This is a genomic window from Candidatus Zixiibacteriota bacterium (genome assembly GCA_035574315.1).
Lineage (GTDB): Bacteria > Desulfobacterota > Binatia > UBA9968 > UBA9968 > DATLYW01.
In genome coordinates, this window is record DATLYW010000014.1 from 1 (window position 1) to 56,401 (window position 56,401).

The 56,401-nt window shown below is 64.6% G+C and carries 50 protein-coding genes; 29 read left to right on the forward strand and 21 right to left on the reverse strand.

The window, feature by feature from the left end:
- Positions 1 to 580: 580 nt before the first annotated feature.
- Positions 581 to 2,578: a S8 family peptidase gene (locus VNN77_03885; protein HXG50532.1), complete on the reverse strand. Its 1,998-nt coding sequence runs from the start codon at positions 2,576 to 2,578 to the stop codon at positions 581 to 583.
- Positions 2,579 to 3,336: 758 nt separating this feature from the next.
- On the opposite strand from VNN77_03885, the gene VNN77_03890 reads away from it, so the two are divergent.
- Positions 3,337 to 4,779, forward strand: a complete 1,443-nt coding sequence (locus tag VNN77_03890) for a glycine--tRNA ligase (GenBank protein HXG50533.1) — start codon at positions 3,337 to 3,339, stop codon at positions 4,777 to 4,779.
- Positions 4,780 to 4,953: 174 nt separating this feature from the next.
- On the opposite strand, the gene VNN77_03895 is transcribed toward VNN77_03890, so the two are convergent.
- From VNN77_03895 to VNN77_03920, 6 genes are all read right to left on the reverse strand, one after another.
- Positions 4,954 to 6,183: a DUF1501 domain-containing protein gene (locus VNN77_03895; GenBank protein HXG50534.1), complete on the reverse strand. Its 1,230-nt coding sequence runs from the start codon at positions 6,181 to 6,183 to the stop codon at positions 4,954 to 4,956.
- A gap of 2 nt (positions 6,184 to 6,185) precedes the next feature.
- Positions 6,186 to 7,577 carry a DUF1800 domain-containing protein gene (locus tag VNN77_03900; protein HXG50535.1) on the reverse strand — a complete coding sequence of 464 codons (1,392 nt, stop codon included), beginning with the start codon at positions 7,575 to 7,577 and terminating at the stop codon, positions 6,186 to 6,188.
- A 4-nt stretch (positions 7,578 to 7,581) separates the two neighbouring features.
- A complete protein-coding gene (locus VNN77_03905; GenBank protein HXG50536.1) occupies positions 7,582 to 8,214 on the reverse strand; it encodes a DUF3106 domain-containing protein in 633 nt (210 codons plus the stop codon).
- Positions 8,211 to 8,354 carry a hypothetical protein gene (locus tag VNN77_03910; GenBank protein HXG50537.1) on the reverse strand — a complete coding sequence of 48 codons (144 nt, stop codon included), beginning with the start codon at positions 8,352 to 8,354 and terminating at the stop codon, positions 8,211 to 8,213. Before VNN77_03910 ends, VNN77_03905 begins: the two co-directional genes overlap by 4 nt.
- 202 nt (positions 8,355 to 8,556) lie before the next feature.
- The gene (locus tag VNN77_03915; protein HXG50538.1) at positions 8,557 to 9,069 is read right to left on the reverse strand and encodes a zf-HC2 domain-containing protein; all 513 of its coding nucleotides are present in this window, start codon (positions 9,067 to 9,069) and stop codon (positions 8,557 to 8,559) included.
- Positions 9,070 to 9,080: 11 nt separating this feature from the next.
- A complete protein-coding gene (locus VNN77_03920; protein ID HXG50539.1) occupies positions 9,081 to 9,641 on the reverse strand; it encodes a sigma-70 family RNA polymerase sigma factor in 561 nt (186 codons plus the stop codon).
- A gap of 281 nt (positions 9,642 to 9,922) precedes the next feature.
- On the opposite strand from VNN77_03920, the gene VNN77_03925 reads away from it, so the two are divergent.
- The 7 genes from VNN77_03925 (at position 9,923) to VNN77_03955 (ending at position 16,989) form a co-directional block, all read left to right on the forward strand.
- Entirely contained in the window at positions 9,923 to 10,210 is a 288-nt protein-coding gene (locus VNN77_03925; protein HXG50540.1) for a hypothetical protein, read from the forward strand.
- 82 nt (positions 10,211 to 10,292) lie between these two features.
- Entirely contained in the window at positions 10,293 to 11,543 is a 1,251-nt protein-coding gene (locus tag VNN77_03930) for a hypothetical protein (protein HXG50541.1), read from the forward strand.
- A gap of 22 nt (positions 11,544 to 11,565) precedes the next feature.
- Complete coding sequence (locus tag VNN77_03935) at positions 11,566 to 12,492, forward strand: metal ABC transporter substrate-binding protein (protein HXG50542.1); 927 nt, start codon at positions 11,566 to 11,568, stop codon at positions 12,490 to 12,492.
- Between the two features lie 152 nt (positions 12,493 to 12,644).
- Positions 12,645 to 13,322, forward strand: coding sequence for an ATP-binding cassette domain-containing protein (locus tag VNN77_03940; protein ID HXG50543.1), 678 nt, complete (start codon positions 12,645 to 12,647; stop codon positions 13,320 to 13,322).
- Positions 13,319 to 14,803: a metal ABC transporter permease gene (locus VNN77_03945; protein HXG50544.1), complete on the forward strand. Its 1,485-nt coding sequence runs from the start codon at positions 13,319 to 13,321 to the stop codon at positions 14,801 to 14,803. Before VNN77_03940 ends, VNN77_03945 begins: the two co-directional genes overlap by 4 nt.
- Positions 14,804 to 14,825: 22 nt before the next feature.
- Positions 14,826 to 16,022 (forward strand): amidohydrolase family protein, encoded by a 1,197-nt coding sequence (locus VNN77_03950; protein HXG50545.1) that lies wholly within the window; start codon positions 14,826 to 14,828, stop codon positions 16,020 to 16,022.
- A complete protein-coding gene (locus VNN77_03955) occupies positions 16,009 to 16,989 on the forward strand; it encodes an LLM class flavin-dependent oxidoreductase (protein HXG50546.1) in 981 nt (326 codons plus the stop codon). Before VNN77_03950 ends, VNN77_03955 begins: the two co-directional genes overlap by 14 nt.
- 8 nt (positions 16,990 to 16,997) lie before the next feature.
- Here VNN77_03955 and VNN77_03960 read toward each other — a convergent pair whose 3' ends face one another.
- From VNN77_03960 to nth (VNN77_03980), 5 genes are read right to left on the reverse strand one after another with little or no spacing between them, the layout of a single operon-like run.
- Positions 16,998 to 17,480: a DUF456 domain-containing protein gene (locus VNN77_03960; protein ID HXG50547.1), complete on the reverse strand. Its 483-nt coding sequence runs from the start codon at positions 17,478 to 17,480 to the stop codon at positions 16,998 to 17,000.
- Positions 17,481 to 17,533: 53 nt separating this feature from the next.
- Positions 17,534 to 18,529 carry a tripartite tricarboxylate transporter substrate binding protein gene (locus tag VNN77_03965; protein HXG50548.1) on the reverse strand — a complete coding sequence of 332 codons (996 nt, stop codon included), beginning with the start codon at positions 18,527 to 18,529 and terminating at the stop codon, positions 17,534 to 17,536.
- Between the two features lie 14 nt (positions 18,530 to 18,543).
- Positions 18,544 to 19,005 (reverse strand): tripartite tricarboxylate transporter TctB family protein, encoded by a 462-nt coding sequence (locus tag VNN77_03970; protein HXG50549.1) that lies wholly within the window; start codon positions 19,003 to 19,005, stop codon positions 18,544 to 18,546.
- Entirely contained in the window at positions 18,992 to 20,494 is a 1,503-nt protein-coding gene (locus tag VNN77_03975; GenBank protein ID HXG50550.1) for a tripartite tricarboxylate transporter permease, read from the reverse strand. The genes VNN77_03970 and VNN77_03975 overlap by 14 nt, the downstream gene beginning before the upstream one ends.
- 4 nt (positions 20,495 to 20,498) lie before the next feature.
- Entirely contained in the window at positions 20,499 to 21,170 is a 672-nt protein-coding gene (gene nth / locus VNN77_03980; protein HXG50551.1) for an endonuclease III, read from the reverse strand.
- A 59-nt stretch (positions 21,171 to 21,229) separates the two neighbouring features.
- Between nth (VNN77_03980) and VNN77_03985 the strand changes: the two genes are divergently transcribed.
- From VNN77_03985 to VNN77_03995, 3 genes are all read left to right on the forward strand, one after another.
- Positions 21,230 to 21,598 carry a Rho termination factor N-terminal domain-containing protein gene (locus VNN77_03985; protein HXG50552.1) on the forward strand — a complete coding sequence of 123 codons (369 nt, stop codon included), beginning with the start codon at positions 21,230 to 21,232 and terminating at the stop codon, positions 21,596 to 21,598.
- Between the two features lie 10 nt (positions 21,599 to 21,608).
- Positions 21,609 to 22,676, forward strand: a complete 1,068-nt coding sequence (locus VNN77_03990; protein ID HXG50553.1) for a PA0069 family radical SAM protein — start codon at positions 21,609 to 21,611, stop codon at positions 22,674 to 22,676.
- A gap of 366 nt (positions 22,677 to 23,042) precedes the next feature.
- Positions 23,043 to 24,353, forward strand: coding sequence for an MFS transporter (locus VNN77_03995; GenBank protein HXG50554.1), 1,311 nt, complete (start codon positions 23,043 to 23,045; stop codon positions 24,351 to 24,353).
- On the opposite strand, the gene VNN77_04000 is transcribed toward VNN77_03995, so the two are convergent.
- Positions 24,350 to 26,752: a molybdopterin-dependent oxidoreductase gene (locus tag VNN77_04000; GenBank protein ID HXG50555.1), complete on the reverse strand. Its 2,403-nt coding sequence runs from the start codon at positions 26,750 to 26,752 to the stop codon at positions 24,350 to 24,352. The two genes, VNN77_03995 and VNN77_04000, sit on opposite strands and share 4 nt — an antisense overlap.
- 14 nt (positions 26,753 to 26,766) lie before the next feature.
- Positions 26,767 to 28,242 carry an FAD-dependent oxidoreductase gene (locus VNN77_04005; GenBank protein HXG50556.1) on the reverse strand — a complete coding sequence of 492 codons (1,476 nt, stop codon included), beginning with the start codon at positions 28,240 to 28,242 and terminating at the stop codon, positions 26,767 to 26,769.
- Between the two features lie 253 nt (positions 28,243 to 28,495).
- On the opposite strand from VNN77_04005, the gene VNN77_04010 reads away from it, so the two are divergent.
- From VNN77_04010 to VNN77_04070, 13 genes are all read left to right on the forward strand, one after another.
- Entirely contained in the window at positions 28,496 to 28,861 is a 366-nt protein-coding gene (locus VNN77_04010) for a DUF309 domain-containing protein (protein ID HXG50557.1), read from the forward strand.
- Positions 28,862 to 32,419: a transcription-repair coupling factor gene (gene mfd / locus VNN77_04015; GenBank protein HXG50558.1), complete on the forward strand. Its 3,558-nt coding sequence runs from the start codon at positions 28,862 to 28,864 to the stop codon at positions 32,417 to 32,419.
- 79 nt (positions 32,420 to 32,498) lie between these two features.
- Positions 32,499 to 33,815 (forward strand): peptidylprolyl isomerase, encoded by a 1,317-nt coding sequence (locus tag VNN77_04020; GenBank protein ID HXG50559.1) that lies wholly within the window; start codon positions 32,499 to 32,501, stop codon positions 33,813 to 33,815.
- 78 nt (positions 33,816 to 33,893) lie between these two features.
- Positions 33,894 to 34,916 (forward strand): 4-hydroxythreonine-4-phosphate dehydrogenase PdxA, encoded by a 1,023-nt coding sequence (pdxA, locus tag VNN77_04025; protein HXG50560.1) that lies wholly within the window; start codon positions 33,894 to 33,896, stop codon positions 34,914 to 34,916.
- Complete coding sequence (locus tag VNN77_04030; GenBank protein HXG50561.1) at positions 34,913 to 36,286, forward strand: phosphomannomutase/phosphoglucomutase; 1,374 nt, start codon at positions 34,913 to 34,915, stop codon at positions 36,284 to 36,286. Before pdxA ends, VNN77_04030 begins: the two co-directional genes overlap by 4 nt.
- Complete coding sequence (gene uvrA, locus VNN77_04035; protein ID HXG50562.1) at positions 36,276 to 38,801, forward strand: excinuclease ABC subunit UvrA; 2,526 nt, start codon at positions 36,276 to 36,278, stop codon at positions 38,799 to 38,801. Before VNN77_04030 ends, uvrA begins: the two co-directional genes overlap by 11 nt.
- Before the next feature lie 120 nt (positions 38,802 to 38,921).
- Entirely contained in the window at positions 38,922 to 40,112 is a 1,191-nt protein-coding gene (locus VNN77_04040; protein HXG50563.1) for an IscS subfamily cysteine desulfurase, read from the forward strand.
- Between the two features lie 21 nt (positions 40,113 to 40,133).
- Positions 40,134 to 40,463, forward strand: a complete 330-nt coding sequence (locus VNN77_04045) for an iron-sulfur cluster assembly accessory protein (GenBank protein ID HXG50564.1) — start codon at positions 40,134 to 40,136, stop codon at positions 40,461 to 40,463.
- Between the two features lie 13 nt (positions 40,464 to 40,476).
- Positions 40,477 to 41,934: a Fe-S cluster assembly protein SufB gene (gene sufB, locus VNN77_04050; protein ID HXG50565.1), complete on the forward strand. Its 1,458-nt coding sequence runs from the start codon at positions 40,477 to 40,479 to the stop codon at positions 41,932 to 41,934.
- A 27-nt stretch (positions 41,935 to 41,961) separates the two neighbouring features.
- On the forward strand, positions 41,962 to 43,185 hold the full coding sequence (gene nifS / locus VNN77_04055) for a cysteine desulfurase NifS (GenBank protein ID HXG50566.1): 1,224 nt from the start codon (positions 41,962 to 41,964) through the stop codon (positions 43,183 to 43,185).
- A 4-nt stretch (positions 43,186 to 43,189) separates the two neighbouring features.
- On the forward strand, positions 43,190 to 43,645 hold the full coding sequence (locus tag VNN77_04060; protein ID HXG50567.1) for an Rrf2 family transcriptional regulator: 456 nt from the start codon (positions 43,190 to 43,192) through the stop codon (positions 43,643 to 43,645).
- A 43-nt stretch (positions 43,646 to 43,688) separates the two neighbouring features.
- Positions 43,689 to 44,144, forward strand: coding sequence for a hypothetical protein (locus VNN77_04065; GenBank protein ID HXG50568.1), 456 nt, complete (start codon positions 43,689 to 43,691; stop codon positions 44,142 to 44,144).
- A gap of 281 nt (positions 44,145 to 44,425) precedes the next feature.
- The gene (locus VNN77_04070; GenBank protein ID HXG50569.1) at positions 44,426 to 45,445 is read left to right on the forward strand and encodes a lysophospholipid acyltransferase family protein; all 1,020 of its coding nucleotides are present in this window, start codon (positions 44,426 to 44,428) and stop codon (positions 45,443 to 45,445) included.
- A gap of 3 nt (positions 45,446 to 45,448) precedes the next feature.
- On the opposite strand, the gene VNN77_04075 is transcribed toward VNN77_04070, so the two are convergent.
- Both VNN77_04075 and VNN77_04080 read right to left on the reverse strand, forming a co-directional pair.
- On the reverse strand, positions 45,449 to 46,048 hold the full coding sequence (locus tag VNN77_04075) for a thiamine pyrophosphate-dependent enzyme (protein HXG50570.1): 600 nt from the start codon (positions 46,046 to 46,048) through the stop codon (positions 45,449 to 45,451).
- Positions 46,048 to 46,551: a thiamine pyrophosphate-binding protein gene (locus VNN77_04080; GenBank protein ID HXG50571.1), complete on the reverse strand. Its 504-nt coding sequence runs from the start codon at positions 46,549 to 46,551 to the stop codon at positions 46,048 to 46,050. Before VNN77_04080 ends, VNN77_04075 begins: the two co-directional genes overlap by 1 nt.
- Positions 46,552 to 46,777: 226 nt before the next feature.
- On the opposite strand from VNN77_04080, the gene gcvH reads away from it, so the two are divergent.
- Both gcvH and VNN77_04090 read left to right on the forward strand, forming a co-directional pair.
- The gene (gene gcvH / locus VNN77_04085; protein ID HXG50572.1) at positions 46,778 to 47,161 is read left to right on the forward strand and encodes a glycine cleavage system protein GcvH; all 384 of its coding nucleotides are present in this window, start codon (positions 46,778 to 46,780) and stop codon (positions 47,159 to 47,161) included.
- The gene (locus VNN77_04090; protein ID HXG50573.1) at positions 47,124 to 47,894 is read left to right on the forward strand and encodes a protein-L-isoaspartate(D-aspartate) O-methyltransferase; all 771 of its coding nucleotides are present in this window, start codon (positions 47,124 to 47,126) and stop codon (positions 47,892 to 47,894) included. The genes gcvH and VNN77_04090 overlap by 38 nt, the downstream gene beginning before the upstream one ends.
- On the opposite strand, the gene VNN77_04095 is transcribed toward VNN77_04090, so the two are convergent.
- Positions 47,839 to 48,216: a septum formation initiator family protein gene (locus VNN77_04095; protein HXG50574.1), complete on the reverse strand. Its 378-nt coding sequence runs from the start codon at positions 48,214 to 48,216 to the stop codon at positions 47,839 to 47,841. The two genes, VNN77_04090 and VNN77_04095, sit on opposite strands and share 56 nt — an antisense overlap.
- 72 nt (positions 48,217 to 48,288) lie before the next feature.
- Between VNN77_04095 and eno the strand changes: the two genes are divergently transcribed.
- Together eno and nth (VNN77_04105) are read left to right on the forward strand one after the other, a co-directional pair.
- Positions 48,289 to 49,572, forward strand: coding sequence for a phosphopyruvate hydratase (eno, locus tag VNN77_04100; protein ID HXG50575.1), 1,284 nt, complete (start codon positions 48,289 to 48,291; stop codon positions 49,570 to 49,572).
- Positions 49,573 to 49,576: 4 nt separating this feature from the next.
- Positions 49,577 to 50,296: an endonuclease III gene (gene nth / locus VNN77_04105; GenBank protein ID HXG50576.1), complete on the forward strand. Its 720-nt coding sequence runs from the start codon at positions 49,577 to 49,579 to the stop codon at positions 50,294 to 50,296.
- Here nth (VNN77_04105) and VNN77_04110 read toward each other — a convergent pair.
- Both VNN77_04110 and surE read right to left on the reverse strand, forming a co-directional pair.
- The gene (locus tag VNN77_04110; protein HXG50577.1) at positions 50,256 to 51,308 is read right to left on the reverse strand and encodes a hypothetical protein; all 1,053 of its coding nucleotides are present in this window, start codon (positions 51,306 to 51,308) and stop codon (positions 50,256 to 50,258) included. The genes nth (VNN77_04105) and VNN77_04110 overlap by 41 nt on opposite strands.
- Before the next feature lie 145 nt (positions 51,309 to 51,453).
- Positions 51,454 to 52,203 (reverse strand): 5'/3'-nucleotidase SurE, encoded by a 750-nt coding sequence (surE, locus tag VNN77_04115; protein ID HXG50578.1) that lies wholly within the window; start codon positions 52,201 to 52,203, stop codon positions 51,454 to 51,456.
- 105 nt (positions 52,204 to 52,308) lie between these two features.
- Between surE and VNN77_04120 the strand changes: the two genes are divergently transcribed.
- A complete protein-coding gene (locus tag VNN77_04120) occupies positions 52,309 to 53,556 on the forward strand; it encodes a CinA family nicotinamide mononucleotide deamidase-related protein (protein HXG50579.1) in 1,248 nt (415 codons plus the stop codon).
- A 45-nt stretch (positions 53,557 to 53,601) separates the two neighbouring features.
- On the opposite strand, the gene VNN77_04125 is transcribed toward VNN77_04120, so the two are convergent.
- Complete coding sequence (locus VNN77_04125) at positions 53,602 to 55,401, reverse strand: M3 family oligoendopeptidase (GenBank protein ID HXG50580.1); 1,800 nt, start codon at positions 55,399 to 55,401, stop codon at positions 53,602 to 53,604.
- Between the two features lie 10 nt (positions 55,402 to 55,411).
- The gene (locus VNN77_04130) at positions 55,412 to 56,389 is read right to left on the reverse strand and encodes an ornithine cyclodeaminase family protein (GenBank protein HXG50581.1); all 978 of its coding nucleotides are present in this window, start codon (positions 56,387 to 56,389) and stop codon (positions 55,412 to 55,414) included.
- Positions 56,390 to 56,401: the final 12 nt, after the last annotated feature.

A 56,401-nucleotide genomic window follows, 5' to 3' on the forward strand; every position in this document is an offset into this window, starting at 1 on the left:
TCGGCTGCTGCGATCAAGCAACTCCAGCAGCTGAGAGCTGAAACCGCAACGACGTCGTCTACTCAAGAGGTCGCTGCTTGATATCGGGGACGAGAGGATATCCAACGCCTCAGGCTTTTACAGGAAAATTAGGACTTGACCCAGAACGAGCGCGATTCTTTACGAGGCTTACATTATTAGTCCAGACGGATCGATGAGGGATACAATTGACTTTCTAAACACGAGAACGTCGCCCGAGGCGATCATAGAGACTTACGAAAGTGAGCTCTTCTTTCGGCTTGCGCGGCGTTATCATTATCCCCCGGATCAAGTTCACGTCGAGTTAATTAGAAAGAACTCGTTCGGTGAGCGTGTCAGGATCGACTATGATCCTTTATTGGCCGATCCTGATTACCTCGTCGTGGGGCCGCAGAGCCGGTTCTGGAACTTCTACGATCCGTATTTGGAAACCGGATCTTTCCGATTGGTTGAGACCTACGGCCGTTACCGGATATTTGAGCGGGTGCGCCGACAAAAAAATCCGCGCACTCCATCTCGCTGGGACGATAAAGCCCACTAAAATTCTCGGTCATCCGGCTATTCACCGCTCCAAGGGCGCTCTCGCGCCGCGAGAGCGCCGGCCGTGGGCTGCCGTTGTTCGGGTATCGTTGACGGTGAGCGAGGTGCTGCCGACCAAGGTCCAGTTGCTGGTGCCCGAACCGGTTTGGTTGTAGACATCGACGGTGACCGGGCCTGCGCTCAGTCCTGGTTGGGTTCCCCACAGGCCCTGGGTGGTGGGGAAAGGGACGACCAAGGTGGTGCTGGTCATGGAGGTGGCGCGCACGGCTGCCAGTCGGGTTCCGTTGCGCATGAAGTTGACCGCGGGCAGGCCGTAGCCGAGGTTGGCAAAGCCGCCGCCGGTGATGGTGAAGCTCGGTGGCGGTGAGGCAAGGTCGATGGGGTTCGGAGTGATGGAATCAACCTCGGTAACCGCCACCGTTACAGTGTCGCCGTCCGGGAACGTCAGCGTGAAGGTTCCATGAGATTGCGGGGTCCACAGGGCCGTATAGATTCCATCGTCTGCCTCTTGATCTGCGTCTAGACCGTCATCCGTGAGAGTAAGGTACTGGCCCAAAGGATCGATCCGCACCACGACGTCTCCGTTGGGATTCGCGCAGTTGATGTTGAGCGCGGAGAACTCGATGGGTGTACCGATGGAACCGTTCATTGTGTTCACGATGGGTCTCAGGCGAGAGAACACGGCGGAATTGGAACACGTGGCGGCACCGCTGGCATTGAGTCGCCGCCGAGTGACCGTGTTCGCCATCGAGGAAACACCATTCCCGCCCGCGAGGATCAGGTTCTTGATGGCGCGCCAGTCTCTACCGGGGTCGTCTGCTTTGAGAAGCGCGGCCACGCCGGTCACGTGAGGCGTCGCCATCGAAGTGCCGCTCAGGAACGCGTACTTGTTGCCGCGAACGGTGCTCAGGATGCCGCTCCCCGGAGCGCCGAGGTGCACGGTTCGCCGACCGTAGTTAGAGAACGAGGATCGCGCATCGGTTCTCGTGGTGGACGCTACACAGACGACGTTGGGCAGATAGTAGGTGCAGGGATAAAAAGGAGTGGAGTCGTTGTTCAAAGGAAACCCGAAGAGATCCCCGTTGCCTGCGGCTGCGATGAAAAGAATGCCCGCCTGGCGCTGGAGATCGATGGCGTCCGACAAGGCCTGGGAAAAGCCGCCGCCGCCCCAGCTGTTATTGGTGGCGACGATGTTGACCCCCCGCTCCTTCATGGCCTTGACATACTCGAGGCAGTCGATTGCGTTTTCCGTCGTGCCCTCGCCGGCAGCGCTGACGAACTTGCACGCCATGATCTGGATGGTCCAGTTGACGCCGACAACCCCCCGGTTGTTGTTACCGATCGCCCCTATGATGCCGGCGACGTGCGTCCCGTGGTTGTTGTCGTCCATCGGGTTGGAATCGTTGTTGTGCGTGTCGATGCCGTAGCAATCGTCGACATGACCGTTCCCGTCGTCGTCGACGCCGTTGGTGTTGCAGTCGGCGGTGTTGCGGAACATGTTCGCCGCGAGATCCGGATGGTTGTAGTCTACGCCGGAGTCGATCACCGCGACCACGACATCCCGGCTGCCGGTCGTACGGTTCCAGGCCTCGGGCGCGTCGATGTCGGCATCGGGGGTTCCTCCGGATTGCCCGACGTTGTGCAAGCCCCACAGATCCGCAAACCTAGGATCGTTGGGCGTGCTGGTCGTCCGCACGATGTAATTCGGTTCGGCGTACGCCACGGCGGGATCCTGACGCAGGATCTCCACTGCCTCCTGCACCGTGACGCCGCGCCCCAACCTGATGACTTCGAGCCCCGGTATGTATTTGAAGAGCTTTTTCCGGCCGCCGGCGATGCGGAAACGGGCCAGGTCTTTCACGAACTCGTCGGCGTCGCCGCGAAACTTGACGATGACTTCGTCGGAGACGAAAGCGGGAGCGGGGGAGGCGGGTTGGGCCGCGGCTCGTGGGCCTGCAAGCCACTGTACGGCCAGGAAAGCGGTCAAGAAGGCAATCGGGGGATTCGGAATTTTGATCATGACTCCCTCCGAGATAGCCGGCGCCTGCTAGTCAGATCCGCGACGCGCAATCACAAGATCAATGGTCTAAAATGCCTCTACGATCTCTGAAATTCTATTAACTGCCTCAAAATACCAAGTTGGCCGCTGATTGCCCGGAGCACAGGGTCAAACCAAGCACAACAGTACAAAGCCGTGTCGTTCGTTATTACAAACCTGCCGCCGCGTCAAGCGCGAAGATTTGCACCTGCGGACGTGATCCGCCGAGGCGGGCAATCCAACGCTCTTCGCCCTTCATTGTGCGCGAGGTCTGGGCCGAGCCGAAATGTCGTTGGGTAAGCAGCGCGCGGTGTCCGGTCGGCGAGCGCGGTTCCTCTCGCGGGCGGGCATCGGGCATAGAAAGCGGTCGACCTGCGTGCCGGAGAGGCGCCGGTTGGGCGGGCGGCGGGGCTGACCGCCACCCTTTTTTGACACTCCTGCGGTCATCCATTAAAGTTAAAAAAATCTGCCTTCGTCCTGTGAGGGGTTCAACGGTGGGTGCCGAAAGGAGGTCGGCACCTGAAAAATGACAGTTTCCCGTTTTTCGGCTCTTGGTAAGGTAACCAGGAGGCGTGAGCCGTTGCCGCCGTTTCGCAGGTCGGCGTGAGCGGAACGCAGCGGTTGAAACGCCTGAACGGTTTGAACTCTTACTTGGCTGCGGTTGGCCCGACCAGCCGTGATACGATGTCTATGGGCTTACGAACCTACTGAGTAAGGCGGTAAAGGATTTCATGGTCGACATGGAAAAGATCGTGTCGCTGTGCAAGCGGCGCGGGTTTGTCTTTCAATCGAGCGAGATTTACGGTGGAACCGGATCGTGCTGGGATTATGGCCCGCTGGGGGTCGAGTTCAAGAACAACGTCAAGCGCGTCTGGTGGCGGGACTGCGTCCAGCTTCGCTCCGACATGGTCGGGCTGGACTCGTCGATCCTCATGCATCCCCGGGTGTGGAAGGCGAGCGGTCACCTGGACCACTTCAGCGACCCCATGGTGGACTGCCGGGCGTGCAAAAAACGCTTTCGTGCGGACCATCTGGACGAGGAGGGCTGGGTGCATTACTGTCCGGAGACCAAGGGCAACAAGTTCACCGTGCCGGGCGGGGAGCCTTGCCGGCATTGCGGGGCCCGGCGGACGCTGTGCCCGGCCTGTGGCAAGGGCGAGCTCACGGAGCCGCGCCAGTTCAACCTCATGTTCAAGACCTTCATGGGGCCGGTCGAGGACGAGGCGTCAGTGACCTATCTTCGGCCGGAAACCGCGCAAGGGATTTTCGTCAATTTCGAAAACGTACTCCAGGCGATGCGGCTGAAGCTCCCCTTCGGTGTCGCGCAGATCGGCAAGGCGTTTCGCAACGAGATCACTCCAGGAAACTTCACCTTCCGGACGCGCGAGTTCGAGCAGATGGAAATCGAGTTCTTCGTGCTGCCGGGAACCGACGAGGCCTGGCACCAGCACTGGATCGACGAGCGCTTCGCCTGGTATCCGCGCTACGGCATCCGCCGGGAAAACCTGCGGCTGCGGGAGCACGCGCCGGACGAGCTGGCGCACTACGCGAAGCGCACGGCGGATATCGAGTACCTCTTCCCCATGGGCTGGAGCGAGCTGGAGGGCATCGCGAACCGAACCGACTTCGATCTCAGGCAACACGCGCTGCACAGCGGAAGGGCTCTGGAGTATTTCGACGAGGAGACCAAGCGGAAAATCGTCCCTTACGTCATCGAGCCCTCGGCGGGAGCGGACCGCGCCGCGCTGGCTTTTCTGATCGATGCCTACCGGGAGGAGGAGGTGAAAGGCGAAAAGCGCGTGGTGCTCGGGTTTCATCCCGAGCTGGCTCCGATCAAAGTCGCGGTGCTGCCGCTGCTCAAGAAGAACAACCGTATCGTCGAGACGGCCAGGAAGCTCGCGGCCGACCTGCGTCGGCGCTGGCATGCCGTTTACGACGACACCGCCTCGATCGGCAGGCTCTATCGCCGGCAGGACGAGGTGGGAACCCCGTTTTGCGTGACGGTCGACGTTCAAACGGTCGGCGACGAGCGCTCGCCCGCGGACGACAGGGTGACCGTCCGCGAACGGGACAGCATGCAGCAGGTGCGGGTTCCGATCGGGTCGCTGGAACGGGTGATCAAAAAAACCATGGCCGGCGGGTGGGCCGACGTGGTCCGGGAGCACGGCCTCTTCAAGAGCTGATTTTCCCCGCCGGCCTGTCCGCGCGGCTGCACAATTTTCAATACGGCCTGCGAGGCAGCCGCGCCGTGGAAGGAGCTGTCTGGCGAATCTTCCGAAAAGCCGATGAAGGCCGGTGGCCGGCAAAACACCGGGCCGGGCGCCTCGAGGCACCAAAAGCTTTGAGATTTCGTGTTTCTACGTCTTCGCGAGGATCCCGAGAACTTCGCGGAAGCGAAAGCCCGGGAAAATGGCGCTCAAGTCCTCCTGGCCCAGGTGGCGAGCGATCAGCTCGCCGCAAACGGTACGGTAATCGGTCGTCAGCTGAAGATCGCGCTCTTCGTAGAGCTGCTCCGGGGCGAGCCCCGGCCAGCGCCCGTAAACGCGCCCTCCCCGGATCGAGCCGCCGAGCACGAACATGGCGTTGGCGTGGCCATGGTCCGTGCCGCGGTTGCCGTTTTCCCGCGCGGTGCGCCCGAATTCCGACAGTGTTACCAGAACCACGTCGTCGAGACGGTCGCGCAGATCAAGACAGAACGCCGCGAGCCCCTCCGCGAAGGTCTTGAGGCGGTTCGCCATCTGGCCCGTGGCGCCCCCCTGGTTGACGTGCGTATCCCAACCCTCGCTTTCCACGAACGCCACCTCGAGCCCGACGTCCGCTTTGATCAGGCGGGCGATCTGCGCCAAGCCCGCGCCGAAGCGGCCCGGCGGGTAAGCTTCGGCTGCCGGGGGAATCCGGGACGCCACCGTTTTCAGCTCCGCCATCGCCTGGAACAGCGTTTCCGCTCCGTGCCGCAGCAGCGGGTCGGCGCTCGTGGCGTAGAGGCGCTCGAGCGCAATGCCCAATGCTTCTTCCCTGATCCTGAACTGCTCGATCGACGAAAGCGTGAGGGCCCGGGCCGGACCGGCGAGAATGCGAGGGAGTCTCTGGACGGCCGCGACGGCGCGAAGCGGCGATGGGGTCCGCTCCCGGGTCCTCAGATAGCGGTTCAACCAGCCGTCGGGCGTGCTTTTGATCCCTGGCGTGCCCAGCTCCATGAAATCCTGGGCGTCGAAATGGGAGCGGGTGTTGTCAGGAGAGCCGGCGGCGTGAACCACGGCGAGACGGCCGTCGTCGTAAACGGGCTTCAACGGCGCCAGCGCGGGATGCAGTCCGAAGAAACCATCGAGATCGAGGGCGCGGTCGCCGCCGTCTCGCGCCGGCTCCGCGATGGCAATGGTCGGCCGCAGGGCGTAATAGCTCGCGTCCTTGAAGGGAACGACCGCGTTCAAGCCGTCCATGCCGCCTCGCTGAAAGACGATCACGAGCGTCTTGCGGCTCGAGCGCGTCCGCGCGCCGGCGGCGCGCACCAGAAACGCGGGCGGGACTCCCAGGGCGATAAAACCTAGGGCAGCGGATTCGAGAAAGCGGCGTCGGGAAAGGCCCATGATTATCTCCTTTGAAACTCGGGAGAAGCGAGCAGCAAAGCCGTGCGATGCGTAGCGCCGACTCCGGAGAGAACCGCCCGGGTCGCGGCGGAAAGCCCCTCGGGAGCGATCCGCCTGGCGAGCTCGGCGGGATCGATCTCGACGCGGGCGCCGGGGAGCCGACCAGCGGCCAGGTCGGCGGCGAAATTCGTCCGCGCCAGCAAGGTGTCGGCGCTGATCCAGGAGTCTCCCACGTCGGAGAAACCCGTGGGAGGCTGGGCGAGAAAGAGAGGCTCTCCCATCCTCGCCAGATAACTCAGCAGGGGACGCGATATCTGGGCGTCGGCGCCGGTGGCGCGAAGCGCGCTGGCGACGAACTCCAGCGGCTTCTTGATCTTTGCCCGGTAGTTTTCGGGCGAATAGAACTCCGGCGAGTCGAAGATCGCACGCAGGACCGCGGGAATGTCGCCGTCGCTTCGGCGGAAGGCTTCGGCGGTGCGATCGACGAGCGACGGCGGCGGCCGATCCGAAACGAAGCGCCGGGCGAGCTTCAGGGCGATCAGGCGGGCCGTCGCCGGATGGCCCGCGAGGAGATCGATCACTTTCATGCCGTCGTTGATGCCGCCGCCCGGCGGGATCCGGAGGCCCAGCACGTTTTTTTCTCCTGGGTCGTGCATCCGTGGATTGAAGACGAAGGCGGCCTCGCCGCGAGGCCTGCGCACCGTCCAGCCGGTAAAACAGCGCGCCACTTCCTGCACGTCGCTTTGCGTGTATCCGCCGTCGACCCCGAGGGTGTGCAGCTCCATCAGCTCGCGGGCGTAATTTTCGTTCAATCCCCGCCGGAGGCGGTTTCCCTGTCGCGCGGCCGGGGCATCGGGTCCGACACTCAGCCAGTTGTCGAGATAGAACAGCATCGCCGGGCTTTGCGCGGTCGCCAACAGCAGGTCGCGGAATCGGCCGAGCGCTCGGGGCCGAATCGTGTCGCGGTCGTAGGCGGTCGTCATCCAGCGGTTTGCGCCCTTGGCGGCGAAGATGTTGAAATGGTTCGTCCAGAAATCGACCATCACCTCGTAGAGCTGCCGGCGGCTGTGCACGGCCCTCAGCAACCGGGCTTGCTGCAGCTCGAAGATGACCACGCGGGGTCCCTGCATCGCCTCCATGCCGGCCTGTCGCTGTTGCGCCGCTGCGGGGGGATAGAGGCGGATCAGCTCCTCGCTCGTCAGCCGAATGGTCTTGAGACCGGAGATCCTTTCCTCGACTTCGGCGTCGGAGATGCGGTCCGGGTTGAGCTGTTCCTCGAGAAAGGCGGGGATGCCGATCTTGCGCGCTCTGGCGATGGTCTCGGGCGTCGGGCCGAAGCTGGTTCGGTTGAGGAAATGAACGACCTTTTGGTCGAGCGTGAGGGGCTCGCTCATCGGATCATCTCCCGGGGTCCGCCTGACGGAGCTTTTCCCGCAGCTCGTTGCGGAAACTGCGTTTCTCCTCCGGCGAGCCGCTTTCTTTAAGCTCGCGCCAGCGCTGGCGCAGCCGCTGCTTCTCCTCAGGCGAGAGCCGCTGGATGTGCTCGCGGGCTTTCTCGCGCGTCTCCCGATCTTCCCCCTGCTCTCGCTGGCGCCACTTCTCCATCAGCCGCCGTCGTTCCTCGGGCCCCAGCTCGCGCAACTTCTCGAATCGGCGCTTCAGCGCCTCCCGACGCTCGGGAGACAGCTCGCGCCACCGCCGCCAGCGCTCGCGCAAGCGTTCCTGCTGTTGCGGGGGAAGCGAGCGCCAACGCTCGAAGTTCCGCCGCACCACCGCCTTTTCCTCGGGGGACATGCGCCGCCAGTCTTCGAACCGCCTGCGCAGCTCGGCCTTTTCCTCCGCCGGGAGCGTTCGCCACCGCTCGTAGCGCTCTCGCAACCGCTGCTGCTCCTCCGGGCTGAGGGAACGCCAGCGCTCCAGCGCCTCGTGCTCGTCGGATTGCCCTTGATCCTCCTGTCCCCAGGCTCCCGCCGGGAACACCAGGCAGGTCGCAAGCGAGATTGCCCCCAGCATCTTTATCAGCGCGGTCACTTGAGCGGCTCCTTCACGCGCGGTGCGGAGCCCTTGCGCGGCCCGCGGAGCGTTACCCCGCTTGCCCCTTCGAGCAGAGGGAGCTCCTGCATGATTTCGATCTCGCCGAGCATCTCCATCTCCTTCAGGAAATCCAGCATTCGGAGCATCTCTTTATGCGGAGGCCCCGGGTCGCGGTCGGCCGCGAAAACCGGAAGAGCCGCGACCAGGAGCACCCATGCCGCGGGAAGGCGCAAGTCACGCCCGGCACCCCCGGGGCGGCGAGGAGCCGTGAAGCCCTCCGACTTCTTGCACAAGCCGATGGTTTCGGAATCATCGCTTCGCGCCGCCACGCGCCCGGGCTCAGGTCGCCGGATTGCCCATCGATTCGAGAACGTCCAGAGCATCGAGCACTTCCATGGTTTCGAAGAACTCCAGGTTTTCGGCGATCGGCAACAGCTCGATCATCGCCTCGTCGGCCGGCGGCGTCCTGCGCCGGGGTCCACCGGGATCGAGCGTGAACGTCAACGCCAACGCGAGCACGGCCGCAGCGGCCAGCGCCGGCAATGCCCACCGTGGTCTGGCGAACCAGGACCGCCAGCGGTCCGACCAGCGGCGCTCGTCGAGGATCTGCAGCTTGCTGCGCATCTCCCTGTCGTAGCTTTCCCAGAACTCGGGCGGGGGATCGTCCGGTTCAACGGTCCGGGGAAGCATCGTGCGCAGCTCGCGGAGATAGCGGCTGCAGCCCGGGCATCCGGGCAGATGCGCTTCGAGCTCCCTGCGCGCCCGGCCCTCCAGGTCGCCGTAATAAAACAAAATGAGATCCTGCTCCAGTTCACCGCAGGCCTGGAAAGCCTGCACATTGCCCTGCGCCATGAGCAAAACTCCTACGCGAACTCCGCCAGACTCTGGCGGAGGGCGGTTACGGCCCGGTGCAGGTGGACCTTCACCGTGCCTTCCGCGGTTTGCATCATCTCGGCAATTTCTTTGATCGACATTCCGTGGTGGTTTCGCAAGATAAAGGCGGTCCGTTGTTTGGGCGGTAACGCTTTCAGCGCCGCGCCGACGCGGCGGGCGAGCTGATGCGCGATAACCTCCTCGTCGGGCTTCGGAGCCGCGCCCGGCCGGTGGTCCAGGTCCGCCGCCGACTCGCTCTCCGCCTGGCAGGAATCGACCGGGTCTCTTTGCCGACGTCTCTTGTAATCCAGGCAGACGTTCACGAGAATACGGTAAAACCAGGTATAAAAGCCCGAACGGCCGTCGAAGCTCTTCAGATGGCGGTAGGCTTTCAGGAAAGCGTCCTGAGAGAGATCCTTGGCTTCTTCCCGATCGCGGGCGAAGTCGAACGCAATGCGATAGGCCTTGTGCTTGTGGCGCTCCACGAGTTCCTCGAACGCCCTGCGGCTCCCCTTCCGGGCCAGGGCCACCAGCTCCTCGTCTGACGGCATCGCGGGCGGAGTCTCGTTCATGGGCTCGATTATACCACGCGCTCGCTGAAAGACGCCGGCAGGATCTGGCGTTCACGGGGTGGTGTCGGCCTCTGGTTCAGGCATTGCGCTCAGGCCCGCTTCCGGCCCCCGACCGTCCCCGGTGTCCGTCTGCCGTCGAGCATTAGACGCGGGCTCGGCCGCGGGGTTTACCGTCTGGTCCCCTAACGGCGATGGATGTTTGGACCGGTATTCGCCGACGTGCGATTGACAGCCTTCCTACCCCGCGGTAAGAAACGGGCATGTCCGGGACGGTCCGCGGTTACAGGCCTCCGCGCCTTCTCAGCCTGGTTCTCTTTCTGACCATCTTCTTTTTGCCCCTCCATTTTCACGCGCCGACGCTGACGGTTCAGGTCGTCAAGGAGTGCAGTTGTCTCTTCGGAACCCGCACTCAGGCCGGAGTTGTTCCTGCCGCCGGCGATCTCGTTCCGGTCTTCGAGTCGCGTGCGCTCCTTCCCGAGAACCGGTTCCGGACCGTTCGTCCGGCCATCGCGGCCAGCCATATCCGGGCGCCGCCCGCAGGCGTTTAGCAGCTCCTCCGTTCAGCCGACAGGTTCTGGTTTGCCGCCCCGCGAAGCCGCGGGCGGTGTGTTCGTATCAGGAGATGCGACGATGCGTGTTCTTGTGGAACGAAACTGCCTCGTGGCCGCTCTGTTGGCGATCGCTGTGGTCGCGGGCTTACCGCCGAGCGTGCGGTCGCAGGATTCGGAAATCGAATCGCTGAAGGCACTCGTGAGCGAGATGCAGCGCCAGCTGCACCACGCCCTGGCGCGTATCGAGCAGCTGGAAAAGGAGAAAGAGGCGGGCTCGGCCCGCCTCGGCCGGGTGGAGAAATCCGTCCAGGCGGTCCAAAGCGCTCCGTTCGCGCTCAATCCGGCCGTCGGCGTGGCGCTCGATGCGACCGCCGAGCATCGCGCGAGAGCCGGAGGCGATTTCAACTTTCGTACCGCGGAGCTCGGCATCGCAGCGTCCGTCGATCCTTTTGCAAGGGCTTATGCCTTCATCGGAGCCGGGAGGGAAGGAGTGGAGCTGGAGGAGGCCGCGATCGTGACCACGTCGCTGCCGTGGAACCTGACTGCGCGGGGCGGGCGGTTCTTCGCGGATTTCGGGCGGCTCCCGAAGTTTCACCGGGACCAGTTGCCGTTTGTGAACTTTCCGCTTTCCGTGGAGCGGCTGATCGGAGGGGAGTCGAAGGCGGACGGCGCCGAGCTCAGCTATCTTTTCCCCACTTCTTTCTTTCTGCGGGGCACCTTGGGCGGATACAACAAGATCGGCGATGGAAACGAACGGCTCGACGGGACGAAACCGAGCGCCTGGAGCCGCTTCACTTACCTGGGGCGCCTTCAGACCTATTTCGATCTGGCGGACAGCCACAGCCTCGAGCTGGGGGCGAGCCTTGCCTACACGCCATCGATTCGCTTCTCCGGGGCCCTCCAGGGCGGCCACCGATCCTTGAGCGGGATCGACCTCACCTATCGCTATCAGCCGCTCGCGAGCCTGCTCTACGAGGGGCTCGTTCTGGGCGGGGAGCTCCTGGGCAACAGCGAGCGGGTCGAACGCGCTTCTGGGGCGCGTCGGGCGGAGGCGCTGGGCGGCTACGCCTACGCGGAAGCCAGGCTGAGCCGTGAATGGGCTGCGGGCTTTCTCTTCGATCACGCGCCGAGTCTCGTCAGCCCCGGGAAAAAGACCGTCGGCTTCTCGCCGTTCGTGACCTGGAACCTCAGCGAGTTCAACCGGCTGCGCTTTCAATACACGTTCCTCGACGACAAGGTCCGCGAAGATCCGGCCGAGCGAGGACACCAGTTTTTCCTGCAATGGACGACGCTGCTCGGTTCCCATACGCACGGTTTCCGCGCCCGTTGAGCGGCGCTCGAAGGAGATGACCATGGCTCGTTCGACGAAGGGATATCTGATCGGCCTGGCGGCGCTGACGCTCGTCGCCGTCTCGGTCGAGCCGCTGCACGCGCAGCGCATCCGGGTGATCGCTTCGATCCCGGACCTGGCCGACATCACGAAGCAAATCGGCAAGGAGCTGGTGGAAGTGGAGAGCCTGGCCCGCGGCGTCGAGTTCATGCACAACGTCCCGGTCAAGCCGAGCTTCGTCCCCAAGCTCAATCGGGCCGACTTGCTGATCGTCATGGGACTCGATCTGGAGGCGGCGTGGCTGCCGTCATTGCTCGAGGTCGCCTCGAACCCGAGAATCCTGCCCGGACACCCCGGATATGTCGACTGCTCCGCCGGGGTCGCCGTCCTGGACCCTCCGGCTCTCATCGACCGCTCGGAAGGAGACATCCACCCCAAGGGAAATCCCCATTACAATCTGGACCCGCTCAACGGCAAGATCATCGCCCGCAACATCGCCGAAGGGCTGGCGCGCAATTTTCCCCAACACCGCCCGGCGTTCGAGAAAAACCTCGCCGCCTATCTGGCCGAGCTCGACCGGTGGATTGCGGTCTGGCACAAGTCCGCGGGCCGCCTGAAAGGCGTCAAGGCAGTGACCTATCACCTGGAGTGGAGCTATTTCGCAAGGCGCTTCGGGATGGAGCTGGCAGGGACGATCGAGCTCAGGCCGGGAATCGAGCCCACTCCCAACTATCTGGTGAGCCTCACGCAGAAGATGCGGAGCGAGAAAGTCCAGCTGATTCTGTACGGGCCGCAAAGCGACCGGATTCCGCGGCAGCTCGCGAGCCAGACGGGAGCCAAAGCGCTCAAGCTTCCCACGATGGCGGGAGGTGCGCCCGAGTACGATAGTTACATCAAGCTGATCGATCACAACCTGAATCGTTTGATCGCGGCGCTTCAAGGCGTCTGAGCGTGGTGACCCGTGAATCTGTTGGCGCGTAGACACCGGAGCCCGGTCGCTCGGTCCGAGACGTTTCAACCCTGCCGCTTTGCGGCGGTACGATCGTTCAGAAGCCCGAAGGCTCGTCCGACCTTCCCGGCGTCTGATCCAGGGAGCCGCGCTTGAGCCAGCCCGCACCCTTGATTTCTCTTCGCGACGTGGCCGTAGGCTACGGATCGCACGTGGTGCTTTCAGGGATTACGTTCGATCTCCGTCACGGAGAGTTCATCGGCCTGGCGGGACCGAACGGGTCGGGGAAGACCACGCTCATGCGCTCGATCCTCGGATTGCTCCCGGTGCTCGGCGGATCGCTCGAGCGCCGTTGCTCGCTCTCCGATCTCGGCTACGTGCCGCAGAGCACCGTTCTCGACGCTAGCTTTCCGCTGAGCGCCGCGGAGATCGTCGAGATGGGAGCGTACGGGCGCCTGAAGCCCTCGCAGCTCATGAGCGCTGCGGAAAAGCAACGGGCCGCGGCCGCCCTGGAGCAGGTGGGACTGCGCCGCCTTGCGGGAAAACCTTTCTTTTCCCTCTCGGGCGGCCAGAAGCAGAGGATTCTGATCGCCCGGGCCTTGATGGTCGGTCCGAAGCTCCTGGTGCTGGACGAGCCGCTGACCGGCGTCGATCAGGAATCCCAAAAGGCGATTATCGAGCTGCTGCAGGAAGTCAACCGCAGGGACGGGCTGGCGATCCTGCTCTGCAGCCACGACGCTCCCCTGGTACAGAGCATCTGCGACCGCGTCCTTTGCCTGGATCACGGCGGGATGCGCTGGGAAGGCGGAGCTCGAAGGACGACGCCATGACCGGCTTTCTCGCTTATCTCGATCCGTCGCATCTCCTCTTTCCAGCGCTGCTCGCCAGCGCGGTGCTGGCGGTCGTTTTCCCTCTCCTCGGCACCCAGCTCATCCTGCGCCGGGCGCTCTTTCTCGGCCTGACCCTTCCCCAGATCGCCGCGGCCGGGGTCGCTTTCGCCTTCTGGGTGCAGCAGAGCGGGTTCGCGCCAGCCTTCCAGCCGCACCACCGCAGCCTGGGGCTGGGGGGATCGTTGCTCTTCACGCTGCTCGGCATGGGGATTTCCGCGTTTCTCGAGCAGCGCGGCGGCGGATCGACCGAGGCGCGGCTGGCGGCCGCGTATGCGTTCGCGGGAGCGCTGACGATCCTGTTCATCGTCTTCAATCCCGCGGGCGAGGTGGAGATCTTGAGCATGTTGAAGGGCGAGGTCATCGCGCTCTCACCAGCCGAGGTGCGGATTTTGATCGGCGTCTTCGCGGCGGTCTTGTTTTGCCTGATTCTTTTCCGCCGTGAGTTCCTGCTGACCGCATTCGACCGCGATCTCGCCTTCCTGCTCAAAGGAGGCAGCATCTTCTGGACGCTGGTGTTTTATTCGCTCGCCGGAATCAGCATCGCGGTCGGCGTCATCATGGCGGGGCCGCTGCTCATCTTCGGCCTGATGGTGCTGCCGCCGCTGGCGGCGCGCCCGCTGGTCCAGGGGATGACCGTCTTTCTCTGGTCCTCGTCGCTGCTCGGCTTGCTGATCGCGGTCGGCGGGTTCTACGCATCGGTCATCCTGGATCTGCCCCTGGGCCCTACGGATGTCGTGATCGGATGCCTCGCGGTGTTCGCGAGTCACGGCTTGAAGCGGCTTCGCATTCGTGCGAGCGTTGCGTCCGTGGTCGTCTGCCTGCTCGCGGCGGGGATGAACGTGGGTTGCGCCCCGCTTCCGTCGCCGCCGTTTCCCGAAGCGGCGCTCGGGAAGGGGCCGGTTTGGCTCTCGCCGGTAAAAAACGCAACCCCGCTCGAGCTGCGCCTGCCGTCCGGCAATCCTTTTCAGTCCCTGGCGGAGATGGCGGGAAAAGGCTCTCCGGCAAGTCGCGCGACGGTCATGGAGCTGTTGCGCGCCGCGGTCCAGTCGGAGCTCCAGCGCCGCGGGATCTCCGCTTCGCTGCCTGAGCTTTTCGATGCCCGCTTGAGCGACTTCCCGGCCGCGCCGTCGCGCGCGGCGGAAACGGCGCGACGCGCCGGGTTGTCCGGAACGTTGCTTCTGGGAGAGATCCGTCGCTGGCGCGTGGAGCCGAGGGGCCTGACCAGCGTCGCGGTCGACTGGACGCTGGTCAGGATCGCGGACGGCGCGCTGCTCTGGCGACACGAGATTCGGCGCGCGATCTCCGGCGCGAGCGCGGCCCACGCCGCGGAGGCGCACCGCGATGCGATCCGGGTCGTGGTCGCCGAGCTGTTCGCCCCGCAAAAAGCGGCGGGGTTTACTCCCGGGGTCCGTCTGCTATAGTGGCGCCCGGGCAAAAAGGCTCATGTCTTCTTTGTTGCTCAAGAACGTCGGGACGCTGGTGACCGGGGATCTGCAACGGCCCCTGCGGGCCGCCGACTCGATATACATCGAGCGCGGGGTCATCGCCGAGATCGGCAACGGCATCGAGCGCGCGGCCGACCGGGTGATCGACGCCCGGGGCATCACGGTGATCCCCGGCCTGGTCGACTCCCATTCGCATCCTTCCATCGGAGAATACACGCCGGCACAGAACTCGCTCGGCTGGATCACCAACTACATGCACGGGGGTGTGACCTCTCTGATCTCTGCCGGCGAGCTGCACTTGCCGGGTCTGCCTCTGCCGCCGGACGCCCGCACTGCGCTTTCGCTGGCGCTCGTGACGAAGCGCTGCTACGACGCCCTGCGCCCGTCCGGGGTCAAGGTCTTCGCCGGCACGTTGTTGCTCGTGCCCGGGTTGAGGGAGGCGGACTTCGACGAGATTCGCGCCGCGGGGATCAAGCTCGTCAAGTTTATCTTTTACGACTACAGCCTGTTGCCCGACGGCGAAGCCGAACGCTACGTCCGCTGGGCGCGGGAGCGCGGCATCAAGGTCAAAATCCATTCCGGGGGGGTGTCTCGGTCGGGCGTGAGCCAGATCGCCGGATTCGACATCGTGCGGCGTCTTCGCCCCGATATCATCGGCCACATCACCGGGGGGCCGATCCCCATGTCCGAGGACGACATGTTGCGGATCGCCGAGGAGACCGATTGCGCGATGGAAATCTGCACGTCGGGCAACTACCGTCTGGCGCTGGTGCTGGCCCGCGCCGTCAGGTCCCGGGGGCTGCATCACCGGGTGTTGATCGGCACCGATACGCCGGGCGGCACGGGAATCGTGCCGCGGGCGATGTTGCGCGAGATCGCGTTTCTTTCGTCGGTGGGCGAGATCGAGCCGGAAAAAGCGATCTGCATGGCGACCGGGAACGTCGGGCGGGCGCACGACCTCAACGTCGGCATTATCGAGGAAGGCCGCCCGGCCGACGTCGTTCTGCTGCACAAGATCACGGGCTCGGTGGCGAGGGACGCCCTGGACTCGTTTTCCAAAGGGGATCTGCCGGGCATCTCGCACGTGATCATCGACGGCGTCGTTCGGGTCTCGGGCCGCAGCCAGCAAACGCCACCCCCGGAGCGGAGCGCCAGCGAACTCGGTGAGGGAGGGAATCCTCGTGAACGGTCTTGATTTCGGCGTCGGCCTTTTTCCGACCGAGCCGCTGGGGAAAATGATCCAGCTGGCGAAGCTTTCGGAGGAGCTCGGCTTCGAGTCGGTCTGGGTGGGCGACTCACATCTGATCTGGCGCGAAGCATACGTCAACATGACGGCGATCGCCCTGAACACCAGCCGCGTCAAGATCGGGACCGGGGTGACCAATCCATTGACGCGCCACCCGTCGGTCGTCGCCAGCGCCTATGCAACGCTCGAGGAATGCGCGCCGGGCCGCATGATCGTGGGCATCGGACTGGGCGACAGCTCGGTCGAGACCATGGGGATGAAGCCGGCGAAGCTATCGTTCTTCGAAAGGAGCCTGCAGCAGCTCCGTGACCTTTTTTGCGGAAAGGAAGTCGAGCTCGAAACCGGCCGCATCCGGCTCTTGCACTCCTGCGGGCGCGCGCTGCCGATCTACGTGGCGGCGAGCGGTCCCAGGATGCTCGAGCTGTCCGGACGCGTCGCCGACGGGGTCATCGTCCTGGTCGGCGTGGCCGACGAGTACATCGAGCACGCGAAAGAAAGAATCGCGGCCGGGGCGAGGTCCGCAGGCCGAAAGCTGGAGGACATCCGGCTGGTTCTATGGGTTCCGTGCGCCGTTTCGGACCGGGCTCCGGCCAGGGACGCCGTCAAAGCCCACGTGGCCCGGGTCGTCGCCCATCCGCTCCCGTACGTGCTCGATCCCGAGGAGCAAAAGGTGCTCGCCGAGATCCGCCGGACTTACGATTACTACCACCACATGGATCAGGAAGCGAACCACGCCGAAGTCATCCCCGACTGGCTCGTCGACAAGTTCGCGGTCGCCGGCACCGTCGCCGAGTGCCGCCGGCAGATCGAGCGGCTGAGCAGAACCGGCATCCAGCAGGTCGCGATCATCCCTTACAGCGCGCCCGGGGGAAGCAGGGAAGAAACGCTGCGCGGCTTCGCGGCCGCGATGCGCTGACGTGCCCCCTAAAAAAAGCGGGCGATCAGGAAAATTCCGATCATCGAGATGGCAAGCGCAACTTTCAGGGCGGCGCCGATGACGAGGCCGACCGTGGCGCCCAATCCCGCACGGGCCGCGTCGGAAAGCTTGCGGCGGGCGAGCAGCTCGCCGACCACGGCGCCGATGAACGGCCCGAAGAAAACCCCCGGAAAGCCGGCGAAGATCCCGGCGATGGCGCCAAGCAGCGCGCCGACGATCGCGCCGCGCGAAGCGCCGAATCGCCTGGCGCCGTACATGGCCGCCCAGAAATCGACGCCGGATGCGAGCAGCGCGAGCAGCCCCACAGCCGCCAGCGTCCACCAGCCGACGTAGGCGAACCCCTCGGCCCATGCGGCCAGCAGCAGGCCGACAAAAATCAGAGGAGCGCCGGGAATCGCGGGCAGGAACAGGCCTGCAAGACCGGCGAGCACGAGGATCGCCGCGAGCAAAAGGAGTCCAGAGGGATCCATTGCACAACGTTACGGCAGGACAACACGCGAGGAGCGGAGCCCGGCCGGCGCGGCTATTTGACGGACTTCAGCAATCCCTCCTTCTTGGCAACCTCGAGGGCGGTTTTCTTTTCCCGCTCGATGACGGTACGAAAATCGCCGGGCCCGACGTGCTGTACCACGCCGCCGGTTTTTTCGATGCGCGACGAGAAATCGGCCGACTTGACCACCTTCTCCGCGGCGGCGACCAGGGTGTCGATGATCGGCTTCGGCGTTCCTGCAACGACGAAGCAGCCCGCCCAGCTGTCGAGATAATCGCCGGGGATCCCGAGCTCGGCGGTCGTCGGCACCTCGGGCAGGGCCTTCATCTTGCTTCGCCCCATCAACGCCAGGGTTCGGATTCTGCCCGCTTTCTCGTGCGGCAGCGTGGCGATCGCGGTACCGACCACGAAATCGATGTGGCCTCCCAGAAGCGCCGGGATATACTCGCCGCCTCCTTTATACGGCACGTGCTTGATCCTGATGCCGGTGTGCTGCGACAGGATCACCGAGTTGAAGTGGCCGCCGACGCCGGTCCCCGCCGTCGCATAGGCGAGCCTGCCGGGGTTTTTCCTGGCGGCTTCCATCAGTTCCTGAAGGCTCTTGTAAGGCGACTCGGCACGGACCGCGATCCCGTCGGGCGCCGAGGTGATCCGCGCGATCGGGTAAAAGTCCCGGCTGGCATCGTACGTCACGTTGGCGAGCACCACCGGCGCCAGGACCATTCCTCCCAGTGTGTTGACCAGAAGCGTGTGGCCGTCCTTGGGCGTGTTGAGCATGCCCGTCGCGGCGACGCTTCCCGCAGCGCCGGCCTTGTTGACGGGTACGATAGAAGCCTTCAAGGTCTTGGACAGCTCTTCGGCGAAGATTCGTCCGGTGATGTCGGCGAAACCCCCGGCGGGAAAGGCGACGATCATCTCGACCGGCCGAGACGGGTATTTCTCCTGCGCCCGGCCCGCCCCGCACAACGGTCCGAGCGCAGTGGTGATCGCAACGATTGCAGACAGGGTCGCCGTCCTGAACGGATTCATGGTTCCTCCTTGGTCTAAAAACCGAGAAATCCTCTGGGGAGCCTGATTTTCAGCCAGAGGTCGAACAAAGCGAACGTGCCGAGCGATGTGGCGCCGCTCGTCGCCACGATCATCCCCCAACGGGTCTCATCGCTCAATCGCAGCAAGAAAACAAACAGCCCGAACGTCGCCGGGATGAAGCCGACCCGCTCGAGAACCAGGCCGTAAGCCACGAGCACTGCGAGAATCCCGAAGATCTTCCGCCAGCGCACCCCCGGAGCAACGGGAGCCGGCGCATTTTTGCCCGCCAGGGTTGCAAGAACGAGCGCGATCGCCAGACCCCCGAGAATGATTCCCGACCAGAAGAAGACGAAACCGGAACCCGGCTCGGTAAGCGTGCCCAAGCCGAGCTGCAGGCCGCCCCGGCAAACCCACCACGCCACGGCGAGCCAGAACAGGCCGCTTGCGACGTCCGTGTCGATCCTAATCTTCTTCACTCAGGCCGCGCCCCAATCCTACTCTGCCGAAGACCGGCAGGACAAGGACAAAAACCGAGAACACAAGAAAGGCAGCAGCGATCGGTCGATCGGCGAAAATCGCAAAGCTCCCGTCCGAGAGGATCAAGGACCGCCTGAGAGCGGTCTCGAGCAGCGGGCCCAGAACGAAGGCCAGCACGAGAGGAGCCGACTCGAACTCGAACCTTTTCATCAGCAAGCCCACGAGGCTGAAGAGCACCGCCACGTAGATATCCGTGGGGCTGTTGTTGAGGCTGTAGGCGCCGATCAGACAGAAAAGGATGATGAACGACGACAGGTAGGGGTACGGAATGCGCAGGATCTTAACCCAGAGCGGGATCAGCGGCAGGTTGAGAATCAGGAGCAGGAAGTTGCCGATGTACATGCTGGCGACCACGCCCCAGAAAAGATCCGGAGAATTCTTGATCAGTAGCGGCCCGGGGGTGAGGCCGTAGATCATCAAGGCGCCGAGCAGGATCGCCGTCATCGCGTTGGAGGGAATACCGAGGCTCAGGAGGGGAATGAACGTGCCGCCGACTGCCGCGTTGTTGCACGCCTCCGGGGCCGCGACTCCCTCGATCTCGCCGCTGCCAAAGCGCTCGGGATGCGCCGAGAGCCTCTTTTCCAGACCGTAGCTCAGAAACTGGGGAACGATCGCCCCGACGCCGGGCAACAGACCCAAAGAAAATCCCAGGACCGATCCTCGGGCAATCGGCCCCAGAGAGCGCCGCCAGTCTTCGCGGTCGGGAAACAATCCCTTGATCGGCCCGGGAAAAACGGCCGGTCTTTCCCGGGCGGCGAGATTCTCCAAGACCTCGGCGATGCCGAAGAGTCCCATGACCATCGGGGCGAGAGCGATGCCGTCGGTGAGCTCCAGAAGACCGAATGAGAAACGGGCAGTGCCCGTGATCGGGTCCAGACCGATGCATCCCAGAACGATCCCGAAGACCGCCATCATGAGCGCCTTGACCATCGACTTTCTGGCGAGATAAGCGACTACGGTGAGCCCCATCACCATCAAGGCGAAATATTCCGGAGGGCCGAATTTCAGTCCGAGCTCGGCGAGCGTCGGGGCGAGAACGATCAAGCCCAGTATGCTGACCGTTCCTGCAATGAAAGAGCCGAAGGCCGAGATCCCGAGAGCCGGCCCCGCCCGGCCCCGGCGGGCCATCTGATAACCGTCGAGACAGGTCACGACCGAGGAGGCTTCTCCGGGAATGTTGAGCAAGATCGAGGTCGTCGATCCTCCATACATGGCTCCATAACAGATGCCCGACAGCATGATCAGGGCCGAGACCGGGTCGAGCTTGAAGGTTGCTGGCAACAGCAGAGCGACGGTCGCGGTCGGCCCGATACCCGGAAGGACGCCAACGAGCGTGCCCATCGTAACGCCGAGAAAGCAGTAGAGAAGATTTTTCGCCTGGAGCGCCACTGCAAAGCCGTTCGCCAGGCTTTCCAAGCTTTCGAGCATCGGCTCAGGCGACCGTCTTTCCCGGGTAAGGGCAGAGCGCGCGGATGGAGCATTGCGGGCAGCGCGGTTTTTGGGCGGTGCATACCCTCCGCCCGTGGTACTGCAGCAGATGACAGAAGCGGACCCGCCGGGGCGCGGGAACCAGCGAAACGAGATCGAGCTCGATCTTGTCGGGGTCCGTATGGCGCGTCAGCCCGAGCCGCTGCGACAGGCGCATCACGTGAGTGTCCACGCCGATGGCGGGACGGTGAAACGCGTTCCCGAGGAGGATGTTCGCGGTCTTTCTTCCCACGCCGGGCAGCGACAGCAGGTCTTCGAGGCGGTCGGGGACCTTTCCGTTGAAGCGTTCGACCAGCTCCCTGCAGCAGTTCTGAATCGACCGCGCCTTGTTGCGATAGAAATTGATCCTTTGCAGGTCCCGTTCCAGCTGCTCCAGGGGGGCGCGGGCGTAGTCGTCGGCCGTGCGATAACGCCGGAACAGGTCGGCCGTGACCTGGTTGACCAGATCGTCGCGCGCCTGCGCCGCCAGGATCAACGCGACAAGGAGCTCGAGCGGATTTTTGAACTCGAGGTCGAGCTTGGCGTCCGGGTGGGTGCGCTCGAGGCGTGCGAGGATTTGCTTGACGCGGGCCTTTTGCGCGGTCGAAGGCGGACGGATCTTGCGCGGCGCGGCCATTTCGGTTTAAGGCAAAATATGCTAGCAGACCTTAGGTTGTCAAAGGGAGGTTTTCCGGCATGGAGCTGAAGGACCTGCAGCGGATGACGTTGCCGAAGCTGCGCGATCTCGCCAAACAGGAGACCGATCTCAAGGGCGTCGGCGGGATGGAGAAGGAGGAGCTGATCGAGGCGATCGCCAAGGCCAAGGGCATCCCGCTGGGCGAGACCCACAAGGACATCAGCGCGATTCACGCCGTCAAGCAGGACATCCGGGCGTTGAAAAAGCGCAAGGAGGAAATGCTGGCGTCGTCGCCGGATCGGGAAAAGCTCAGGGCGATCCGTCGAAAGATCAAGCTCCTCAAGCGGTTGACTCGGAATCTCGCCCGGGAAGCCAAATCCGCGGCCGCCCGCAAGAGCACGGGAGCGCCGCAGCAGGCGGGCGCTTGACGCCGCGCGGATGAAGCCGCCTCCGGTGCGCGGTCGCGGAGCGGCGGGGAACCCGAAGAACCGCTTCGAGACGCTGGAACGTCTTCCCGAGCCGGCCGACGGGGACCAAAGCCCGGCGCCGGAAACGGAATTTCTCGCCGACGCTTCCCGCACGATCATCGCCTACAACGACAGTCCCGACGTCGGCTTCGCCGCCAGCATCAATCCTTACCGCGGCTGCGAGCACGGCTGCGTCTACTGTTACGCCCGTCCCACCCACGAGTACCTCGGCTTTTCCTCCGGCCTCGACTTCGAAACGCGGATCCTGGTAAAGCACGAAGCCCCGGAACTGCTGCGGCGGGAGCTGGCCGATCCGAAATGGCAGCCGCAGGTGCTGGCGATGAGCGGCGTCACGGACTGTTACCAGCCGGCCGAGAAGAAGTTCCTGCTGACGCGGCGCTGTCTGGAGGTTCTGGCGGAGTTCCGCAACCCGGTGATGGTTGTCACCAAGAACTTCCTCGTGACCCGCGACATCGACGTTTTATCCGCGCTGGCGCGGTTCGACTGCGCCGCCGTCACGGTTTCGCTCACGACACTGGACCCCAGGCTGGCCGCCGCGCTGGAGCCCAGGGCCTCCGCTCCGGGCCGGCGTCTGGCAGCGATCCGGGCGCTCGCCGACGCGGGGATCCCCGTCGGTTACCTGCAGGCGCCCATGATCCCCGGGTTGACCGATTGCGAGGCGCCGGCGATTGCGTCGGCGGCGGCCGAAGCCGGAGCGACGTTCGCAGGCTACGTGGCGTTGCGCCTGCCGTTTTCGGTCAAGTCCCTGTTCGAGCGCTGGCTGGAAATCCATTTTCCCGAACGCAAGAAAAGGATTCTCAACCGTATCCGGGCGATCCGCGGAGGGAAGCTGAACGACCCGGACTTCGGCACCCGGATGCGCGGCGAAGGGATCTTCGCCGAGCAGATGGCCGGTATCTTTCGGCTGGCCTGCAAGAAGGCGGGCATAGAAAAGCGCTGGCCGGAGCTGGCGGTGAAACACTTCCGGCGACCGTCGAGTTCTCCGCAACTAAGCCTCTTCGGCGATTCCGGCGCGTGAGGCCCGCTGTCCGAGACCCTCTGGACGAGCTCGCGGCCGCGGTCGCGTCTGCGCCGGATGCGGCGCGACGGCCGCTCCCCTGCCGGCGCGGAGCGTTTCTTGCCGGCCTGAAAAATTCGCGCCGAAACCCCGACGTTCGAGCATGAATCGCGATTTCGCGGCTGAGCCGACAAGGCGAGAGGCGACCCTGGAGCAGCCGAGAGGCAGGAACGCGAGATTTGGCGGTTCTTGCGCTTCGAGACGGTCGAGCACCGGCTTTCATCGAGCTATCCCGATCGATACCTGCTGCGGGGCGCCGATCCATCGTCTTCGTGGCCCGCAAGGTGCTCCCGGCGTCCCGCGTCAATCGCAACTGCGGAATTCGGGATGAGCCCGGGCCGACGATCGCCTCCGAGCAGGCCGTTTTTCTTCTACGGCTGGGTCATCGTCGCGGTGGGTTTCCTCGCCCACCTCGTGTGCGCGTTCCACCTCTCGAGCACGCTCAGCGTTTTTTTGCGCCCGCTGACCGAGGATCTCGGCGTCTCCCGCGGCGTGTTTTCCCTGCTCCGTTCTGGGGAGATCCTCATCGGCGCCGCAGTCGCCCCCTTCGTGGGGCCGCTCGTGGACCGTTACGGCGGACGGTGGCTGATGGCCGGCGGCGCGCTGCTTGCCGGATGCGGCTTTCTTCTTCTCGGTCAGGTTACGGCCTTCTGGCAGTTCCTTCTCGTGCGGTGGCTGTTCGTGACCGTCGGCGGCGTCTTCATGTGCCACATGGTCGTGACCGTGACGATCTCGCGCTGGTTCGTGCGCATGCGGGGGCGCGCGATCGCGATGGCGAGCCTTGGCCAGGGGCTGTCCAAGGTCGGCATCCCGTTCGTTACCGCGGCGCTGTTCGCTTGGGTCGGTTGGCGGCAGACCTGGGGCATATTCGGCGTCGTCACGGTGGCGCTCGTGGTGATCCCCGCCGTCTTGTTCATGCGCCGCAGTCCCGAGGAGATGGGGCTCTGGCCCGACGGCGCCCCCGAACCGCCCTCGACCGGTGCCGCCGCAGGCGCCGCTCGTTTGCCCTCCGGGGCGGATGCGCTTTCCGCAGAAGAGGCGGTCTGGAGCCGAGCGCAGGTGCTTCGCGGCGCCACGTTCTGGGTGATTTGCTTCATGTTCGGCATCGCCAACGTGGGGATTGCCGGCCTGAACCTTCACGTCTTCGCCTACCTCTTGGACATCGGCCACTCCGCCGTCACCGCGGCGACGGCGTTGAGCCTCATAGCTTCGACCCAGCTCGCCTCGACCCTGGCATGGGGTTTTCTGAGCGAGCGGATGGAAATCCGCCGCTGCATCATGGTGATGTTTTTCGTCCAGGCGGCCGGGCTGGGGGGCGCGATCGCGACGGCGCGTGTCGAGGCCATCTACGCCGGCTTTTTTTTCTACGGGATCGGGTTGGGCGGAAGCTGGGTGCTGCAGGAGCTGATCTGGGCGGCCTACTACGGCCGCCGGTCGCTGGGGCTTGTGCGCGGGCTGGGAATGTCGGTCACCAACGGCTTCGGCGCCGCCGGCGCGCCTTTTTTCGGCTTCCTGTTCGACGTTTCCGGAAGCTACATGCTCTCGTTCGTTCTCTTTGCCGTTGCGCTCGTGGGCTCCGCGCTACTCGCGCTTGTCATCCCGCCGCCGGGAACGGGAAAGGCGGCGGCGCACGCCTAGGGTACCGGTCTGATCCGACAGAGATAGGAGCGATGCGGCAGGGAGCCGCTGATGGGGTCGGTGAGGTCGGACCCGACGAGGGTTGCGGGGTTGGCGCCGCAGCGCTCGTAGGGATCGTAGCCGGGCAGCTCCAGGACCCTGCACTCCTGCCACCAGCCGTGCTGGCAGCAGACGACTCCAGGAACGATGTTCTCGGTGACGCGGGCTCGCACCGTGATCGCTCCCCGGGGAGTCTCCACCATCATCCAGCCGCCCGGCGCAACACCGTAACGCTCGGCGGTCTCGGGATGGATTTCCGCCGCGGGCTCGGGTGACGCCTTGCGCAGCCCGGGGAGCGCCCGGAGCTGGCTGTGGACGTAGGTCGTTACCTTGGCGTTGGTGAGCACCAGGGGATACTCCGCCGCGATATCCGGGCGGCTCAAGGGACTCAGAGCCGGCTCGACGTATTGCGGCAGGGGCGGAAAACCGTGCGCAGCGAAAGTATGGCAATACAGCTCCACTCTTCTCGACGGCGTGGAAAATCCCCGCGGCCTTCCGCTTGCGTCTTTCCGCGCGTGCTTTTCGTAGCCGGGCTCGAGCCGAAGAGAGATTCCCCCCGGATGGCGCTTCAGCTGTTCGAGCGTGATGCCGGAGGGTTCGAGCTCGTGCTGGTAGCCCGCTTCGATATCTCCATCCCAGAATTGCTCGCCGAGGCCGAGCCTCCTGGCGAGCTCGAAAACGATCCAGGTATCCGAGCGGCGCTCGAAGAGCGGTTCGACGACGGCCGGTCGATACTGCAGATGGGTCTTACCCGCCCGCCGGTGCTCGAAGCCGGTCGCAAGGTTCGACATCTCCAGGAAGCTCGTCGCCGGCAGCACATAGTCGCAAAGCTCCGCCGTAGGGGTCATGAAAAGATCGACGGCCGCCGCAAACTCCAGCGCGCGCAACGCCTCCCGGCCGCGGTGCGGATCGGCGTTGGAGAGAATCGAGTTGGAGCCAAAGTTAAGCAGCGCTTTGACGGGGTAGGGGCGTTCCTCGAGAATCGCCGTGAAAAGATCGTAGGCGGTGCAGTTGCCCGGTCTGGCGGGCGGGCCGAGCGGTTTTCGCTCCCGTCCGATGCGCGCCTCGGCGGCGGCTTTCGGCAAGAATTCCTTGCCGCCGACGTCGTTGACGGGCGTTCGCGGGAAGACGACGTTGCCGCCGACGCGGTCGTAGTCGCCCATGAGGGCGTAGAGGCACGCGACGGCGCGGCTCGTTTGCGTGGCGTTGGTGTGCTGTCCGAGCCCGTTCCACATATAGAGGCTCACGGGCCGATTGTGCGCGAGCAGCAGCGCCGCCTGCCAGACCTGCGCCGCCGGGACCCAGGTGATCGCCTCCGAGCGTTCGGGCGAGTACCGCGCCGCCATCCCCGCGAGGGCGGCAAAGACCGGAGTACACGGCACGGTCCGTCCGTTCAGGCGCAGGTCGCGAACGCCGAAGAGGGCCGGCCGGATGCCGTCGCGGTCGAAGCCCCCGCAAGCGGGGTCGTAAACCCCGGGCGCGTCCCTGGTTTCGTCCCATACCACGAAGCGGGCGGGCGACCCGTCCGGGACGAGATCGGCTTCCGTAACGAGCGCCCCGTCCTTTTTCATCAAGAACGGGCCGTTGGTCCAGCGCCGCGCAAACTCGGCGTCGTACCAGCTTTCCTCCATGAAGCAATGGATGAGCGCCAGCGCGAGCGCTCCGTCCGCCCCCGGCCGGACCTGGAGCAGGAGATCGGCGTTGGCGCCGATGCCGATCCGTCTCGGGTCGATCACGACGGTCTTCATTCCGCGCTTGCGCGCGGCGACGATGTCACGCGCAAGGATGAGGGAAGTCGAGCTCGGGTTGTGACCCCAGAGGAGAAAGCTCTTGCTGTGCTCCAGGTCGGGCGTGGGCAGGTTGGTTCCAAAGGTGTAGGCGAAGCCGGTGTCCTTGTGCCAGTTGCAGACGTGCGTGGTCGACACCCAGTTGGGGCTCCCGAAGAGGTAGAGAAAGCGGCCGAGCCAGCGCTCGGCATCGTCAACCGAAGTGCCGCTGCGGGTTCCCTTTGCAAGCGCAACCGCCCTGGCTCCGTGGCGCTCGCGGACGGCCGCCAGACGGGCCGCGATGTCGTCCAGGGCTTCGTCCCAGCTCACGCGTCGCCAACCGGGATCGGCGTCGCTCTTGGGGCGGCTCCGCTTGAGCGGATGGTTGAGTCGCTGCGGGCTGTAGACGAGCTCAGGAGCGGCTTTTCCCTTGAGGCACATCACGCCGCCGTTCGGGTGATCGGGATCGGGGTCGAGACGCACCACGCGCCCGGCTTCCACGGTCGCAATCGTGGCGCAGTGAGCCGTGCAAAGCGCGCAATAACCCCGCACCCGGCGACTTTCTCCGGCGGTTTGGCGAAGTTCGCCCGTCATGAACGTCGCGCCGTCTACCCGCGGTTTGGCTTGCCGATGAATCCGGGGCCGAAGCCCGCCTCGTGAGCCGCCCATGCGCCGGCCACGCGGCCGCTGAAAATGGAGGGGCCGAGCATGGTTCCTTCCAGCCCCGCCTTGCCGTTGATGTGACCGCCCGCCATCCCGGCCACCTCGCCGGCGGCGTACAGGCCCGGGATCGGCTCGAAATGCTTGTCCAGCACGCGGCATCGAAGATCGGTCTTGACGCCGCCGAAGTTCTTGCGCGCCAGCGGAAAGAGCTGCACGGCGTAGTAGGGGGGCGTGTCGAACTTCTTCGAAAGCTTGAGCGATTTCCCGAAGGCCGGCTCTCGCTCCAGTCCCTCGTCGAACGCGCGGTTGTAGCGTTCGATCTCACCCAGAAAAGTCGGCAGGTCGACCTCGATCTTCCGCGCCAGCTCGGCGAGGGTGTCCGCCTTGCGGATATAGGGGGAGTTGTCGAGCAGCTCCTGAATCTTCGCGCGGTCGACCTCGTCGCCGGTCCGGTAGTAGGGATCCGCGACTTCCATCTTGGCCGTCATCGGAGTGTCGAGAATCGCCCAGGCGTGCGGCGGATTCTGGCGCAGGAGGGCCGGTGTGGCGGAAGCGCCGCCTGTGAGCGACTCGTTGTGAAAGCGCCGCCCCTGCTGATTGACCCAGATGTACCCTGGGGTCAGGCGGAAGACCAGTCCCCGGCGGCCCCTGGGATCGCGGTAGTCGGGCGTGGCGTAGACGTAGAACCAGATGCAATCCATGTGCGTGAAGTAGCCGCCGACCTCGCCGATCATTCTGTGGCCGGAGCCGGTCGCCTCGAGGCCCGAGCCCTCGAGGACCTTAAAGGGCCGGAGGTCGGGGCGGTGCTCCAGAACCATGTCGAGATTGGAGTTGAAGCCGCCGGTCGCGACGACGACGGCCTTGCCCCAGACCTCGAAACTCTGCCCGCTCCGATGCGTCGCGGCGACGCCGCGGACCGCGCCGTCGCGCCGGAGCAGCTTGCCCGCGGCCACCGAAGTCATCAAGCGGACGTTCGGCAGGGATTGGGCGACTCCGATCAGCGCCGCCATCAGCCCGAGCCCGTTGTTCTGCGGCCGGTGCCAGCGCAGGACGCGATTGCCCTCCTGGAACTTCATGTCAACCCAGCGAACACCGCAGCTTTCCGCCCAGTGATACAGATCGTGCAGCGTGTGCTCGATATAGAAGCGAGCCCAGGTCTCGTCCGCCGCGCCCTGACCCCAGCGCACCCAGTCCTCGAACGCCAGATCCGGCGTGTCGGAGATTCCTTGCGACCGCTGCAGCGGCGTGCCGACCAGCATACAGCCGCCGCCGGAGATCGCGGCCGTACCCCCCGCCGACTCCGCTTTCTCCAGAAGGATCACGCCGGCTCCCGCGCGCGCGGCCTCGATTGCCGCCGGAATCCCGGCGCCTCCCCCGCCAACGATGACGACGTCGGTTTCCAGGCGGACCTCATTGGACATGGCCGGTTTCTCCTTCGCGATCGACATGAAACTCGTTTATCACCGCTGTCCCGCCGGGGTCAAACCGGAAAGGCGTCGGCGGGCAAAGCCGCCACCTCGCGGGGTATCTCTCCTCAAGCCCGGATTGCGCAGCGGCTCGCGAGTTCGTAAGCAAGGTTCAATGTGAAAGCCGGAAACGTTATTTATGGGCCAGCTCCGGAATCCGGGTTGAGGCCCCGGGGCGAAATTGGTACCTTGAAACTTCGGGAGATTCATGGATGCTCGGCTGCGAGAAGGCGTTCGTCTGTTCAACGAGCAGCGGTACTTCGAGTCGCACGAGATATGGGAAGAGCTGTATCGGGAGACGGAGGAGCGTCACAAGCCGTTTCTCGAAGCGCTCGTTCAGCTGGCGGCGGCCTTGCGACTTTTCGTGGACTTTGGCGAAGTTCCCGGAACGGTGCGGATGATCCGCCAGGCCCTCATCCGTCTGGAAAATTATCAACCCTCCTATCTGGCGATCAAAGTGAAGGACCTGAGCGTTTCGCTCGAGCGCTGGGCGCATGACGTCGAATCTGCCGGCTCCGGCGGTGCCGGGCCCATCCCCCGGATCAAGCTGCGCCGTTTCCCGCCGTTTCGATGAATGGATAGCTCCTCTCTCAAGCGAACGCTGGAAGAGTTTCTTCAGGGAAGCTGGCGCGGCGTCAGGCGTATCCAGGGGTTGCAGGGAGGCGCATCCGCGTACGTCCTCGCGCTGATCGCGGCGGTGCAGCGCCGGACGATGCTGGTGGTGGCGCCGACGCCGAGCTCGGCCGAAAACCTGTACCACGACCTCGCCTTTTTCCTCGGCGAGGAGCCGTCGCTCAACCCGCTGCGCAAGCGACTGCACCTACTGCCGCCCTGGGAGGTCCTGCCTTTCGAGAAGCTCTCGCCGCACCCGGAAAGCGTGGCGGGACGGCTCGAAGCGCTCTACAGGCTCGTGGAGGAACCGGCGTCGATTCTGGTGTCCACCCCGTCGGCGCTCATGCAGAAGATGCTGCCGAGGGATGCCTTTAAGACCTCTTACCGGTATCTCGTTCCGGGAGATGAGCTGCCGCGGGAAGCGCTGATCGAGCACCTGGCCCACTGGGGTTTCCAAAACGTTCCGCTAGTCGAGGAACGCGGCGACTTCAGCGTCCGGGGCGGCATCGTCGACCTGTTTGCTCCCGGGTACGGGCGCCCCCTGCGGCTCGAGTTCGAAGGCGACCGACTCGAGTCGATCCGGGAATTCAATCCCGCCAACCAGCGCTCGGAGCGGCCGCACGAGGAGGCTCTGATCCTGCCGATGAAGGAGTTCTCGCTCAAGCGGGCCGGTCTGGACGAGGTGGCGCGCAAGCTCGGGCAACGCGCGATGGAGCTGGATCTCGACCGCCTTGAGCAGGGGCGGTTGCTGGAATCCCTGAAGCAGGGGATCGCCTTTCCCGGCATCGAGTTCTTGCTGCCGTATTTCTACCCCGAGCTGGTGGCGCTGTTTTCCTACCTGCCCGCCGACAGCCTGGTGGTTGCGCTCGGCTTCGACCGGGTCGAGGCGGAGGCCGAGCGATTCGCCGAGCTGGCGCGCGAGCGGAACGCACGAGCGCGGGAAGAAGGGCGGTTGGTGCCGGCGGCGGACGCCCTTTACCTCGACGAGCGCCAGTGGCGTGAAGAGCTGGCCGCGTTTTCCCGGCTGCACTGCGAGTCGCTGGCGGTGCTCGGCGGGCCCGAGCCGACGCTGACCGTAGACTCGTTTCTGACCGGTACGCTTCAACGCGAGTCCGCGGCGCGCCACGGCAGGGATCCTTCGCTGGCGCCGCTGGTGGAGCGGCTCAGGGAGCAGCCCGAGGAGCGAATTTTCTTTGTCGCGCCCACGGAAGCCGACGCCCGCCGGCTGATCGAGCTGTTCGGTCATTACGACTTCCACGTCACGTTGAGCTCCGATCCGGTGCCGCTCTTGCTGGAGGGCGGGCGACGCGGCCCGACGGCGACGCTCGGCCGCCTGAACCAGGGATTTCGCCTGCCGAGCTCGGGGCTGGCGTTTCTCACCTTCGACGAAATCTTCGGGACGCAGAAGCGCCGCGCCGCGCCGCCGAAAAAGGCCCACCCGAGTCATTTTCTCACCAGCCTCAGCGAGTTGAAGCAGGACGACTACGTGGTTCACCTCGACCACGGCATCGGGATCTACCGCGGGCTCAAGTTCCTCCAGGTCGCCGGGGTGGAAGGCGAGTTCTTGCATCTCGAGTACGAAGGCGGCGACCGGCTCTACGTGCCTGTGGATCGCATCAACGTGGTGCAAAAATACATCGGCACCGAGGGCGCCAAACCGTCGCTCGACCGGCTGGGCGGGACGAGCTGGGAAAAGGTCAAGGCCCGGACCCGCAAATCAGTTCTCGCGATGGCCGAAGAGCTGGTGAAGCTTTACGCGATCCGGGAAGCCCGGTCCGGGACCGCCTTCCCCCCGCCCGATTCGCTCTACCGCGAGTTCGAGGCCGGATTCGAGTACGAGGAAACGCCGGACCAGCAGCGGGCGATCGACGAGACCCTGGCCGGCATGCAAAGGCCCAAGCCGATGGATCGCTTGATCTGCGGCGACGTCGGCTACGGCAAGACCGAAGTGGCGATGCGCGCGGCCTTTCTCGCGGTCGAGGCCGGCAAGCAGGTTGCGGTGCTGGTGCCGACCACGATTCTCGCGCAGCAGCACCTGCAGACCTTCCGCCATCGTTTCCGCACCCATGCGGTCCGCATCGAGATGATCAGCCGCTTCCTCCGGACGAAGGAAATCGCAGCGATTCTCCAGGACACCGCCCGGGGAAAGGTCGACATTCTGATCGGAACCCATCGGCTGCTGCAAAAAGACGTGGAATTCAAGGATCTCGGGCTGGTGATCATCGATGAGGAGCACCGGTTCGGGGTCGCGCACAAGGAGCGGTTGAAAAAGCTGCGCCAGCTGGTGGACGTGGTGAGCCTGACGGCGACCCCGATTCCCCGTACGCTCCACATGTCGCTGGTCGGCATCCGTGATCTGAGCATCATCGAGACGCCACCGGCGGATCGGCTCGCGATCCAGACCTACGTGACGCGCTACGACGAGGCTCTGATCCGCGATGCGATTCTCCGCGAGCTCGAGCGCGGCGGCCAGGTTTTTTTCCTGCACAACCGGGTCGAAACCATCGACCGCGTCGCCCTCAAGCTCCAGGAGATCGTACCTGAAGCCAAGCTCGCCGTGGCTCACGGCCAGATGCGCCCCCGGGATCTCGAACGGGTGATGCTCGACTTTTTGGAAAACCGGACCCAGGTGCTGGTTTGCTCGGCGATCATCGAGTCCGGACTCGACTTCCCCAACGCCAACACGATCATCGTCAACCGCGCGGACAAGTTCGGACTGGCGCAACTCTATCAGCTGCGGGGCCGGGTCGGCCGCTCGCACCGCCACGCTTACGCTTACCTCTTGATCCCGGGGGAGAAAGCGATCACTCCGGAGGCCGAAAAGAGGCTCCGGGCGCTGCAGGAGCTCGACGGTCTCGGCGGTGGCTTCAAGCTCGCGCTCCACGATCTCGAAATCCGCGGGGCCGGCAACCTCCTCGGCGCCGAGCAGTCGGGGCAGATCGCCGCCGTCGGTTTCGAACTCTACACGGAGATGATGCGCGACGCGGTTCGCGAGCTCAAAGGGGAGGCAGTCGTCCCCGAGGTGGAGCCCGAGATTCGGCTGGGGATCCCGGCCTATTTTCCGGACGACTATATTCCGGACGTCAGTCAACGGCTCTATTTCTACAAGCGGCTGGCGAGCCTGCGCAGCTCGGAAGAGCTGGAAGAGCTGAAGGAGGAAATCCGCGACCGCTACGGGCCCTACGGCGAGCCGGTGGAGAATCTTTTTCTGATCATGGAGCTGCGGCGGCTTCTCAGGCAGCACCTGGTACAGCAGATCAGCGTCTCGGACGGGAAGGTTTTTCTCCTCTTCCACCCGCAGTCGCCCGTGAGGGTCGAGAAGCTCCTGGAGCTCATCCGGGCCCCCCGCGGCGGTTACCGCCTGACGCCCAACGGCCGGCTCTCGTTCACTCCACTCCACCGGGACGGTAAGCGGCTCGTCGCCGAGGTAGCCGAGCTGCTCGCTTCGTTGCAGCCGACGCCCGGGGAGGAACCGAAGGCCCTGGAAACAGGGCGGGGCGTCGGGGGCGGCGGACCATGAAATCGAATCGGCGAGGTTGGCTTTTGGGGCCGAGTATGGTACGTCTGAGCCTGGAGCGCGCGTTCCCGGCGGGTTTCTCATGCTGCGGCACGTGATTCAAAACCGCCTGATCGTCCTGCTGGTTTCCCTCCTGCTGGCTTCTGCCGCGGACGCGCGGGTCGTCGAACAGCTCGTCACGGTGATCGACGGCGAGCCCTACACGCTCTCCAGCGTCGCGCGTTTCGCCAAGACCAGAGTCGGACGCGACTTCCCCTCCGGCGATCTGAACCAGATCAACGACCACGATCGCGAGGTGCTGGAGCAGTTCATCACCGAGAAGCTGCTCGAAGGCGAGATCCGCACGGCGGGAATCAAGATCTCCGACGAAGATATCGATCAGTACATCGAGGAGATCAAGAAGCGAAACCACCTCTCGGACGACGATCTGAAGGCGGCGCTCCAACGGGAAGGGCAAACCCTGGCGGGTTATCGCGCCGCGGTGAAGGCGGAGCTCGAGAAGAGCGCGCTCATCAACCGGCAGGTCAAGCAGCGGATCAACATCACGAACGAAGACGTCGAACGCTACTACAAGCTCAATGCCAGGAAATACCGGGCGGAGGACCGGGTGCGGCTGCGGCACATTCTGCTGCCGCTTTCGGAAAACGCCCCGGAAGAGGAGGCCAAAGCCGTCCTTGCCCGGGCCGGAGAGCTTTATCAGCGCATCGCATCCGGTGAAGATTTCGCCAAGCTGGCGCGCGAGCACTCGCACGGAGCCGGGGCGGACCAGGGAGGCGAGATCGGGTGGGTGCGCCGCGGGACGCTGCTCAAGCCGATCGAGGAGGTCGCGTTCGACAGGCTTTCGGTGGGGCAGGTGAGCAAACCGCTGCGCACGAGCATGGGCGTGCATCTGGTCAAGCTTGAGGCCCGCGAGGAAGGAGCGGTGCTGCCGCTTTCGACCGTCGGGCCGAAAATCAAAGACGAGCTCTACGCCAAGGCGTTGGAGGAGCGATTCTTGCGGTGGCTGAAGACCGATCTGCGGCGCAAGCATACCGTGGACATCAAGATCCCGGGCGTCGTGTTCAAACCCGAGGACACCACCGAGGACACCATGAACTCGCTGGTGGCGGCCCGTTCACTGCGGTCGAGCCGGTCGGAGGAGCGCGGCTTCCTGAGCTACCTCAATCCTTTTTCCTACATCGTCAAAGAGGTCCCGTTCGAGGAGGACGGCCAGGGTGGCCCGCTGGCCGGAAAGAACGTCGTCAGCGTCCTGGGAATTCCGCTGTTCACGACCGAGGCCGCGGACGACGTCCCCGACGTGCTGGCCGCGCAGCCCCCGGAGCCCAAAGAGCAGGAAGCGAGCGAGTCCGGCGGCTTCTTCTCGACCATCGTCGACCGATTGAACCCCTTCAAGCGGTGATCTCAAGCGGCGACCGCCCGGGGATTCGCACCGAATCTGCAAATCGAGGAACTCCCGGCAGGTGACCGCCGGTCGTCTATGTCGCGCAAACCGGTTCTTGCGATCACGATGGGCGATCCTGCCGGGATCGGTCCGGAGGTGATCCTCAAGGCGCTGGATCATCCGGAGATCGGGCGCGCCTGCCATCCGCTGATCCTGGGCGATTGGGCGGTCCTGCAGCGGGCGCGCAGAGCGGCGGGAGCCCGGGCGGAGCTCGTGCCGTGGGAGCACGGGCAGTCGTTGCTTTCGCTGCTCCAGGGGTCTGCCGGCTTCGTCGTCTGCCCGCTCTCCGCACTGGCGGCGAAAGACTCCAGGCCAGCGGTTCCCTCGGTCGCGGGCGGCCGCGCCGCTTACCGCTACATCTGCGTGGCGGCGAGGCTCGCGATGACCGGCGCGGTCGACGCGATGGTGACTGCGCCGATCAGCAAGAGCCTGCTCAGGCGGGCCGGTTACGATTATCCCGGCCACACCGAGCTTCTCGCCGACCTCAGCCGCACCGCCGAAGTCCGGATGATGCTGATCGGAAAGGCCCTGCGCGTAGTTCTGGTGACCGGGCACGTGGGTTTTACCCGGGTGGCTCGAAAGCTCACCCGCGCGGGAATCCGAACGACAGTGGAGCTTGCGCACCGGGCCCTGCGCGACCTGTTCGGCATCGGCCGCCCGAGGATCGCGGTGGCGGCTCTCAACCCGCACGCCGGGGAAGAGGGAATCTTCGGCAGGGAGGAAAAAGAGGTGATCGCGCCTGCGGTCATGGCGGCCAGGAAAAAAGGGCTCCTCGCCTCTGGCCCGCATCCCGCCGACAGCCTGTTTCACCGGGCGGCTCGCGGCGAGTACGACGCGGTGGTTTGCATGTATCACGATCAGGGCCTGATTCCGCTGAAGCTGCACCATTTCTTCGGCGGCGTGGCGCTCACCCTCGGCCCTCCGTTCATCCGCACCTCGGTGGATCACGGCACGGCCTACGACATCGCCGGCAAAGGCAAAGCGGATGAAACCAGCATGAAGGAGGCTATTCTGTTGGCGGCGCGCCTGGCGCGCACCAGGAGGTTGCGCCGGCCGTGAACCCCTCGGTCTTCCGCGAATACGACATCCGCGGCCTGGCCGAAAAGGAGCTGGACCAGGAGTTCGCCCTGTTGCTGGGGAAGGTTCACGGCACCATGATCCGGCAGAACGGCGGCACCCGGGTGGCGGTCGGGCGGGATTGCCGCACAACCTCGGAAGAGTACGCCCGAGCCGTGATCGCGGGGCTGGTGTCGGCGGGTCTGCGCGTCTACGATATCGGCGTCTGCCCCACTCCGCTGCTCTACTTCTCGCTCTTCCATCTCGATGCAGACGGAGGCATCCAGGTAACCGCCAGCCACAATCCCGCCGAGTACAACGGCTTCAAGGTGTGTTCGGGCAAGGAGACCCTGCACGGCGACCAGCTCCAGGCGATCAGGACGCGCATGGAACGAGGGGAGTTCGAGGAGAGAGCGGGCGGGCTTGCAGTCGTTTACGACATCCAGACGCCTTACCGGAAATTGCTTCTCGAGAACGTCGGTGCGCTGAAGCGGCCGCTCAAGGTGGTGGTCGACGCCGGCAGCGGCGTGGCGGGTCCCGTGGCACCGGCGATCCTGCGGGATGCGGGTTGCACGGTCTGGGAAATCGCGTGCGAGCCGGACGGCCACTTCCCCATTCATCATCCCGATCCCACGGTGCCGGCCAATCTCGAACTGCTGATCGCCAAGGTCGCCGAGGAAAAGGCGGACGTGGGAATCGCCTACGACGGGGACGCCGACCGGATCGGAGTGGTCGACGAGAACGGAAAAATCCTCTGGGGCGACGAGCTGCTCGTGCTGTTCTCGCGCGACGTTCTCAAGCGACATCCCGGGGCCGTGATCATTTCCGAGGTCAAGTGCTCGCAGCGACTCTACGACGACATCGCGAAAAACGGCGGCCGGCCCGTCATGTGGAAGGCGGGCCACTCGTTGCTCAAAGCCAAAATGAAGGAGACCCGCGCGCTCCTGGCGGGCGAGATGAGCGGGCACATGTTTTTCGCCGACCGCTACTTCGGCTACGACGATGCCATCTATGCGTCGCTGCGCCTGCTCGAGCTGCTCGCCGGCTCTCCCCGGCCGCTGTCGACGATGCTCGCCGATCTTCCGCCGAGCTTTTCCACACCGGAGATCCGCGTTGCCTGCCCCGACGAGCGCAAATTCGCGATCGCCGAGCTTGCCAAGCGTTATTTTCGCGAGCGGTACGAGGTGATCGACGTCGACGGCGCGCGCATCCAGTTCGACGGCGGCTGGGGACTGGTCCGCGCCTCCAACACTCAGCCGGCCCTGGTCCTGCGCTTCGAGGCCGACTCTGCGGACAAGCTCCGGCGATTTCGCGAGATCGTCGAAGCCAAGCTTGCCGAATGGAGCGCCGAGACGGCGTCGCATGAACGGTAAGATCGTCATCCGCGGCGCACGCGTCCACAACCTCAAGAACCTGGACTTGGAGATACCCCGCGGGCGGCTGGTGGTCGTCACGGGTGTGTCGGGCTCCGGCAAATCGTCGCTGGCATTCGATCTGCTTTACGCGGAGGGCCAGCGCCGCTACATCGAGTCGCTTTCCGCGGATACGCGTCAGTTCCTGCGCCAGCTCGAAAAGCCGGACGTCGACTCGGTCGAAGGTCTCTCTCCGGCCGTGGCGATCCAGGCCCGGCACGGCTCCTACGGCCCGCGCTCGACGGTCGGCACGGCCACGGAGATCGCCGACTTTTTGAGACTGCTGTTCGCGCGCGCGGCACAGCCGAGCTGCGTTCGCTGCGGCAGGGAGGTCTCGGCGCTGACAATCGAAGAGGTCTGCGATCGACTGCTGGAATTTCCCGCGGGGGCTCGGATCGTGGTTCTGGCGCCCGTCCGCGGGCGTTCGGCCCGAGACTTCCAGGCAAAGCTGCGCGAGCTCGCGCGCGCCGGATTCACCCGGATCAGCGTTCACGGCGAGATCCGGGAAATCTCCGAGGATCTCGAGCTCGGCGGGCTCCATCCGCCGATGCTGGATCTCGTGGTCGATCGGCTGACGTTGCGAGAGGGGATCGGAAGGAGACTCGCCGATTCACTCGAGACCGCCTCCCGGGCGGGTGAAGGCATGATCCGGGTGCAGGTTGCAGAGGGAACAGAGCCCGCCCGCGTCCTGAGCTTCAGCCAGCGGCTTGCCTGCACCGAGTGCGGCACGACGCTTCCGGAACTCCACCCGCAACTCTTTTCCTTCAATAGCCCCCAAGGGGCCTGCCCCCGCTGCCGCGGGTTGGGTTTTTTGCCGGCGGAAAAGGCGTCGCGAACAGGGCACGCGGCTCCCGGGCGGTGCCCACAGTGTGAAGGCGCGCGGCTCAAGCCGGAGGCTCTGGCGGTCCGTCTTGCGGGCAAGAACATCGCCGAGATCTGCTCGTTGTCGATCGTCGCGGCGCAGGATTTCTTCGACCGTCTGCAGCTCGCCGGCAAGGCTGCTCTGGTCGCGGGCCCGATCGCCAGGGAGATCTCCCGTCGCCTTGGGGTCCTGGAGCGGCTGGGCCTGCCCTACCTGAGCCTGGATCGGCCGAGCGACTCCCTGTCGGGAGGCGAAGCGCAACGGGTTCGGCTGGCGACCCAGATCGGCGCGGGTCTCGCCGGAGTGCTCTACATCCTCGACGAGCCGAGCATCGGCTTGCACCAGCGAGACAACGCGGCACTGCTCGAATTGCTGCGGCAGCTGCGGGATGCCGGGAACTCCGTCATCGTCGTCGAGCACGATCCCGAGGCGATGCTGGCGGCGGACACGATCGTCGACATGGGACCGGGGGCGGGCGCCGACGGTGGTCGCGTCGTCGCGGTAGGAACTCCTCGAGAGCTCATGGGTCACGAAGAGTCTCTCACCGGACAGTTCCTTTCCGGGAGGAGAAAAATCCCGCTCCCGGAGAAGCGGAGCGCGGGAACGGGCGCTTTTCTCACCCTCGCGGGCGTTCGGCGCCACAACCTGAAGTCCGTGACGGTCAGCATCCCGATCGGCGCTCTCACCTGTGTTACCGGAGTCTCGGGCTCGGGCAAGAGCACGCTCGTGATGGATGTCCTGTATCCCGCCGTGGCCCGCCGCCTCCGGCGAATCCGGGGGAGAGAGGATTTCGCCGAGCTGAACGGTTGGGAAAACTTCGAGCGCGTCGTGGCCGTCGATCAGTCCCCGATCGGCCGCACCCCGCGCTCCAACCCTGCGACTTATATTGGAGCTTACGATCCGCTGCGCGAGCTCTTCGCCCGGCTCCCTGAGGCCCGGGTTCGCGGTTACGACGCCCGCCGTTTTTCGTTCAACAGCCCGGGGGGGCGTTGCGAAGCCTGCGCCGGCGAGGGGCTGGTTCGGGTGGAAATGCATTTCCTGCCCGACGTGTTCGTCTCCTGCGACGTCTGCCGGGGCCGGCGGTACAATCGAGAGACTCTGGAGATCAGGTTCAAGGGGCTGAGTATCGCGGACGTCCTCGACCTCACGGTCGCCCAGGCCCTTGAGTTGCTCGCTAACATTCCGGCAATCGCGCAAAAGCTGCGCACCCTGGCCGCCGTCGGCCTCGGCTATCTCAAGCTGGGACAACCGGCGCATACGCTCTCCGGCGGGGAGGCGCAGCGGGTGAAACTGGCAAAGGAGCTGGCGCGAAAAACCGCGGGCCGGTCGCTTTATTTGCTCGACGAACCGACTTCCGGGCTGCACTTCGCTGATGTCGAGAAGCTCCTCGAGATGCTGCGGGCGCTGGTCGGCATGGGAAATACGGTGGTGGTCATCGAGCACAATCTCGACGTGATCAAGAGCGCTGATTACGTCATCGACCTGGGTCCCGAGGGCGGCGAGCGTGGCGGCGAGGTGGTTGCCGCCGGGACCCCTGAAGAGGTGGCTCGCTCCCCCGGGTCACACACTGGCGCTTATCTGGCGCGCTACCTGCAAGCCGGACCCGACGGGTGAGGTTTGTCTGGTCGAAAAATAGCGTCTTTTCAATCAGTTAACCCATCAAAAAGTCGCCTTGACAGGCTGGCGGCACTGCGGTAGTGTGAATTCAGACCAAACAAGTCGGATATGCCAGCCATGAAGCTTCCAATCTACATGGACAACCATGCCACGACTCCTGTCGACCCGAGAGTGCTGGAGGCGATGCTGCCCTACTTCACCGAGAAATTCGGCAATGCCGCCAGCAGGAATCACTCTTTCGGCTGGGAGAGCGAGGCCGCCGTCGATCTTGCGCGCGAGCAGATTTCACGCCTGATCCATGCCGGCTCTCCGCGGGAGATCATTTTTACCAGCGGCGCCACCGAGTCGGACAATCTCGCTCTGAAAGGGGTCGCGGCAGCGAACTCCGACAAGGGAAACCACATTATCACGTCGGTCATCGAGCACAAGGCGGTCCTGGATTGTTGCCGCTCGCTTGAGAGGCAGGGATGGCGGGTGACTTACCTGCCCGTCGACCGTGCCGGGCTCGTCGATATCGAGCAGCTGCGGGAGGCGGTCACGAGCAAGACCGTGCTCATCTCCATCATGATCGCCAACAACGAGATCGGCACGATCGAGCCGGTCAGGGAAATCGGCCGGATCGCCAAGGAAAAGGGGATTTTGTTCCACACCGATGCGACCCAAGCCGTGGGCCGGATCCCGGTCGACGTCCAGGAAATGGGCATCGACCTGCTGTCGCTTTCGGCGCATAAGATGTACGGCCCCAAGGGCGCGGGAGCCCTTTACGTTCGCTCGACCCGGCCGCGTGTGAAGATCGCTCCGCTGATCGAGGGGGGCGGCCAGGAAAAGGGAATCCGGTCGGGCACGCTCAACGTCCCCGGCATCGTCGGTTTGGGCAAGGCCTGCGAGATCGCCCGGGAGGAGCAGAGCGCTGAAAGCCGAAGGCTGGGTGCTTTGAGGGACAAGCTGGCGCGGGAGATCCTGGCTGGCCTCGACGATGTCTCGGTGAACGGCCATTCGACGGAGCGCCTCCCTGGTAACCTGAATCTCAGCTTCGCCGGCGTGGAGGGAGAATCGTTGTTGATGGCGCTCAAAGAGATCGCGGTTTCCACCGGGTCCGCGTGCACTTCGGCCAGCCTGGAGCCGTCGCACGTGCTGCGCGCCATCGGTTTGCGCGACGAGCTCGCACACGCGGCCATTCGCTTCGGCATCGGGCGGTTCAATACCGAGGAAGAAGTGGATTACACGGCGCGCCGGGTGATCGAAGAGGTTCGGCGGCTCAGGGATCTGTCGCCGGTCTACCGGAAAAAGCCCGCGCGGGCCTCGTGAACGGAGCTTTGGGAGGAGGAAATGGCATCGGGAGTGATTTTGACGGAACGGGCCGCCGCCAAAATCAGGGAGCTGGTCGCGGCGCAGGGCAAGGACGGACAGGGACTTCGGATCAAGGTGGTCGGAGGCGGCTGCTCGGGTTTGCAGTACCGGGTGGATTTCGACGTGCCCAGGGGAACCGACAAGGTTTTCGAAAGGGACGGTGCCCGCGTGCTGGTCGACATGAAGAGCCTCCTCTATCTGAGCGGCACGGAGCTGGACTATCGAGAGGACCTGATGCAAACGGGCTTCGTTTTCCAAAACCCGAACGTGAAGAGAACCTGCGGGTGTGGAAGCTCGTTTGTGGTTTGAGGAGCTGAAAGGCATGGAAACGAGCAACGCGAAGATCGCGGATCTGGCCCGACGCGAATACAAGTACGGTTTTGTCACGGAAATCGAGTCGGAAACTGTACCGCCCGGCTTGAACGAGGAGATCATCCGCCTGATCTCGGCAAAAAAAAACGAACCCGAGTTCATGCTGCAGTGGCGCCTGAGGGCGTATCGTTACTGGGCGAAACTGGAGCAGTCTCAGGCGGAGCCGAAGTGGGCCAACGTTCACTACCCGCCGATCGACTACCAGAAGATCATCTACTACGCGGCGCCGAAGGCGCGCACTGCCGTCAAGAGCCTCGAAGAGGTCGATCCGGAGCTGCTGCGAACCTACGAGAAACTCGGCATCCCGTTGAAGGAGCAGGAGCGGCTCGCGGGCGTGGCCGTGGACGCGGTTTTCGACAGCGTGTCGGTGGCGACGACCTTCAAGGAAAAGCTCGCGGAGCTCGGGATCATCTTCTGCTCGTTTTCCGAGGCAGTCCGCAACCACCCGGAGCTCGTGCAGCGTTACCTCGGCTCTGTGGTGCCGTATACGGACAATTTCTTCGCGGCCCTGAATTCGGCCGTATTCTCCGACGGCTCGTTCTGCTACATCCCCAAGGGCGTGCGCTGCCCGATGGAGCTTTCGACCTACTTTCGCATCAACGCCGCGGAGACGGGACAGTTCGAGCGGACGCTGATCATCGCCGACGAGGGCAGCTACGTGAGCTACCTGGAAGGCTGCACCGCGCCGATGCGGGATGAGAACCAGCTGCACGCGGCCGTGGTCGAGCTGGTGGCGCACGACGATGCGCAGATCAAGTATTCGACGGTTCAAAACTGGTATCCGGGAGACGCCCAGGGAAGGGGCGGCATCTACAATTTCGTCACGAAACGCGGGAAGTGCCTCGGCAGGCGCTCGAAAATCTCCTGGACCCAGGTCGAAACGGGCTCCGCGATCACCTGGAAGTACCCGAGCTGCATCCTGCAGGGCGACGATTCGGTCGGGGAGTTCTATTCCGTGGCGCTGACCAACAACTACCAGCAGGCGGATACCGGCACCAAGATGATCCACATCGGCAAGAACACCAGGAGCACGATCGTCTCGAAGGGGATTTCCGCAGGCCACGGGCAAAACACGTACCGGGGACTGGTGAAGATCCTGAAAGGGGCCACGGGGGCCAGAAACTATTCCCAGTGCGATTCGCTCCTGCTCGGCGACCAATGCGGGGCGCACACTTTCCCGTATCTCGAGGTCATGAACTCGACGGCGCAGGTCGAGCACGAGGCGTCGACCTCGAAGATCGGCGAGGATCAGCTGTTTTACTGCCGCCAGAGGGGAATTTCGACCGAGGACGCCGTCAACATGATCGTCAACGGGTTCTGCAAACAGGTATTTCGGGAGCTGCCGATGGAGTTCGCCGTGGAAGCCCAAAAGCTGCTCGGGGTCAGTCTGGAAGGCAGCGTCGGCTAGGCGGTCGAGCCTCTCGAGAGGGCAACGATGGATTCGGTCATCTATTTCGACAACAACGCAACCACCCGGGTCGCGCCCGAGGTTGCCGAGGCGATGATGCCGTTTTTGACCGAGCTGTACGGCAACCCGTCGAGCATTCACCGTTTCGGCAGCCAGGTGGGCAGGCGTATCGAGGAAGCGCGCGCCCAGGTGGCGGCTCTGATCGGTGCCGCAGACCCGGTCGAGGTGATCTTCACCAGTTGCGGCACCGAGGGGGACAACGCGGCGATCCGGGGTCTGCTGGAGGCGCGCGAAGGGAAGCGCCATATCGTCTCCACGCAGGTGGAACACCCCGCGGTTCTCGGTCTCTTGCAGCACCTCGAGAAGCGGGGCTGTCGGGTAACATGGCTCGGGGTCGACACGGACGGGCTGCTGGACCTCGACGAGCTCGCCGAGGCGCTGACCGACGACACCGCGCTGGTCTCGATCATGTACGCCAACAACGAGACCGGGGTCGTTTTCCCCATCGAGGAGATCGGATCGATCGTCAAATCCAGGGGGATTCCTTTGCACGTGGACGCCGTGCAGGCGGCGGGGAAGATACCGTTCTCGGTGAAAGATATGCCGGTCGATTTGCTGACGATTTCGGCGCACAAGTTTCACGGCCCGAAGGGTGTCGGGGCGCTCTACGTCCGCCGCGGAATCACCTTTCGTCCGTTCATGATCGGAGGGCATCAGGAGCGCAACCGGCGCGCGGGAACGGAAAACGTCCCGGGGATCGTCGGCATGGGGAAGGCGGCGGAACTGGCGCTCAACCACCTGGCCGAGACAACGAGGTACGTTGGCGCGTTGCGCGACAGATTCGAGGCGCTGGTTCTGCAGTCGTGTCCCGGTGCGCGCATCAACGGCCACCGGGAGCGGCGGCTGCCCAACACGACGAACGTGAGCTTCAAGTATCTCGAGGGCGAGTCGATCCTGGTGCTCCTCGACCAGGAGGGCATCTGCGCCTCGACCGGATCGGCGTGCACGGCAGGCTCCTCGGAGCCGTCCCATGTCCTGCGGGCCATGAAGGTTCCGGCGGAATGGCTCCAGGGCGCGGTGCGATTCAGCTTCAGCCGGTTCAATACCGAGCAGGAGGTCGAGCGGGTAAACGAAACGTTGCGGGTCATCGTCGAAAGACTCCGGGGCATGTCTTCCCTGGGCAGGTTGGGAGACCCGCAGGAGGCGAGCGACACGGGTCGTACGGCGCGGGCGGCGTCGACGAGGGGGTAACGTCATGGGGTTGATGCAAGTTCCACGGCGGGTCGACTACGGGTTGCGGGCGGTCATTTACTTGTCCGGACAGGCACCGGGCCGATGCTGCTCGATCGGCGAGATTGCCAAGAACCAGGGGGTTCCGAAGAAATTCCTGGAAAAGATCATTCCGGCCCTGGTGCGAGGAGGACTGATCCGGTCCCGACGCGGTCCGTGCGGCGGTTATGTTCTCGCCCGGGCGCCGGAAGAAATTTCGTTCTACGACGTAATCGAGGCCCTCGAAGGGCCGATCGCGGTGAACGCCTGCCTGGACGAGGAAGTGAGCTGCGATCAGCTGCCGCGCTGCGCGATGGCGGGCGTGTGGAGCGAAATCCAGAGGAAAGTCACCGAGGTGTTTACCAAGACCACGCTGGCCGACCTGAGGCGCGCCCCATGCCGGGAGTTTGTCGCTTCCTCTTCTCTTTCGAGTGCGGCATGACGACCGATCGCGGCAGGCCGCACTCCACAGGGAGGTGGTACGAATGACCTACGAAACGGGGCTGAGCATGGAAGAACGGGTGACGTCGCTGTTCCAGCCGGATACGCTGATGCCGGAACAGTACCTGGAGACATTTCGCCGCAAGTCTCATCTCGAGCCGGAAAAGAGGCTCCTGCTCGCGGTCCTTGAAGACGCCATCGCCTGCTTTCAGAAGTACCTGTTCGCGCGGGACAGCAAGGGACGGACCTTGTTCCGCGAGACCGAAGAGTGGATTCTCCAGAGGGACAGCGACTGGCTTTTCTCTTTTGTCAGCGTCTGCGAGATCCTCGGCTTCGATCCGAACTACCTCCGCCAGGGCCTCATGCAATGGAAAGCCAGGAAGCTGGAGAATCATTCCAAGGCCAAGGTCTATCAGCTGCAGCCGCGCCGACGCAGGAAGGGGAGGGGGGTCCCGGTCAGCCGGCGGAGCGGACGCCTCAAGAAAGCCGCGGGGCGCTAGACGGAAAAAAGAGGGGGCGAAAAGGGCGGCGGGGCCGGGCCCGCCGCCCTTTTCGTTTACTGAAGGGTTCGTTAGTATGCAGGAGTCGCACCGTGTTGCCCGGACCGGGACCCGCCGCTTCGCGGCGGCTCAATCGGTTGATTTAGCGATCAGAACCCGATACGGGAAACCAGGAATCGCAAACTCGTTATCGTCGTCGAGTCTGTTTCAGCAGATGGTTGCCTGTCGACGAAGTCCCCGGTTTCCTTGCAAATCCCCGCGCCCGACACGATAACCGTTTCATGACAACAGCTCCCGACAACAGGCGCAAGTCGCGGCTGAATCGGTTGTGGCACGCCGCCCGCTACCGCGCGGCCGAGTACGCGTTGCGGGCTTTTGTGGCGGCCATCCCCCGGATTCCTCGCCCCGTGCTGGAAGGGCTCACGGCAGCTCTCGCCCGCGTCTCCTTTTGGGTGATGTGGCGCTACAGAGTCCGCATGGAGACCAACATCGTGCGCGCGATCGGTGATCAGTACGCGAGGCCGGACGCCCGGCGGGCGCTGGTCTGGCAGGCGTGGAAGAATTTTGCCCGGGGGCTGCTCGATACCGCCACGCTTGTGCATCGCTCCAGGGCCGAGATCGCGGCGGCGATCGCCATCGAGGGCGAGGAGCACCTGCGGCGCGCGCTGGCTCAAGGGAAAGGGGTGCTCGCGCTCAGCGCCCACCTAGGCGGTTTCACGCTGATCGGAGCCCGGCTCGCGGCGGCGGGGTACCCGTTCAGCGTGGTCGTCAAGCAGCCCCGAAGCGAGCGGTTCGCGAAGCTGATCGACCGTTACCGCGCCGAGGTCGGGATCGACACCATCTCCGCAAGACCGCGGCGCGAGGCCGTCAGGGGAATTCTGCGGGCGCTGCGACAGAACCGCGTCGTGCTGGTCATCGCCGACGAGTTCAAGTCCGGGGGCGTTGCAGTGGATTTCTTCGGCCAGCAGGCGTCGGCGCCGCGGGGTCCGGCGGCGCTGGCGCTCCGCACCTCGGCGCCGACGCTGCCGATGTTCGCCGTCCGGCGCCCGGACAATACCGTGGTTCTATCCATCGGTCCGCAAATAGAGCCGATCCGCCTGGGCGATGTGGAACAGAGCGTCGCCGCGACCACCGCGCTCTTCACCCGATATCTGGAAGGGATGATCCGCCGTTATCCGGATCAATGGAACTGGCTCGGATTTCCGCGCGACGGCCGCATGCCGCGCGCGAGAGCCGGAGAACCCTCGGAACCGCAAGCCAGCCGCCCGGATGGCCCGCGGCCGGAGCCGGGCGGCCTTTGAACCTCAGGAGCGCGAATCGAATCCGCGTCCCGGTCCGCCGCGGCCCTCGGTGCGTTCGAGGTAGCGCATCAACCGGTACTTGTTTTCGAGCTCGTCGAGCTCCAGAGGCGGGAGACCTTCCGGTTGCCCCGGTTCGACCTTGGCAGCGATAAGACTGAGCTCGTTGCGGCGCCAGCTCTTCAGGAACTCGTCGCGAAAGGACGACGGGCTGTCCACCCAGCACGCGTGCCTGTAACCCGAGGCCAGAGCGACGGCTACCGCGTCGACATTTCGGCTTGCGGTCGCAATCCGCCCGGACGCTTCATAACACCCGTTGTCGAACAGGAGATGGATCAGGTTCGGCGGGCCTTGGGACGCGATCGTCGGCAGCCCGCAAAGGTTCATCAGAAAGGCTCCGTCGCCGTCGATCGCGATCACCTTGCGCGTCGGGAGGGCGAGGGCTAGGCCGGTCGCGACCGAAGAAACCAGCCCGAGCGTGCGGGTCTTGAAGTTGCCTTCACCCGGACGCAGCGCCCACCATTCGCGTGCGGCCCACCCGGTGCAGACCACCAGAGCATCCGCGGTATCGGAGGCAATGGCTTTCAAGCAGTCGTAGCGCCGCATCAGCGAACCTCCAGGACCGTCTTGGTCAGCAGGACAGCGACTGGTTTCTTGGAATCCTCCGCCAGAACCTGAGCCCCTCGGATCGTCTCGTCGACCTCCTCGGCCCGGCGCAACAGGTAAGTGCGGATGCCCAGCCCCTGCAGCACAGGTTCGGTCACGCTCCCGAGCGTGGTGAAGCCGCGGTCGCCGATGTCGCCGGCGTAATAAACGAGCAAGAGGATCGGAATCTGAAACTGAAGGCAGGTCGTGGTCAGCGCGTTGCAACTGTTGAGCAGCCCGCCGTTTTGCATGATGATCGCGGTCTTTCGGCCGGCAAGATAGGCTCCCGCGCAAATCCCGATCCCTTCTTCTTCGCGGCAGAGAGGGACATGCTTCACGGCAGGATCCGACTCGACCGAGCGAATCAGGTGCGCGATCTTTTCGTCGGGAAGCGTCGCGACGAAGTCGATCCCGGCGCTCTTCAGCGCGGCCAGGATCCGGGCGGCTGCTTGCTGCGGCTCCATTTGCGGGCTTCATCCTTCCGCGGCCGATGCCGCGTCGCCGGTCTTCCGGCTTCGCGACCGATACTGCGCGCGCAAACCTTTGTCAAGGTCGCGGCGCGCCCGGAAGATCTCGGCTGCGAGCCACCACGATACCATCATGTACGTACTTGCCGACTCGCTGGTAGCTGAATCGGAAGTCCCTTGACAGAATCGAGCTAGCTCCTATAGTGAACCTGAGTTTTCGGCCATGGAAAGGATCGTCAAAGTCAGCGAAGATCACGTCTGGGTGGCGATTGACGATCGCCAGGTTCATCTCGGGCTGACCAATTACTTGCAGGATGAATTGGGCAGTGTCATTTCCGTCGATCTGCCGGAAATCGGCGATATGATCGAAGAGGGCGAGCCGTTCGCGGAACTGGAATCCGTCTCGACGGTTCACGAGCTGATCGCGCCCGTCTCCGGCACGGTCCTGGCCGTCAACCATCGGCTCCAGGACCATCCATCGATCATCAACGAAGACCCCTATAACGAAGGGTGGTTGATCGAGGTTCGCCTGAAGGACGAATCCGAGATCGACGCGTTGATGGACATGGATGAATACTATCATTTCGTTTTCAAGCCCAGGTCCTGACCGTTTCGTCGCCCTGCTGCTTCTGCTCGCGCTGGCCCCCGCGGTCGTGTGGGGCAGCGCGGTTCCGCCGGAGCCGCGAAGCGAGCGGGACGCGTACGCGGAAGCCCGGGACGCGATGGTCGAGCGGCAGCTGCGGCGGCGCGGGATCGACGATCGCCGGGTCCTGCAAGCGATGCGATCGGTTCCGCGTCACCTTTTCGTGCCGCCCCGCTGGCGTTCCGCCGCATACGAGGATCGCCCGCTGCCGATCGGAAGCGGCCAGACGATCTCGCAGCCCTACGTCGTCGCGCTGATGACGCAGCTGCTCGAGCTGCAAGGCTCGGAGCGCGTGCTCGAGGTCGGCACGGGATCCGGCTATCAGGCGGCGGTTCTTTCCCGGCTGGCCCGCGAGGTTTTCTCGGTCGAGATCATCCCCGAGCTCAGCCGCGGCGCCGCGGACGTCCTGGAGCGCCTCGGATTCGACAACGTGCGGCTGAAAATAGGAGACGGATTTTTCGGCTGGGAGGACGCGGCTCCGTTCGACGCCATCGTGGTCACGGCCGCGGCTTCGGAGGTGCCCGAGCCGCTCTGGCGGCAGCTGGCGGAAGGCGGCCGGCTCGTGATCCCGCTGGGCGACGATCGCGGGCAGCGGTTGGTCCGCCTCCGAAAACTATCGGGGAAACGGGTCGCCGAGGACTTTACCGCGGTTCTCTTCGTTCCGCTGACGGGGGAGGCGCGGAAGAAGCGCCGCTGACCGGGCTGGCAGCGCGCGGTCCGTTCGGAGGAGAGGAAAAGCGGTAGATGACCTCGCCGCGGCGCACAAGGTTGAGCTCCTCGCGCGCGAGCTTCTCGAGGTAGAAGTTGTCGCTCCGCAGTCGGCGGATCTTCTGCCGGAGCAGCTCGTTTTCTTTCTGCAGCCGGTAGTTCTGCTCGTCCAGCCTGGCCTTTTCCCCTTTGAGCCGAAGCAGGTGCAGCACTCCGCGGTCGCCGACCACGGTCAGTACCGCGAGCAGCGCCAGGACCGATCCCAGCACGTAGTGCAACCACCGTTGAACGAATGGCGGGGTAAAGCTCATCGGAGAAGCGGATGGCAATATAACACATTTTATGGTTTTGTGCTGTTAACGACGGTTTCGGAGGTTGCACGAATGAAAATACAACGGGTACACGCTCGGGAGGTGCTGGATTCCAGGGGGCTGCCGACAGTGGAAGTGGAGGTCACGCTGCAGAACGGTGCGGTGGGTCGGGCGACGGTTCCTTCCGGGGCTTCGACCGGGACGCACGAGGCGATCGAGCTCAGGGATGGCGGCAGGCGCTTCTTCGGGAAGGGCGTAGCGCGCGCAGTGGCGAACGTGAACCGCAAGATCGCTCCCCGGCTGCGCGGCCGGGACGCGAAGAATCAGAAAGCCATCGACGCGATCATGCTCGAGCTGGACGGATCGCCCAACAAGAGCAGACTCGGAGCCAACGCCATCCTCGGGGTGTCCCTCGCCGTCGCTCATGCCCAGGCCCGGGCCGAACGCGTGCCGCTGTACCGGTATCTCGGCGGCTCCCGCGCCCGGCTCCTTCCGGTGCCGCTGCTCAACGTGCTCAACGGCGGCGTGCACGCGGACAACAACGTCGATCTGCAGGAGTTCATGATCGCTCCCTACGGGCTGCGCAGTTTCGCGGAGGCGCTGCGTGCGGCGGCCGAGATCTTCCAGTCGTTGAAGAAGGTCTTGCACGACCGCTCGTACTCCACCGCGGTGGGCGACGAGGGAGGGTTCGCGCCACGGCTCCGGAGCAACGCCGAGGCCGTGGAGCTGCTGCTGGAGGCGATCGACCGCGCCGGCTACCGGCCGGGCCGGCAGGTGGGGCTGGCTCTGGACGCGGCATCGAGCGAGTTCTACGAGGACGGCAGGTACGTTTTTCGGAAATCCGGAGGCGAGGTTCGCGACCGGGAGGCGATGGTTCGGTTCTATGAAGAATGGGTGCGGCAGTATCCCATCGTCTCCATCGAGGACGGATGGGCCGAGGACGATTGGGAAGGGTGGCGGATCGCCACTGAGGCGCTCGGCTCGAAGGTTCAGCTCGTGGGGGATGACCTGTTCGTGACGAACCCGGAGAGACTTCAACGCGGCATCGACTCGAAAACCGCCAACGCGATCCTGGTGAAGGTGAACCAGATCGGCAGCCTGACGGAGACCCTGGATACCATGGCGCTTGCCCGCCAGCACGGTTATGCCACGGTGATATCGCATCGTTCCGGCGAAACCGAAGACGTCACCATCGCCGATCTCGCCGTCGCCACCGGCGCCGCCCAGATCAAGACGGGAGCTCCGTGCCGAGGCGAGCGCACCGCGAAATACAACCAGCTCCTCAGAATCGAAGAGGCTTTGGGCGAGCGCGCGGTCTATGCGGGCAGGAAAGCCTTTCCCGTCCGCGTCGGCTAGGAAGCTGAGCCGCGGCGCGTCGCGCCGTGCAGGCGGCCCGGAGGAGGCTTCAGCGCCGAACGGCAAAACGGCCCGCGCCGTCGCCGCGGCCCTGGCGCAAGCCTATCCTGCTCCAGGCATGCCGCTGCGGCACCGAAACGCGTTCCAGCTGCTGGTCGCCACGATTCTCTCGGCGCAGTGCACCGATGCGGCCGTCAACCGGGTCACGCCGGGATTCTTCCGCCTGTTCCCGGACGCGTGCGGGCTCGCCGCGGCTTCGACGGGGGCGATCGAGTCGGCGATCCGGACGCTGGGACTGTACAGGGTAAAGGCCAGGTCGCTGAAAAGGTGCGCCGCGCAGCTGGTCGAGGAGTTCGGGGGCAGGGTGCCCTCGACCCTCGAAGACCTCACCCGGCTCGCCGGCGTGGGGCGGAAAACCGCAAACGTTCTCTTGGGCCATCTCTTCGGCGCTCCGGCCGTGATCGTGGATACCCACTGCGCTCGGCTCGCTCGCCGTCTGGGTCTCACCCGGGAACACGAGCCCAGAAAGATCGAGCGAGATCTCGAGGAACTGCTTCCCCCTCCGCTCTGGACGAGCTTCTCGCAGCGCCTGATCCTCCACGGCCGGCAGGTCTGTCGCGCCCGAAAGCCGGCCTGCGGACGGTGCGTCCTCCTTCGTCTGTGTCCGACCGGAGCGCGAGAAGTCACCGCGGCGGAAGCGGATCGGCGCCGGCGAGGATCTTGAACAGCTCGATAATTTGCGGCTCCCTCGGCAACTCGCGGATCGATTTCTCCTGCTCTTCGGGCAGGAGCGGGGTGGGATCGTCTCCGGTAAGTTTCTTGAACTCCCGATGGAAGTTCGGGTCCCTGAACGTTTTGCGCATCGCCTCCCGCAGGATCTCCGCGGGCTCCTTCGGGGTAGCGGGCGGCAGGATGTAGGGCGATCCTCCGAGTCGAAACGCGCGAAACATCGCGAGCAGCTTTCTCTCCTTATCGGAACGCGCGAAGGTTTCGATCTCCGGCAGGTGTGAAAAGCGCGGGTGGTGGTCTCCCTTGGGAATTTCAAGGATCGAGTGGAAATGGACCAGCCCTTTTTCGTAGAACTCGGGTGTCCGCGTCAGGATCGTGTCGGCAATATTGGCGCGGGCATCAAGCTCGCCGCGCATCATCGCCACGTCCAGCTCGGTTCCGGAATAGCCGGTCACGAAGCGGGGGTTCCTGAGCCCGAGGAGCCACGCGAACAGCCTGCCGTTGATATAAATGTCATGGCCCACCGTCTGCGCGCCGATTCTCAGACCGTTATAAGCGCGCAGCTTCTCGACGGTATCGAGGCCGAGCTTCGCGACGGTCTTGAAAACGTAATGGGCGCCTCGATTGGGCGCTCCCAGGTAAATAAACTTGTCGATGTCGTACTGTACGCCGGTCTGGCCGAGGACCGCGTTCGCCACTAGTCCCACGCCCACGTTGCCGATGGTCAAGCCGTCCGGCTTCGCCGTGCGGTACATGTAGTTGGCCGCCGTCCGGCCGCCGCCGCCCGGCATGAAGCGCGTCACGATGATCGGTTCTCCGGGAATGTATTTGCGCAAAAAGGGGATGGCCGCCTGAACCCGCATGGCGCCGGTTCCCCCGGGCTCTCGCCCCTGGACCAGGATGATGGTTTTTCCCTGGTAATAGGGAACGGACTGCGCCTGGGAGGTTTGCGCCGCCGCGAGCCAGGCGATGAAAAGCGCGGCAGCCGCAAAGGATTTATCTCGCATCGGTAACTCCCACAGGATGTCCGATCCAGGCTGCCCCGGCGGGCATCGCTTTTCTGGACCCGCCCGCCGTCGCAGCCCGTTGGTAGCTGTCGCTTATCTTCAGTCGCGCGGCTTGTCAAGGCGGATGTCCGCCAAGGTGCCGCGGTCACGGCCACGCGAAGCCCGGCAGGTTACGGTCCTGGAGGAGCTTGTAGTTGGTCAAGTCGACCTGAAGCGGCGTCACCGAGACGTAGCCTTGGTCCACCGCGACGCAGTCGGTTCCCTCGTCGCGGGCGAATCCGAGGTCGTCGCCGCCGATCCAGTAGTATTTTGCCCCGCGGGGGTCGACTCGCTCGACGATGGTTTCGCTGTAGTGCCGCTTGCCCATTCGGGTCAGCTGCCAGCCCTTGAGCCGATCTTTCGGGAGAGCCGGAACGTTGATGTTCAGCAGGGTTTCGCGGGGCATGCCGTTTTCCATGATGCGCGAAACCAGCACGGTGGTGAACTCAGCGGCCGGGGAAAAATCGAAATCGGCGAACGTCACGAGGGACACTGCCAGGGCCGGCAGGCCGAGCAGCGCTGCCTCGATCGCCGCCGAGACGGTCCCCGAGTAGATGATGTCGTCTCCGAGGTTCGGCCCCTTGTTGATCCCGGATACGACAAGATGAGGCCGGACCGGGAGCAGGCCGGTCAACGCGAGCTTGACGCAATCCGTCGGCGTGCCGTCCACGGCGAAGCGGTTCCGCCCGGCCTCATGCACGCGCAGGGGCCGGTGCAAAGTGAGGGCGTGGCTCATCAAGCTCTGCGGCCGGTCGGGTGCCACGGTGTAGATGTCGCCGATTTTTCGCAGGCCTTCCTCGAGCGCGGCGAGCCCTTCTGCGTGAATTCCGTCGTCGTTGGAAACGAGAATGATCATCAGCGGTATTCTCGCAGAGAAGCGGCGCGCGGACAAGATCGCCCGACCCCGACCGCCGCTTGCGGGAGGAAACGGCCGGCGGTATAGGAGTCCGAGAGCTTCGTTATGCCCAGCGCCGAGATTATCGCGATCGGCACGGAACTGCTTCTGGGGCAGATCGTGGACACGAATTCACCCTGGATGGCGCAGCGGCTGGCAGCGCTCGGGGTCGACCTGTTTTTCAAGTCCGTCGTCGGCGACAATCCTTCGCGGATGAGAGAGGTCATCGAACGAGCGCTGGAGCGGTCGGATATCGTGATTACGAGCGGTGGACTGGGTCCGACTCAGGACGACCTGACGCGAGAGGTCGTGGCCGAAGCGACAGGACGGCCGTTGCTCTTCGACGAGAGACTTCTGGCACAAGTCGAGGCTCATTTCCGCCGCCGCGGCCGAACGATGACGCCCAACAATCGGCGCCAGGCGTATATCCCCCAAGGAGCGCTGCCGGTCGCCAATCCCAACGGCACCGCCCCGTCTTTCATCGTCGAGGATCCGCGGGCGGTGATTTTTGCGCTGCCCGGAGTTCCGGTCGAGCTCAGGTGGCTGTTCGAAAACGAGGTGGAACCCTACCTGCGCAAGAGGTTCAACCTGGCGGAGGTGATCCACTCCCGGGTCCTGAAGGTCGGCGGGGTCGGCGAAAGCGCGGTGGACGACAAGATCGGCCACCTCATCGCCCATTCCCGCAACCCGACCGTCGGGGTGCTCGCCCTGCCGGGGCAAGTGGAGGTGCGGATTGCCGCAAAGGCAGCCGACCGGAGCAAGGCGATGGAGCTGATCGCTCCGCTGGAAGCCGAGGTGCGCGGGCTCTTGGGCAGCGCCGTTTTTGCGGCGGACGAGGAGACGATGGAATTCGTCGTCGGGAAATGGCTGCGCGAAAGAAACAAAAGCGTTGCCGTGTACGAGGATTTGACCCTCGGTCAGCTGGCGGAGCGTGTGCAAAATGCCAGTCCGCCTCACTTTCGCGGGGCGGTGATCGGGAGCGGCGACTTTTCGGCGCCCGTGTCTCTGCTCGGAGAGGAGCATGTCCCGGCCGGCGGGATGCGGAAAACCCCCGCCGAGCTCGCCGACGAGCTGGCGCGGCGGATCCGGGCTTGCGCGGGAAGCGATCTGGGGCTTGCGCTGCACGGGCACGCGGATCCCGAGGGCGAGATCCAAAACATGGGCAAAGGGGAGACATGCGTTTGCCTGACCGACGGCCGGAACTTCTTGCGCCGCTCGTTTTCGATCGCGGGTCGAGGCGCTTATGATCGAACGCGGCTGACGCTCGGGGCGATGGACCTGCTCCGGTGCGCACTCGCCGAAGGTCGGATCTAGCTGGAGTTCTCCGGCCCGCGAGGCTCGGCCGGATCGCGCCGATTCTCAGCCCTCACGCGTCGAACCACCGTACAGGGACTCGAGCTCGCTCAGGGGTTTTTCGAGGCTGGAGATCGCTTCCGTCCAGAAATCAGGGCTCTCCGGGTCGCCTCCGATCGTGCGACGGACGACGTTCTCCGCCGTGTCGCTGCCCGCCAGTCGCAGAAACTCTTCGTACCGCGGGAGAAAATCGGCTCCCTCTCGTTCGAACATGGCGTAGAGCGCCCGGCTGAGCAAGAAGCCGAACGTGTAGGGGAAGTTATAAAAAGTCAGCCCGGTGATGTAAAAGTGCAGCTTCGAAGCCCAAAAGTAGGGATCCTCCCCCCCGGGGAGCAGGATGTCGCCGAGGATACGGCGCTGAGCTTCCACCATCAGTTCTTTCAGGCGCGAGACGGTCAGCGGCCCGTTCTTTCGCTCCGCGTAAAGCGTTTTTTCGAACTCGAAGCGCACCGGGATGTCGAGCAGGTAGACGGCCGCTTCGCCGATTTCGGCGTCGAGCATTGCGGCGTGCCGGCGATCGTCGGTCGGCGGCCTCTTTCGCAGGCCGCCGATCAAAAGCAGCTCGGCGAAGGTCGAGGCGGTCTCGGCCAGCGTCATCGGGTAGATTCGCGCGTAGGGACGAACATCTCGCAGCAGGTGACCGTGAAAGGCATGGCCGGATTCGTGAGCCAGCGTCAGGACGTCGCCGAGCGACTCCTTGTAGGTCATGAAGATGCGGGACTCCCCGGTGAGCATTGATCCGGTGCAGAATCCTCCGGGCCGTTTGGCGCGTCGCGGCTCCCAGTCGATCCAGCGTTTGTCGTTCAGGCCCCGAAAGAACTCCGCCAGCGCCGGGTAAGTTCGCCCGAACGCCTCCTCGACCATAGCCTTCGCCTGCTCCCAGGGGATTCCCGCGGCCGCGTCCGTCTCGAGAGGCGCCGCAAGGTCGTACCACGCCACGCCCCGATCGCGCATGCGCCGGGCCTTGAGGCGAAGAATCCGCCGCGGCACCTCCAGTCGGGCGAACAGCGCCTCCAGCAATGCATCGAGCGTCTTGCGCGACATCGCCGCCTGGAACAGGGCGATCTCGAGAAAATCTTCGACCCCTCGATGCCGGTTGAGCGTGAGTCGCGTCCCGGCGATGGCGTTCAGCGCGGCGGCGGTAACGTCTTCGACTCGCCGCCATGCTTCGTTGCCGCCTTCGAACGCCGCTTTCCGCACTCGCCGGTCGGGATGCTCCATCAGCGAGCGGCGCTGGGCGATCGGCAACGTCTCGCGGGTCCCGTCAGGAAAGACCATGGAGAACTCGAGCTTGGATGAGACGGTATCGTAGAGACGCCCCCAGGCCTGAATCCCGTCGACGCCGAGATCGGCCGCGAGCCTTTCCTTCTCGGGCTCCATGGTTCGGCGCGCTTCTTGCCGGAGCCGGTCGAGATAGTTCCGGGCATCGTGGAAGGAGGGCGCCGCAAGCAGCAGGCCGAAGTCCGCCTCGGAAGCTCGCTTCACGGCACGCAGCAGCTCGACCCTCAACTTGGTGGTTTCGGCTCGCAGGCGGCTCAGATCCGCCTCCTCCGCGAGGTACTCTTCGTTGGCGGCGTCGGAGGCCGCCAGGCAGCTGACGTAAGAGCTCCAGTGCGACACGCGTCGGAGCAGCTCTTCGTGTTGGAGCAACAGTTTTTCCCATGAGGGAAGGGTCTCGCGGGACAGCGGCGCCAGCGCAGCCGCCTCGCTTCGCAGCGATGCGATCCCGGCCGCGAGCTCTTCCTTGAATCGGCGCGTCTCAGGAGCGTCGAAGCGCGGGAAATAGCTGCTCAGGTCCCAGGTCATCGCCACCGCGTCAGATCTCCACCTCGGTGCCCGCGTTTTCGGCCAAGGCCCTGCGGTAGACCAGGTGCGCGGCGGCCACGTCCTGGATGGCGATGCCGACGGATTTGTAGAGCGTGATCTCGTCGCGACGCGTTCTGCCGGGAATCAGGCCCGCGAGCACGGCGCCTATTTCGCCGCAGATCGGGTCGCCGGAAATCGAGCCTTCCCTCAGCGCCAGCAGGACATCGCCGCACTCGGCCATGATCGCTTCTCGCGAGTCGACGAAGAGGGTGCAGCGAGCGAGGGTTCTTCCGTCGATCTCCCTGAGGTCGGGCCGGTGCGAGCCCACCGCGTTGACGTGTGCCCCGGGCTCGAGCCAGTCCGCCTCGAGCACCGGTTCCTTGGAGGTCGTGGCGGTGACGACGACCTGCGAGCCTCGAACGGCTTCAGCGGCGCTGCCGGCAACCTCGATCGGCACCCGCAGCTCGGGCTCCAGCTCCGCCTTGACCCTTTCCGCCGAACGCCCGGACGGACTGTAGATCTTGACGCGTTCCAGCTTCCGGACCCGGCTCAACGCGCGCAGGTGAGCGCGCGCCTGCACGCCAGCCCCCAGGATGCCGAGCACGGGCGTCTGGGGGTTCGCCAGTACCTTGGTCGCCATCGCGGAAGCACATGCGGTGCGGATCGCGGTGAGGCTGCTTCCTTCCATCAGGGCGATCAGTTTCCCGGTTTCGGCGCTGAAGAGCATCACGACGGCCAGAATCGCTGGAAGATTCTTTCGAGGATTCTCCTGAAAGTAGGTGACGACCTTGATGCCCAGGGCGCGGTCGTCGGCGAGGTATCCCGGCATGCTCGTGATCCTGCCGCCGATCGCCGGCAGCGGCATCACCAGCCGCACCGGCATGATCGCCTTGCCCGTCGAGTACTGGATATGCGCCTGCTCGAGGGCGCCGATGAGCTCCGGGATGTCCAGGAGTCTTCCCACCTCGCGTTCAGAGATCACCCGCATGGTTCGAAAAAT

Excerpts from the sequence above, each read along its gene's own strand:
- VNN77_03885 (HXG50532.1), bottom strand. The coding sequence starts at position 2,578 with ATGATCAAAATTCCGAATCCCCCGATTGCCTTCTTGACCGCTTTCCTG.
- VNN77_03890 (HXG50533.1), top strand. The coding sequence starts at position 3,337 with ATGGAAAAGATCGTGTCGCTGTGCAAGCGGCGCGGGTTTGTCTTTCAA.
- VNN77_03895 (HXG50534.1), bottom strand. The coding sequence starts at position 6,183 with ATGGGCCTTTCCCGACGCCGCTTTCTCGAATCCGCTGCCCTAGGTTTT.
- VNN77_03900 (HXG50535.1), bottom strand. The coding sequence starts at position 7,577 with ATGAGCGAGCCCCTCACGCTCGACCAAAAGGTCGTTCATTTCCTCAAC.
- VNN77_03910 (HXG50537.1), bottom strand. The coding sequence starts at position 8,354 with ATGCTGGATTTCCTGAAGGAGATGGAGATGCTCGGCGAGATCGAAATC.
- VNN77_03915 (HXG50538.1), bottom strand. The coding sequence starts at position 9,069 with ATGGCGCAGGGCAATGTGCAGGCTTTCCAGGCCTGCGGTGAACTGGAG.
- VNN77_03920 (HXG50539.1), bottom strand. The coding sequence starts at position 9,641 with ATGCCGTCAGACGAGGAGCTGGTGGCCCTGGCCCGGAAGGGGAGCCGC.
- VNN77_03925 (HXG50540.1), top strand. The coding sequence starts at position 9,923 with ATGTCCGGGACGGTCCGCGGTTACAGGCCTCCGCGCCTTCTCAGCCTG.
- VNN77_03930 (HXG50541.1), top strand. The coding sequence starts at position 10,293 with ATGCGTGTTCTTGTGGAACGAAACTGCCTCGTGGCCGCTCTGTTGGCG.
- VNN77_03935 (HXG50542.1), top strand. The coding sequence starts at position 11,566 with ATGGCTCGTTCGACGAAGGGATATCTGATCGGCCTGGCGGCGCTGACG.
- VNN77_03945 (HXG50544.1), top strand. The coding sequence starts at position 13,319 with ATGACCGGCTTTCTCGCTTATCTCGATCCGTCGCATCTCCTCTTTCCA.
- VNN77_03950 (HXG50545.1), top strand. The coding sequence starts at position 14,826 with ATGTCTTCTTTGTTGCTCAAGAACGTCGGGACGCTGGTGACCGGGGAT.
- VNN77_03960 (HXG50547.1), bottom strand. The coding sequence starts at position 17,480 with ATGGATCCCTCTGGACTCCTTTTGCTCGCGGCGATCCTCGTGCTCGCC.
- VNN77_03965 (HXG50548.1), bottom strand. The coding sequence starts at position 18,529 with ATGAATCCGTTCAGGACGGCGACCCTGTCTGCAATCGTTGCGATCACC.
- VNN77_03975 (HXG50550.1), bottom strand. The coding sequence starts at position 20,494 with ATGCTCGAAAGCTTGGAAAGCCTGGCGAACGGCTTTGCAGTGGCGCTC.
- nth (HXG50551.1), bottom strand. The coding sequence starts at position 21,170 with ATGGCCGCGCCGCGCAAGATCCGTCCGCCTTCGACCGCGCAAAAGGCC.
- VNN77_03985 (HXG50552.1), top strand. The coding sequence starts at position 21,230 with ATGGAGCTGAAGGACCTGCAGCGGATGACGTTGCCGAAGCTGCGCGAT.
- VNN77_03990 (HXG50553.1), top strand. The coding sequence starts at position 21,609 with ATGAAGCCGCCTCCGGTGCGCGGTCGCGGAGCGGCGGGGAACCCGAAG.
- VNN77_03995 (HXG50554.1), top strand. The coding sequence starts at position 23,043 with ATGAGCCCGGGCCGACGATCGCCTCCGAGCAGGCCGTTTTTCTTCTAC.
- VNN77_04000 (HXG50555.1), bottom strand. The coding sequence starts at position 26,752 with ATGACGGGCGAACTTCGCCAAACCGCCGGAGAAAGTCGCCGGGTGCGG.
- VNN77_04005 (HXG50556.1), bottom strand. The coding sequence starts at position 28,242 with ATGTCCAATGAGGTCCGCCTGGAAACCGACGTCGTCATCGTTGGCGGG.
- VNN77_04010 (HXG50557.1), top strand. The coding sequence starts at position 28,496 with ATGGATGCTCGGCTGCGAGAAGGCGTTCGTCTGTTCAACGAGCAGCGG.
- mfd (HXG50558.1), top strand. The coding sequence starts at position 28,862 with ATGGATAGCTCCTCTCTCAAGCGAACGCTGGAAGAGTTTCTTCAGGGA.
- VNN77_04020 (HXG50559.1), top strand. The coding sequence starts at position 32,499 with ATGCTGCGGCACGTGATTCAAAACCGCCTGATCGTCCTGCTGGTTTCC.
- pdxA (HXG50560.1), top strand. The coding sequence starts at position 33,894 with ATGTCGCGCAAACCGGTTCTTGCGATCACGATGGGCGATCCTGCCGGG.
- uvrA (HXG50562.1), top strand. The coding sequence starts at position 36,276 with ATGAACGGTAAGATCGTCATCCGCGGCGCACGCGTCCACAACCTCAAG.
- VNN77_04040 (HXG50563.1), top strand. The coding sequence starts at position 38,922 with ATGAAGCTTCCAATCTACATGGACAACCATGCCACGACTCCTGTCGAC.
- VNN77_04045 (HXG50564.1), top strand. The coding sequence starts at position 40,134 with ATGGCATCGGGAGTGATTTTGACGGAACGGGCCGCCGCCAAAATCAGG.
- sufB (HXG50565.1), top strand. The coding sequence starts at position 40,477 with ATGGAAACGAGCAACGCGAAGATCGCGGATCTGGCCCGACGCGAATAC.
- nifS (HXG50566.1), top strand. The coding sequence starts at position 41,962 with ATGGATTCGGTCATCTATTTCGACAACAACGCAACCACCCGGGTCGCG.
- VNN77_04060 (HXG50567.1), top strand. The coding sequence starts at position 43,190 with ATGGGGTTGATGCAAGTTCCACGGCGGGTCGACTACGGGTTGCGGGCG.
- VNN77_04065 (HXG50568.1), top strand. The coding sequence starts at position 43,689 with ATGACCTACGAAACGGGGCTGAGCATGGAAGAACGGGTGACGTCGCTG.
- VNN77_04070 (HXG50569.1), top strand. The coding sequence starts at position 44,426 with ATGACAACAGCTCCCGACAACAGGCGCAAGTCGCGGCTGAATCGGTTG.
- VNN77_04075 (HXG50570.1), bottom strand. The coding sequence starts at position 46,048 with ATGCGGCGCTACGACTGCTTGAAAGCCATTGCCTCCGATACCGCGGAT.
- VNN77_04080 (HXG50571.1), bottom strand. The coding sequence starts at position 46,551 with ATGGAGCCGCAGCAAGCAGCCGCCCGGATCCTGGCCGCGCTGAAGAGC.
- gcvH (HXG50572.1), top strand. The coding sequence starts at position 46,778 with ATGGAAAGGATCGTCAAAGTCAGCGAAGATCACGTCTGGGTGGCGATT.
- VNN77_04090 (HXG50573.1), top strand. The coding sequence starts at position 47,124 with ATGAATACTATCATTTCGTTTTCAAGCCCAGGTCCTGACCGTTTCGTC.
- VNN77_04095 (HXG50574.1), bottom strand. The coding sequence starts at position 48,216 with ATGAGCTTTACCCCGCCATTCGTTCAACGGTGGTTGCACTACGTGCTG.
- eno (HXG50575.1), top strand. The coding sequence starts at position 48,289 with ATGAAAATACAACGGGTACACGCTCGGGAGGTGCTGGATTCCAGGGGG.
- VNN77_04110 (HXG50577.1), bottom strand. The coding sequence starts at position 51,308 with ATGCGAGATAAATCCTTTGCGGCTGCCGCGCTTTTCATCGCCTGGCTC.
- surE (HXG50578.1), bottom strand. The coding sequence starts at position 52,203 with ATGATCATTCTCGTTTCCAACGACGACGGAATTCACGCAGAAGGGCTC.
- VNN77_04120 (HXG50579.1), top strand. The coding sequence starts at position 52,309 with ATGCCCAGCGCCGAGATTATCGCGATCGGCACGGAACTGCTTCTGGGG.
- VNN77_04125 (HXG50580.1), bottom strand. The coding sequence starts at position 55,401 with ATGACCTGGGACCTGAGCAGCTATTTCCCGCGCTTCGACGCTCCTGAG.
- VNN77_04130 (HXG50581.1), bottom strand. The coding sequence starts at position 56,389 with ATGCGGGTGATCTCTGAACGCGAGGTGGGAAGACTCCTGGACATCCCG.